Consider the following 57,671-nt stretch of genomic DNA (forward strand, 5'->3'; position numbering starts at 1 on the left):
TTTACTAATTAAAATTAACTTATATAACACGCCATAAATACTTGGTTGCGGGAACAGGATTTGAACCTGTGACCTTCGGGTTATGAGCCCGACGAGCTGCCAGACTGCTCCATCCCGCGTCCGGCTCGACATCACTTAATACATGTTGCGTCGAGAGGTGAGACTATAGCAAAGGCTGATATGTTCTGCAAGAACTATTGTGAGAATTTATGATAAAAACGATCGGCTTATTTAGCCGACTTCGGCAAATTCCATATAGATTAATGACTTAGTCATTTTAATCCATTAATGCACGAACGCGCGCCAAATCACTTTCAGTATCCACACCTGCCGCAGGCGCATTATCTGAAACGCTTACTGCAATTTTATAGCCTTGATATAAGACACGTAATTGCTCTAAACATTCAAATTGCTCTATCGCCGCTGGCGCAAGATTAGCGTACTGCTTTAAAAAACCAGCACGATAAGCATAGATACCTATATGTCTATAAGCAGGAATCCCTGATACCAACTCTTGCGCACTACTATATGTATCTCTAGGGAACGGAATAGATGCACGGCTGAAATACATAGCGTAGCCATTCACATCCATCACCACTTTAACTACATTAGGATTAGTAAAGTCTGATTTTTCTGTAATGGGATGACAGGCTGTTGCCATCACAGCGTGATTACTAGCCGACAAGGTTGTAGCAACTTCAATAATAAGCTTGGCATCGATTAGCGGCTCATCACCCTGCACATTAACCACAATCGCATCATCAGACCAACCTTCGATAGCTGCAACCTCAGCAATGCGATCTGTGCCACTGACATGATTAGCATTTGTCATCACTGCGGCATAACCATGTTGACGAACTGCAGATGCAACCCGCTCATCATCTGTCGCCACGACCACTTGTTTAGCACCACTACTTTTTGCTCGTTCAGCCACCCACACAACCATTGGCTTTCCTGCAATATCCAACAAAGGCTTACCCGGCAATCGCGTGCTTGAATAACGCGCAGGAATGACGACATAAAACTCTGGCACCGCTTCTGAGCAATTATGCAATTTCTTCATCATCCGATAGTTTACGGGCTTCATCTTCCAGCATCACAGGAATACCGTCACGTACGGGGTACGCTAAACGCGCCGACTTAGAAATCAGTTCATTAGTTGCTTTGTTATAAACCAAAGGCCCTTTAGTGACAGGGCAGACTAAAATCTGTAAAAGCTTTGCATCCATTTAACTTCTCAATTTATCTAGTTTATTTAATATGACAGCCATTAACTGAACATCAATCTCAGCACTCACAGGCAGCACCCAGAAATTAGGCTGGGCAAATGATGTACATTTAACCGCATCCTTTTCGGTCATGATGACAATATCCGTTTCAAGATTCTCAAAATCTTGTGCGCAGTATTGATAATGATCATTATATGCTTTGCGTTTAAAATTCAAACCCATCGCACTTAATTGGTTAAAAAATCTATCTGGATTACCTATCCCGGCAATTGCCGTGATGGTTTTTCCTGCGAAATCGACTGGTGCGGATAGTGATTGACGATGGACAAGATTATAAAAAACGGTCGCATTTAATTGCATTTCAATGAGCGGTCGCGTGGCAAGTGCATTTAAATTAGATGCCACCCCATTACTCACAACCGCATCTACTGTTGCTAACCTACTCTTAGGCTCACGCAATGGCCCAGCCGGCAGAAGTGCACCATTACCAAACCCTTTTACGCCATCAACCACCACCAACTCTACATCTCTTTGCAGCGCGTAATGCTGCAGACCATCATCACTGATCACAACATTGCACTCGGGATGCGCTTTCAATAACGCCAAACCAGCCGCCACGCGCTCTGCACCAACAAAAACTGGACATGCTGTGCGCATTGCAATCAAAACTGGCTCATCACCTACGGCAGAAGGGCTGCTTTCGGGCGACACGGATGCAATACCAACTAAATTACCACCATAGCCACGGCTAATAACACCGGGTTTATATCCGGATTGCTTTAATTGCTCTGCCAGCCAGATCACTACTGGGGTTTTACCAGCGCCGCCTACATTAATATTACCGACAACAATAACTGGGACAGGAAGGTTGTGACTTTTTAAGACACCGCATTTGTAGAGGAAGCGCCTGAAAGCGGTAATGATTAAGAACAGCCAAGAAATGGGCAATAGCAGCAAATGCCACGGCGTGAAAGTAAGCCACTGCTTTTGCAACCAATTAGCCATCACGCTCACACTTATGCGCTAAATTGCTTTTGATATAACTTGGCATAGTAACCATCTAGCGCCATCAGCTCTTGATGGGAACCAGACTCAACAATACGGCCGTGCTCCATCACCATGATGCGATCTGCGTTTTCGATTGTGCTCAAGCGATGCGCAATCACAATACTGGTACGATTACGCATCAATGCATCCATCGCTTGCTGTACGTGCTGCTCAGACTCAGTATCTAGCGCGGATGTTGCTTCATCCAGTAATAAAATTGGGGCGTTTTTAAGAATAGCGCGCGCAATCGCTAGGCGCTGACGCTGACCACCCGACAGTTTCACGCCTCTATCGCCAATTTCATTTTGCAAACCATTCGGCAATTGTTGGATAAACTCCCAGATATGTGCCGCTTTTGCTGCAGCAACAACCTCTTCTTCCGTGGCACCACGTAGCACACCATAAGCAATATTATTGAAGATAGTATCATTGAATAAAATGATATCTTGACTCACCAATGCAAATTGTTGGCGCAGATTTTTTAGCTGTATAGTGCTGCAATCGACACCATCTAACAACACTGCACCCTGCTCTAACGCATAAAACCTAGGGAGCAAATTGACCAGCGAGGTTTTACCACCACCAGAGCGCCCAACCAATGCAACCTTTTCACCCGCTTTGATGCTAAAGCTTAAATTATCCAATGCAGGCTTTGGGGTGTCTGCATAATGCAAGGTAACATTTTTAAATTCGATATCGCCTTTTGCTCGCTCTATCGTCACACTCCCCTGATCCACTTCAGGCTGACTATCTACAACCTCAAAAATACTTTGTGCTGCGGTTAAGCCGACTTGCAGGTCTTCGTTGGCAGCTGCAATATGTTTAATAGGTGAAATTAGCATTAGCAAGGCACCAACAAAAGCGGCAAACTCACCAACACTAAAATTACCAATGGCATAGTAAATCACCAAACCCAATGCCAAGGCTGCAAACAACTCAACCACAAAACTACTAAGGCCCGCGATACGTGCCACGCGCAACTCTACTTTTCGGTTATTGGCAATAATTTGAGCAAAACGATTAAATTCAAAGTCTTGTGCGCCAAAGATTTTAACGATTCGCTGCCCAGCAATGGCCTCTTCTGCAGTTTTAGTCATTTCGCCTACACTGTGTTGCACCTGCTTGGCGTTTGACTTTAACTTAGGCGTCATCTTTTTTAGGTACATTGCAATGAATGGCAGCACTACCGCAAAAATCAACGTCAAACGCCAATCCAGATAGAGCATATAGCCAATCAAGCCCACTACGGTTAACGCATCGCGCAACACGTTCATCCAAGAACGAGTAGTTGCAGTTGAAAGGCGCTCTACATCATAGGTGAACTTAGAAACCACAGAACCAGCTGACCTTGCATCAAAATACTGCACCGGTAGCAACATCAGCTTGGCAAACATTTCTCTACGGAAGTCTTCAACCACCCGCCTTGCAACCACGCGCATACAGTAATCCGAAATAAAACCAGCAATACCTCTTGCCACCATTAAAGCAACGACCATCAATGGTAATAATATAGTCTGGCCTTCTGCCTTTTTAGCGAAGCCTTCGTCAGTAACTTGCTTGATTAACGCTAGAAATGCGGTATTACTGCCAGCTAGCAACGCTAGCGCAACAATACTCACTATAAAAATGTATTTGTATTGCCACGCATAATGAAACAAACGCAAATATAAAACTTTTGCGTTTGGTATATGCACTGCTGTGTTGATTTTAGATTTGGTTTTTTTTAGATTTGAGTTAGACATGGGCTAACGTCTATGTAGAATTGGAAGAAAATGCAAAAGGGTTGAGTGTTAAAACTCAAGACCCTGATTGCACTTGTGTGGCAAATGTAATTTTTGAGTAGCCAGCCACTCGTGATGCTTCCATCACATTCACAACAGACTGATGCGTAGTGTTCGCATCTGCATTAATTACAATGGTTGGCTCCTGAGTGCCCGCCTTTGCTGCTGCTTGCAATGCTGCGCTGATTGCAGCCACTGAACCATCAGCCAAAGGCTTACCGTCAATCAAATATTTACCTGTAGCATCTACAGCCACTTCAATCGTCAACGGTTTATCCTGAGGCGCATTTGCCTCGGCAGTTGGCAGATTAATCTGCAACTCGTTCGTACGTGAAAATGTAGCGCTGACAATCAGAAAAATAATGATCACCAACAATACATCAATCAACGGAATAAAGTTGATTTCAAGCTCTTCGTGTTTCTTCCCACGCTGAAAATCCATTTGGTGCTTCCTTAAATTATCGCGCTAATTACTGACGTTCGCCATGAATAATTTCAACCAACTTAATGGCCTGCTGCTCCATCTCAATCAGTAACGCATCAACTTTTGTACGGAAATAGCGATAGGCAATCATCGCCGGCACGGCGACCACAATACCAGCTGCGGTATTGTACAAGGCAACTGAAATACCACGAGCGAATTGAGCAACATCATGCCCTTGCGTAGTAAACGCACCGAACAACTCAACCATACCAATCACTGTCCCTAACAAACCTAGTAGTGGTGATACGGTTGCAATCGTGCCCAAAGTAGAAAGATACCTCTCCATTTGATGCGCAACCGCACGCGCTGTTTCTTCAATAGACTCTTTAGTCACTTCACGTGAGTTTTTAGCATTGGCCAGAGCCGTTGCAAACACGCGACCCAATAGAGAATGTTGCTCCAGACGATTAATAGTATCTTTAGTGATACCGCCCTTAGCTAGCCAAGCCTGCAATTCTGGCAATAGATTTTTAGGAGACACTACGTTCTCGCGCAACGCAAAACTACGCTCACCTATAATTGCTACAGCAATAACTGATGCAATAACAAGTGGCCAGATAGGCCAGCCGGCAGCTAGAATGATTTCCCACACAGTGAAATTCCCCTTAAATCAAATACTCAATAAAAATCTGTGACAAATGCCTTAATATCAGGCCCAGCGATACTTTAGCTTGTCATGTGCTTTTGGGCAAGCGCTAGCATCATTCAATAAATTATAGATACACAATTTATTCACTTATCTGTATTGTAGAGCTTAGAACATCAAACAAGCTTGCAGGCTGTAAAAAAGATTAAAAGTCATACATTCCGAATAATATTTAGATGAACCAAGTACACCTGCATTAATTTAGAGCTAGCACCGAATGGTAGAATTATTTAAATCTTACATCGTCCGCGACGACAGCCTTGCAACACTCTTAATCAGCACCTACGAACCATGGCTAATCGTTTTGTCTTATGTAATTGCCGTATGCTCTTCAATATTGGCTTTTCAATTACTCAGGTTGGCGAAGGATCAGTCATTCGCCATCAGCAAGCCTATTTCTATTTTATCTAGCTCGGTTTCATTAGGTGCGGGGATATGGGCAATGCATTTCATTGGCATGCTTGCACTCAACATCTGCACTGAAGTCAAATACAACCCATTCATCACAATTTTCTCGATGCTTCCTGGCACCCTCGCCTGCTATTACGCACTACATTTATTGTCTGAGGACAACTTGAGTCATCAGCGCATTATTGCAGGGGGCGTAATCGTAGGCGCAGGCATAGGCCTGATGCACTATACAGGCATGCTCGCTATGCAGATGAGTGCTCTATTGCGCTTTAATCTCAACTGGGTGCTTTTATCCATTATTGTTGCTATTTCTTTAGCGACCTTATCCCTTTGGTTAGGTGCAGCCCTCAGCAATCAAAAAGGTAAACTGCCTAAGTCTACTGGTGTGATTATCAGCGGACTGGTCATGGGTAGTGCTATTACTGCCATGCACTATACCGGCATGGCTTCTGCTCGATTTATTGGCGAAAGCAACACCAGCCTCCCTGATACATTTGATGGACATGCCGCCTCTATGTCATTAGGCATCACTTTAGTGACTCTGTTGATTGGTATATTAGCTGCCTCAGTGAACGCACTAGCGAGGTACAAGCAAACCTTAGCGACTTTGCAAGCAAGTGAAACCAGGCTTTCTACGATTTTAAATACCGCCATTGACGGCATTATTACCATTAACACCAAGGGCAATATATTGTCTTTCAATACCGTTGCCGAGCAACTATTTGGCTGGAAAGCAGATGAAGTTATCGGAAAAAACATCAACATACTGATGCCTAACCCACACCACTCCAACCATGATGACTATCTAAAAGACTACCTGAAAAGTGGCCAGGCTAAGATTATAGGTGTAGGCAGAGAGGTAGAAGGTTTACGTAAGGATGGTTCACTGTTCCCTATCCGACTTGCGATTGGCAAGGTGGTATTAAGTGACGAAACCTTGTTTGTAGGCTTTATCACCGACTTAACCCCACGCAGGGAAATGGAAATCGCCGTCAGGGAAAAAGACGAGCAACTGCAATCAATGATAGCAAACATTCCCGGTATCGCGTTCCGTTGCAATTACAACAGCAACTGGAGCATGCAATTTATTAGCAACCGCGTATTGCAACTGACTGGCTGGGAGGCACAAGACTTTCTGGATGGAACGATACATTTTCCTAAAATCACTAACCCTGAAGACTCAGCTAGAATTCTTCCCACGGTAGAGGCTGCCGTCAAAAATCACCAACATTACAATGTTGAATACCGGATTACCGACCGTAATGGCGAAGAAAAATGGGTGAGTGAGTTTGGCTCAGGTATCTATGATGAGAATAACAATATTACGATGTTAGATGGTGTGATTATTGACATCACAGAATCTAAGCGCAGAAACGCAGCATATCAGGGCATTGTGCGGGCGATTAACTACTCTACAAGCATTGCGGAGTTCTCAGTTGACGGCTTGATTTTGACAGCGAACCAAAACTTCCTTTCTCTGCTAGGTTATACCTTAGAGGAGGTGATAGGACTGCATCACTCCATTCTCTGCTCTGAAGAAGACGCAAGGTCTGTCCGATACAAAAACAAATGGAAATCGCTGCGCAACGGTGAGTTTGTGCATGGCGAGTTTTTACGTCTGGGCAAAGATAAACGCGAGGTATGGATTAATGCGTTTTACAGCCCAGTAAAAGATTTTGATAACAAAATAAGCAAAGTCATTATGTTTATGATTGATATCACCGAGCGCAAAAAAATGGAGAACGACCTGCGTGAGGCAAAAAACATCGCAGAGCAAGCCGCTAGCGTTAAATCTACCTTCTTGGCAAATATGAGCCATGAGATCAGAACCCCAATGAACGCAATTATTGGGTTTACCGAACTGATGCTGGACACAGAAATGAAGCCGGATCAGCAAAGCTATGTCTCGACCATCAACAACTCTGCCAAGTCGCTACTACATTTACTCAATGATATTTTAGATAGTGCAAAGCTGGAAAAAGGCATGCTGGAATTAGAGTCTTTTGACTTTTCCATGAATGAGCTTGTTGATAGCGTCATATCAACACTTTGGTTGCAAGCTCGCAAAAAAGAGCTGGATTTACAACTTGAAATCAGCGATGACGTCACTGGTTATTACTACGGCTCAGCTCACCGCATTCGTCAGGTATTAATGAACCTATTGGGCAATGCCATTAAGTTTACCGATACAGGGGCAGTCAAACTGAAAGTGTATACCCAAGATCAGGGCACTGTTCGTTTTGACGTCATTGACACGGGGATTGGTATTGCAGCAGACAGGCTTGATGCCATATTTGAGCCTTTTACCCAGGCAGATGCGTCTATGAGCCGCCGCTTTGGTGGGACGGGGCTAGGGACGACCATTAGTAAACAACTGGTCGAAGCAATGGGAGGCACAATCAACGCTACTAGCCAGCTAGGCACAGGCAGCTGCTTCAGCATTAGCCTGCCACTGAAAAAGGGCGAAGAAAAAGAGCAATTAACGCTAGATTTAGTGACTAAACTTCCACCTTTGCGCATTCTTGTGGCGGATGATATTGCACAAAACCGTGAGTTGTTAAACATCATCTTAATCCGAGATGGTCACGAAGTGACACTGGTTAGCAATGGGGAAGAAGCGCTTGAGCAGTTTGCCAACCATCCATTTGATATCATTTTAATGGATGTGCAAATGCCTAAAGTAGACGGTCTCACGGCTACCCGTAGGATTAGAATGTTAGAACTAGAAAACAATACACCTAGAACACCGATTATTGCATTAACTGCGAGCGTGCTTGAAGAGGATAGATTAGCCGCAAAAGAAGCTGGCATGGACGGCTTTGCCACTAAACCGATTGAGCTTGCAAACCTCACTCGAGAAATGGCGCGTGTTCTTAATGTTAACGACATCCAGGCACCCAATGCAGCTATTGAGAAAGAGTCATTAGAGGCGGACTTTCGCACTGATCGTGGTATTGCACTATGGGGCAGTGAGCAAATTTATTATACTCAGTTAAAACAATTTATTCATCAGCACGCACAGGCGCTAGATGCAGTAAGACAAGCTGCCACAACCAATGACTTTGCTTTATTAAATGGGCTGGCCCACGCACACAAAGGCGTCACGGCTAATTTATCCATCAGCAAACTGCAACGTATTTATGGCGAAATAGAATCTGCCACTCACCATCAAAATAAGCAACTATTACCCTCGTTGATTAGTCAGTTAGAAAGTGCATGGCAATCATTAATTACGGCAATACAGAATGTAGCGACTCAAGAAACTAATGACGCGACGCCCCATGATGACCAATCCGCTAGCCAAATAATGGCTTTAATACACCAACTAAGGGAGCTGACAGTGAAAGCCAGGCTTGATGACACATTGATGCAGGACATCAGCACTGCCATGCCAGCTCATTTGCAATTAGAACTGAGCATAGTTAGCAACGCCTTGAACGAGTTTGAGTTTGAACAGGCACTAATGGCAATTGATAAGCTGATTGAGAAGTTTAATTAAAGAGTTGACTATGAAAACACACCCATCTCAATTGAATCCGAAAATTCTCATCGTAGATGATGAGCCGTTTAATCTGAAAGTGTTGAAACAAATACTACAAGACAATTACAGATTGAGCTTTGCAAAAAATGGGTTAGACGCATTGGAGCTGGCAAAAACGGAACAGCCGCAGCTTATTTTATTAGACGTGATGATGCCTGACATGACCGGTTTTGAGGTCTGTGCACAACTTAAAGCTGACCAAACGACGCACAACATCCCCGTCATTTTTGTAACCGCGCTCAGTGATGAAAATGACGAAGCAACTGGGCTAACGCACGGTGCTGTTGATTACATCACCAAACCGGTTTACCCAGCTGTGGTTAAAGCACGCGTAAAAACACACTTATCGCTAGTAAGAGCAGAGAGTCTGCAAAGAACACACCTAGAACTGATTCAGCGACTAGGCAGAGCTGCTGAGTTCAAAGACAATGAAACAGGGCTTCATGTACTACGCATGAGCCATATCTCACGTATTCTTGCAATAAAACTGGGCTTTAATGAGGCATTTTCCGATGACTTGCTCAATGCGGCACCGATGCACGATATCGGAAAAATAGGCATCCCAGACAACATCTTACTGAAACCCGGCAGGCTAGATGATGATGAAATGACAGTGATGAAACAGCACCCTAAGATTGGTGCGGATATTTTAGATAATTCATCCTCCTCTTTAATACAACTTGCGCACTCTGTTGCGCTGTACCATCATGAAAAATGGGATGGTTCAGGCTACCCTCATGGGCTGACAGGTGAAAATATTCCGATTGAAGCTAGAATTGTGGCGGTTGCTGACGTATTTGATGCGCTCACCAATAAAAGGCCATACAAAGAGGCTTGGCCTGTTGAAGACGCTTTAGAGGAAATACAAAAACAAAGCGGACGACATTTTGACCCTGAAGTAGTCAATGCATTGACAGATTGCCTGGATGAGATTGTGACAACTATTGCAAAATGGAAAGAATTATAAGTTAGCAACCCAAAATCAAACGAATGCCACTAATGTCGCACTCACCTGCTACTAAAAAACGGCATGCCAATACCGCTTTTGCTGACTTCTCCATGATTGAACCTCAATCTGCGGTGAAGACTCTCTTTTATAGAAGTTCAAGGTAACAGCACCTTGATAATCTGAACGCATGACTTTTGTATCGATCGCCTGATACCTTGAGACTACTTCCGATCTTGGATGCCTAAATCGATTTAAATATCCAACAGTGAAAATGGCGACACTAGGAGCTACCGCCTCAACAAAATCGGGGGTAGAGGACGTTTTACTGCCATGGTGCGGCACCACCAAAACATCGCTTTTTAACGTAACACCTGCTGAGTCTTGATATGCAGCAAGTAAGGCAGATTCTGCCCTGCGCTCAATGTCACCCGTAAGCAACAGACTACCTGATGCACTGGTCACTTTTAGTACACAACTGCGGTCATTATCTTTGATTTCGCTGTATTCATAATCCTGCAAGCTGGGGTGTAGCACTTCAAAATCCACGCCATCCCAATGCCAACTCTGCCCTGCGTAGCACTTCATCTGCTCGGTATTAGTTGGAATCAATGTGGTGTCCGGCATAGAACTGGCAAACCATCCAACTGGCATTAACGCCAACACCGAGGCCATGCCGCCGCTATGGTCGTTGTCGTCATGAGTCACAATAAAACCATCTAGTTTTTGCACACCTTCACCCTGCAGAAATGGGACGACAATTCGGCTGCCAGCGTCACTTTGCTGATTAAATTTAGCACCCGCATCATAAAGCAAAGTATGTTGCGCGGTTTGCACCACTACGCTGAGGCCTTGCCCTACATCTAACACGGTGACTTTCATGTCACCAGACATAGGTCTATCTGGCTGTATTAGTAGCATAGGTAATAAACCAAACACACCTAACCATCGCATAGGCCAACCACTAGGCAGCAATATCCACACCACACCGAGCAAGGCTGGCACTAATGTCCACAATGCGGGCGCATGTTGCTGCCAAACCGCAACCGGCAATTGATTTAGCCAACGTAAAAAGACCACACAGCCATCCAGTAGGTAATAAGCCAGATGCAATGGCCCGTCAATTGGCAAAAAACTGCCTAACAACGCAAGCGGCGTGACAAAAAAGCTAACTAGCGGGATTGCAACGGCATTTGCCAACGGCGAGATAATCGATGCCTGATGAAACATGATTAACAGCAATGGCAGCATACCAATCGTGACTGCCCATTGTGTTCGCAAGGCAATTTTCAACCAGTGCGGCTGTGCCAGCCTAGCACCCATAGCAAAACTTAACAGGGCAACTGCGCCAAAAGATAGCCAGAAACCGGCAGAAATTACGGCCCACGGGTCAATTAATACGACAATCAATAAAGCCAACGCCAAAACTTGTGCCATCGCAAAGCGCCGACCGCTCCACAATGCGACGCCAAACACCATCAACATATACAAAGTACGCTGCGTTGGCACCGAAAAACCAGCGACCAACCCATAGGCAAGCGCAGTGACAACAGCAGCAAAAGTTGCAGCTTTGCGCGTCGGAATTTGATTGGCAAGATGCGGAACGCGCCGCCAAATAAAGCTCACCAACACAAACATTAACCCTGAAAGCATAGTGATATGCAGGCCGGAGATACTCATCAAATGGGTAATGCCTGTACGTAAAAACAACTGCCAGTCTTGCACTGTAATCTGGCTATCATCTCCCATCACCAGGGCTTGTATCACCCCGTTATATGGTTTATCAGCCAGCACTTTTGCAATACGCAGCTTAACCAGTTGTCGAATGCGTTCGACCACATATTGTGGCTGCCAAACAAACGCATCAAGCATGGCAGGTTTACCTTTCACACTGCCGGTGGCACGAATATTTTCAGCTAATGACCATGATTCAAAATCAAAACCATGTGGATTTTGCGTACTGTGCGGGCGCTTAAGCTTAGCCGTCAGTTGCCAACGCTGACCAGGCTGATAATCCAAAAATTGGCCGTCATCTTGTACTTGGGTTAGGTAATCACGTTTGCGGTAAACGCTAAGCGAGATATGCTTGGGAACGACTACATTTTTAGTGACGACACGTTCCACTATGAAATTAAAGCGCGTACCCTGTTCCGTCAGTGTGGGCACGCTTGCCACCACACCAACTAACTCGATAGGCTTATTTTGCCAATTGGCAGGCAGCGCATCGGCAAGCCGGAGGCTAGCAAAAGCTGCTGCCCATAAGAAACCCAGCATCACTGCAGTGAACAAGCATAACGGCAGCCGCGTCAGGGCAATGTATTTAAACTGCGCGTTGCGAAGATAGATGTTGATGCAGGCAAAAGGTAAGATTAACAGCGACCAGATGAGGTCTGGCAGCACTGGCATTTGCTGCAAACAGAATGCACCTAAGACAAACCCCAGTGCAAAAACAATCATGTGCTACAAAGTCACCAACTGACCGTCAATCAACTTATAACGCCGCTGCATTTTTGCCGCCAGCTCCAAGTCGTGCGTCACCACCACTAAACTCACATGCTGTGTCTGGTTCATTTCCAGCAGCAAATCAAATACAGCATGTGCTGTGTGTCGGTCCAGATTACCGGTAGGCTCATCGGCAAGAATGCATTGCGGTGCAGTGACCATCGCACGTGCTAAAGCTGCACGCTGGCGCTCTCCGCCAGAAAGCTCACCCGGCATATGCTCTAGGCGATGCTTCAGCCCAACTTTCTCCAGCATTTCACTCGCGGTTGTAAGCGCTTGCTCGCGCGCAACACGGCGAATCAAAAGCGGCATGGCTACATTTTCCAGCGCGGTAAACTCTGGTAACAGATGGTGAAATTGATACACAAAGCCCAGTGACTGATTACGTAAATGACCCTTTTGCGCTTCAGACAGCTTTGCAAGATTCTGATCAAGGATATGTACATCGCCACTGCTGGGAATATCTAGCCCGCCGAGCAAATGCAATAAAGTACTTTTGCCAGAGCCTGAAGCACCGACGATGGCAACCTGCTCACCAGTGTTGACACTTAAATCGATGCCATTCAGCACTGCAACATCCAGCCCCTGATAAGTTTTATACAAATCCTGACATGCAATCACTGGCTGTGAAATATGGCTACTCATAACGCAACGCCTCTGCTGGGTTGATTCTACTGGCTTTAAAACTCGGGTAGAGCGTTGCTAGTAAACTTAAGAAGAATGAAACTGTGACGATGGTAACCACATCAGACCAGATTAAATCGGAAGGCAGATCACTGATGTAATAAACATCTTTTGCCAAAAACTGCACATTAAACAGATTTTCTATAAACGGGATAATGGTATCGATATTGAGTGCAATCAAAATACCAAACAACGCACCTAATGCGGTACCAATCACGCCAATCAATGCGCCTTGCACGATGAATATTTTCATAATGCTGGCTGGGCTCGCGCCAAAGGTACGCATAATAGCGATATCGGCACGCTTGTCAGTCACAGCCATCACTAAAGTAGAAACGATATTAAAAGCAGCGACCGCCACAATTAGCGTAAGAATAATAAACATAACGCGCTTTTCCATTTGTACTGCGCGGAAAAAGTTAGCATGCTGCCTGGTCCAGTCAGAAACGTAATAGTCGCCATTTCTATTGGCTTGGGCATTGAGTTGCTCGGAAATATGCGCGGCCACAGCAGGCGCATCAAACAAATCGGCAAGCTTTAAACGTACGCCAGAAACCTTGTCGCCCATGCGGTATAACTTTGCGGCATCATCCAGATGAATCAGCGCTAAGCCGGCATCGTACTCATACATCCCAATTTGAAACAGGCCAACCAATGTAAACTGCTTTAAACGAGGCACAACGCCAGTAGGGGTGAACTGACCTTGCGGTGCCATTAAAACCACTTTGTCGCCAATTTGCGCACCTAGCGCCTGCGCCAAATCTACACCTAAAATAATGCCAAACTCTCCTGCGCGCAAATCTTCTAACCGCCCCACTTTCATGTGTTTGCCAAGGTCGGCCACTTTATCTTCCGCGCTAGGAATCACGCCGCGTACGATTGCACCTTGCACACCTTGATCATAACTCAACATGGCTTGTGCACTGATGTAAGGGGCACTCGCCTGCACATTAGGCTGCCTAGCAGAAAAAGCCGCCACTGACTGCCAATCTGTAAGCTGATTACCGCCACCTGTCACCTCTAAATGTGAGGCCACACCTAAGATACGTGTACGCAGCTCTTTTTGAAAACCATTCATCACCGAAAGCACAACGATTAGCGCCGCTACCCCAAGCGCAATGCCTATCATACTGGTCAAAGAAATAAATGAAATAAAGTGATTTTTGCGCTTGGCGCGTGTGTAGCGCCAGCCGACAAATAATTCGTATGGTAAAGATTTCATAGGGCAGATTTTAGCAGGCTTCTAATCGTTATCTAGTGTTATCTGTTAAAATTCCAATTATGTTTACAGGAATCATTCAATCAGTCGGCGCAATCACGCAAGCCAATCCAGTTGGCGCAGATATGCATCTTTTTATAGCAAGTGCAGCGCTCGATATGAGCGATGTAAATCTAGGCGACAGTATCGCAGTCAATGGTACGTGTTTGACCGTGGTTAACATGAGCGAATCACACTTTGAGGCGCACGTCTCTCAGGAAACGCTCTCGGTGACTGTCGGGCTAGATAAGACCCATCCCGTCAATTTAGAAAAAGCCCTGCGCCTATCTGACCGACTTGGCGGGCACTTAGTAAGCGGGCACGTAGATGGCGTGGGCAAAGTACTCAAGTTCCAGTCATTAGGCGAATGCTGGCAGCTGGATATTCGCGCACCGCATGCCATCTCAAAATACATTTCGATTAAGGGTTCCATTTGTGTCAATGGCGTGAGTCTCACCGTGAACAAAATCACTGGTGACGATTTCAGCATCAATTTAATACCGCACACACTGGAGCACACCACCTTAAATCTTTTAAGTGAGGGATGCCCCGTCAATCTGGAAGTAGACCAGATTGCACGTTACGTAGAGCGCATGACACAATGGGCGACAGAAGACCAAATGGCAACACAAGCATTACCAGAAACGCAGGGGCACTAGCCATGAATCACACAGAAACACCTATGAACAATATCAGCCCAGCCAAAGAAATTATCGAAGAAATCAGACAGGGACGTATGGTGGTGCTGGTCGATGACGAGCACCGTGAAAATGAAGGCGATTTAGTACTTGCTGCACAATTTGCAACGGCAGAACATGTTAACTTTATGGCGAAGTATGGGCGCGGCCTGATTTGCCTAACGCTCACAGAGTCACGCTGCCATCAGCTTAATTTAAGCAAGATGGTACAAAAAAACGGCGCGCGCATGGGTACCAACTTTACCGTATCCATTGAGGCCGCTGAAGGTGTCACCACCGGCATTTCTGCTGCCGACCGCGCTAGAACAATACAAGCGGCTGTAGCAAAGACGGCCAAACCTCAAGACATTGTCAGCCCTGGCCATATTTTCCCACTTACCGCGATGGATGGTGGTGTATTGGTACGAGCTGGCCATACTGAGGCCGGCTGCGATCTAGCGCACCTAGCGGGCTTGGAGCCGGCAAGTGTCATCTGCGAGATTCTGAAAGATGACGGCAGCATGGCTCGTCTACCTGATTTAATGACATTTGCCGCAGAACACAAGCTTAAAATTGGCACGATTGCTGATTTAATCCACTATCGCGCTGAAACTGAAAGCCTGATTGAACGCTCTGCAGAGCGCATGGTGCAAACCCCTTACGGCGAAATGAAGCTGATTGCTTACCAAGATAAAATCGCTAAAGAAACGCATCTCGTGTTAATTAAAGGCACGCCAAGCCCAGAGCAAGAGGTGCTAGTGCGCGTACATGAGCCTTTATCTATTTTTGATTTATTGGATAGCTCGAGCTGCACCCATAGCTGGAACACACTAGAAGCAATGAAGACGATTGCCAACGCAGAGGCTGGTGTCATGATACTGCTGCACCATCAAGAGTCTAATGAAACTATTGTGGACCGTATCAAAGGTGCGGATGAGCCAATACGTGTCAATCAAGAACTACGCACTTACGGTATCGGCTCACAAATATTACTGGACTGTAATGTACGCAAAATGAAACTAATGGCCAACCCTCGCAAAATGCCTAGCATGGCAGGCTTTGGCTTGGAGGTCACCGGCTATTTAGAAGCAACAAAATCGGCTTAACCATATGTCTCTAGATAATATCAATCTTACTGGTCACTTTCTCATCGCCATGCCCAACTTGGCTGATCCTTACTTTGCTAAGTCTGTTACCTTTATTTGCACCCATAGTGAAGAAGGCGCCATGGGCATCGTGATTAACCGCCCGACCGATATGACCTACGAAACCCTGTTTGATAAAATCAACATTAAACTGGAAGACACGGCCATTTCGAACAACCCAGTCCTGTTCGGCGGCCCAGTGCAGCCTGAGCGCGGGTTTGTATTACACGAACCATGCGGCGACTGGGATAGCTCAATCATCATTAACGATCAAACGTCGCTCACTACCTCTAAAGATATTTTAGAGGCGGTTGCAGTAGGCACCGGACCCAAGAAATTACTCTTTTCTTTAGGCTATGCCGGGTGGACGCCCAACCAGCTAGAGCAGGAAATCGTACAAAATAGCTGGCTATCCGTACAGGCCAAAGATATTAGCACCCTCAATAAAATTTTATTTGATACACCGCATGAAGAGCAATTTAATGCAGCCATGAGCCTATTGGGATTTGACCCGGCCATGCTCTCCGACGTTGCAGGACATGCCTAACAGCGACCACATCAAGCATGCAACTGATCGATAACGAGAAGGTATACAACAAAGCACATGTGCAATCTGGCACTGTACTCGCCTTCGACTTTGGAGAAAGACGCATCGGCATTGCCGTTGGTGAGCATTTGCTCGCCAGCGCCACCCCGCTTATGACTATTGATAATGAAAGTAACGAGATTCGTTTCCAAATCATCACTAAACTTGTCAATGAGTGGCAACCGCGGCTTTTAGTGGTGGGGTTACCCTTAAGTTTAGATGGTACCGAGCATGCAGTAACGCAGTTATGCAAAAAATTTGCTCGACGCCTCAATGGCAGATTCAACCTGCCTGTAGCACTTATTGATGAACGCTATAGCTCTGCAGAAGCAAGTCAGCTCTTGAATGAAGCAGGTATTAGAGGCCGCGCGCAAAAAGAAATGTTAGACCAAGTCGCGGCACAAACCATATTACAAAGCTATTTTGATCAGGCGCCCAAATAAGATTACGTTTGCACCTAAACCCAATTTAACGTGCACTCCATTTAAGAATGACAAGTAACCAGGAATATTCAGTAAAATAACAACATGACTGATGCCAACCACACACTCGACCCTAGCCAACTGCCGGATGCAGAAGCTTTACTTCTCATCCTTGCAGACAAACTCAAACCATTACTTAAAGCCAATACCGCTTTAGTCGGCATTCATAGCGGCGGTGTGTGGCTGATGCAGCGGTTATTAGTACTATTAGCAGACCAAATCAAACTGCATCAAATCGAACATGGCGCGCTCGACGTTTCTTTTTATAGGGACGATTACGCGCAGCGCGGCCTAAAAGCGGAAAACCGCCCCAGCCAAATCACATTTGACGTAGAAAACAAACATATCATTTTAATTGATGATGTGTTCTATACCGGCCGCACCACACGGGCCGCCATGAATGAACTATTTGATTACGGCAGGCCTGCTAGCATTAGCCTGATTGCACTGATTAACCGTGGTGGCCGCGAGTTGCCAATCGCTCCGCAAATTGTTGCGGCAGCGCTATCATTGGCTGCATCACAACATCTACAGTTAACCCAGTTAGCTGACGGCAGTTTGGCCCTAGAACTTACTCCTCAACACAATAGTGCGAGACCATAACAGCATGAATAACCCTCAACTTGATACTGACGGTCAACTGCGACACCTGCTTTCTATTGAAGGCTTACCCAAAAAGATACTTAATCAAATTTTAGATACTGCTGAATCGTTTGTCGGCGTCGCCGAACGTGAAGTTAAAAAAGTACCATTACTACGCGGCAAAACCGTATGTAACCTATTTTTTGAAAACAGCACCCGCACCCGCACCACTTTTGAAATTGCGGCAAAACGCCTTTCTGCCGACGTCATCAGCTTAAATGTAAGCACATCGTCGCAATCAAAAGGTGAAACCATTCTAGACACCGTAGATAACCTCATTGCCATGCATGCGGACATGTTCGTGGTACGCCATGCCCAATCAGGTGCTGCACATCTCATTGCCAAACACGTGCCGCCACATATCCATGTGATCAATGCAGGCGATGGGCGCCACTCTCATCCGACACAAGGCTTGTTAGACGTATTTACCATACGTAAATACAAGCCTGAGCTACACAACTTAAGAGTGGCCATCGTTGGCGATGTTTTACACTCACGTGTCGCCCGCTCAGAGATTCATGCACTGACTACACTAGGCGTACCTGAGGTTCGTGTGATTGCACCAAAAACACTACTGCCAGCCCAAGTAGAGAAACTGGGCGTGCACGTCTATCACGACATGGATGAAGGCCTGAAAGACGTTGATGTCATCATGATGCTACGCTTACAAAATGAACGCATGAACGGCGCAATGTTACCTAGCTCAGAAGAATATTTTAAAACCTACGGACTGACCCCTGAACGTTTGGCACTTGCCAAACCCGATGCCATTGTGATGCATCCCGGTCCAATGAACCGCGGTGTAGAGATTGACTCTACCGTTGCCGATGGCAAACAATCCGTCATATTGCCGCAAGTCACTTACGGCATTGCCATCCGTATGGCAGTCATGGCAATTCTTGGTGGCGGTACAGGAGCAGCACTATGAAAATTCATATTAAAAATGGTCAGTTGATTGACCCAAAAAACAACATTAACGACAAACTAGATGTGTTTATCGCTGCGGGTAAAGTTGTCGGCATCGGTGCCATGCCAGAAGGATTTGTTGCCACCAAAACCATTGACGCAACCAACCTGACCGTGTGCCCCGGACTAGTAGACCTATCCGCCAGACTGCGCGAGCCTGGAGACGAATACAAAGCCAGATTAGCCAGCGAATTACAAGCCGCAGTAGCCGGCGGTGTGACTAGCTTGGCGTGCCCGCCTGACACCGACCCAGTACTGGACGAACCTGGTTTGGTAGAAATGCTGAAACACCGTGCCAAGCAGCAAGGCCTTGCGCATGTCTATCCACTTGGCGCGATGACTAGACAGTTAAAAGGTGCGGCACTCTCAGAAATGAATGAGTTGCACACCGCTGGTTGCGTCGGCTTCTCTCAAGCTAATATTGCGGTCACTGACACACAAGTGCTATGGCGTGCGATGGAATATGCCGCGACTTTTGGTTTCACGCTATTTTTACATGCTGAAGAGCCGTTTTTAGCGGCAAAAGGTGTAGCACATGATGGCGAAGTTGCCACTAGGATGGGGCTAAAGGGCATTCCTAGTGCGGCAGAAGCGCTGGCGCTAGCGAGCATATTACGCATTGCGCAAGAAACCGGCGCAAGCGTACATATTAGCCGCCTATCCACCGCAGAAGGTGTTGCCATGATACGCACAGCTAAAGCACAAGGTTTGAAAGTAAGCTGTGACGTAAGTGCGAACCACTTACTATTGACCGAACACGACATTGCCTACTTTGATGCTAACTGCCACTTAAAACCGCCACTACGTACGCAGCGAGACAAAGCTGAACTAAGTGCCGGCTTAAAAGATGGTACTATCGATGCCATCTGCTCAGACCACACACCCGTGGATGACGATGCCAAATTGGCGCCGTTTGCTGAAGCTGAGATTGGGGCAACTGGCTTAGAGCTTTTGCTGCCATTAACACTCAAATGGGCCGCGCAAGAGAAGGTAAGCTTGTCGCACGCCATTGAACGCATTACCAAGGCCTCTGCCAACATTCTAGGCGTTGCTGCTGGGAATTTAAGCCCAAACAGTAATGCAGACCTGTGTATCTTTGACGCTAACGAGTACTGGAAAGTCAGCCCAAAAACACTGAAAAGCCAAGGAAAAAATACGCCGTTTACCGGACTGGAGCTTGCAGGCAAGGTGAAGTTCACATTGGTTAACGGGCAAGTGGTATATCACGATTAAATCAACACCCAGACTGTATAGCACTTAATTTACAATAAAAAAGGCGCTGATGATCAGCGCCTTTTTTTATTGTTGAGATGACCTTACACTATGCCTAATGCATCCAGCCCAGCGGACAAGTCTTTACTGTGCGCACCTTTACCTTCCAGTTTAATTTTTAGGCGCAGGTCGTTGACTGAGTCAGCATTACGCAAAGCATCTTCGTAAGTAATCGCATCAGCCTCGTACAAATCAAATAATGATTGGTCAAAGGTTTGCATTCCTAACTCGCGCGATTTAGCAATAATCTCTTTAATCTCGTGCACTTCACCCTTAAAGATTAAATCTGAAATTAATGGTGAGTTCAGCATGACCTCCATTGCTGCTGTCCTACCCTTGCCTTCCTTTTTAGGAATTAAGCGTTGCGACACAAAAGCACGCACATTCAACGATAAGTCCATCAACAATTGATGGCGGCGCTCTTCGGGGAAGAAGTTAATAATACGGTCTAACGCCTGATTAGTGCTATTGGCATGCAATGTGGCCATACAGAGGTGGCCGGTTTCTGCAAAGGCAATCGCATAGTCCATGGTTTCACGGTCGCGAATTTCACCAATCAAAATCACATCCGGTGCCTGACGTAAGGTGTTTTTCAAGGCAATGTGCCAATTATCTGTATCCACCCCCACTTCACGTTGGGTCACAATACAGTTCTTGTGCTCATGCACGAACTCAACCGGATCTTCAATGGTAATAATATGCCCATAGCTGTTTTGGTTACGATAGCCCACCATTGCCGCAAGTGAAGTCGACTTACCGGAGCCGGTGCCACCCACAAAAATAACCAAACCACGCTTGGTCATTGCCACGTCTTTTAGTACTGGCGGCAAGCCTAAATCATCAATTTCAGGAATTTTGGTCGTAATCGTTCTAAATACCAAGCCCACAGAGCCTCGTTGCACAAATGCATTTACACGGAAACGCGCCACACTAGGAATACCAATGGCAAAGTTACACTCATTGGTGGCATCAAACTCCGCGGTTTGCTTATCGTTCATAATCGCACGTGAAATTTCACGCGCCTGTAACGCTGATAACACCTGACTGCTCAACGGCGTTACTTTACCATCCACCTTGATTGCCGGCGGGAACCCAACGGTAATGAACAAATCAGAAGCGTTTTTAGCCAACATCAACCGTAATAAGTCGAACACAAACTTCTCAGCTTGCCCTTTTTCCATTTGCCCTTGCACGATGACTCCCTTTACTAAACCTAATATGAATGCGTTATCCTAAATACTAACGTGCTATCTAGCCTAAGATGGCATCTTTGTTTGCTGCTTTTGCGCGAGCTTCATTCGCTGAAACCACGCCACGTTTGACTAGATCCTGTAAGTTTTGATCCAGCGTTTGCATGCCAACATTCTGCCCAGTTTGAATCGCTGAATACATTTGTGGAATTTTATTCTCACGAATCAGGTTACGAATCGCTGGCGTCCCAATCATAATCTCGTGCGCGGCAACTCGCCCCTGCTCATCTTTAGTTTTTAACAAGGTTTGGGAAATCACCGCACGTAAAGACTCAGACAACATTGAGCGCACCATTTCTTTTTCAGCCGCCGGGAATACGTCGATAATACGGTCTACCGTTTTAGCCGCAGAGCTTGTATGCAAGGTACCAAACACCATATGCCCGGTTTCTGCGGCAGTCAACGCTAAACGGATAGTCTCTAGATCGCGTAGCTCACCCACCAAAATCACATCAGGGTCTTCACGCAAAGCTGAACGCAGGGCATTGTTAAATGACAATGTATGTGGACCAACCTCACGCTGGTTAATTAAACACTTTTTAGATTGATGCACAAACTCAATCGGATCTTCAACCGTAAGAATATGCCCGAACTCTTTGTCGTTAATATAATCAATCATTGCGGCGAGGGTAGTAGACTTACCAGAACCGGTAGGCCCAGTAACCAAACAGATACCACGAGGGGTATCCGCAATATCTTTAAAAATGGCAGGGCAATTTAACTGTTCCAGCGTTAGTATTTTTGAAGGAATCGTACGGAATACCGCGCCAGAGCCGCGATTATGATTAAAAGCGTTAACGCGGAAACGCGCTAAGTTCGGAATCTCGAATGAAAAGTCACATTCCAATGTTTCTTCATACACCTTGCGTTGACCATCATTCATGATGTCGTACACCATGTCATGCACTTCACTGTGGTCCATCGCTGGTACATTGATTTTTCTAATATCTCCGTGTACACGGATCATTGGAGGCAGGCCTGCAGATAAGTGTAAATCTGAGGCTTTATTTTTAACTGAAAATGCGAGTAAATCCGAAATATCCACAACCTGCTCCTGATATAATTCTGATGGTTAATTTTTAGTTATTACATGCTCGAACTTCTAGGCTTAGTGAATTATGACCACAATTAGCAATCGCTTGCAAGATATTCTAGCAACTATCCAATCTGCAGCTGCCTCCAGCCCCAGCCACCAACAGGTGCAATTGCTCGCAGTAAGTAAAGCACAGTCGGCAGCCGCGATACGCGATGCTTACGCAGCTGGACAGATCGCTTTTGGTGAGAACTACAGCCAAGAAGCACTGGAAAAACAAAAGCAGCTCACAGACCTCGCCATAGAATGGCACTTTATTGGCCCGATACAAAGCAACAAGACCCAATTGATTGCACAAAACTTTAGCTGGGTGCACAGTGTAGACCGCCTGAAAATTGCCCAGCGTCTGAACGAGGCCAGATCATCTATATTGCGACCACTGCAGGTATGCATACAAGTCAATGTAAGCAATGAAGAGTCCAAAAGCGGTGTATTACCAGACCAGCTGGAAGCCTTAGCGGTAGCGATTAACGTGCTACCTAATTTAAAACTGCGCGGTCTGATGGCAATTCCAGCCCCGACTACAGACCAAGCACAGCAGATTGCACAATTTAAACAAGTAAGAGAATGCTATGATGCGCTTATCCGCAAGGGATTTGCACTAGATACGCTGTCTATCGGTATGTCTAATGACTATCAAACAGCCATTACCCAAGGGGCAACCATTGTGCGTATCGGCTCGGCGCTGTTTGGTGCAAGAGCACCTCTAAAGGCAGCCTAGTAAAAATTGTAGCCAGATTTAATTAGCACGGACATACTTGAATACAAAAAAACTAAATACGTAATACAAATAAACACTTAAGATAATTAAATACTGAAATTTAAGGGCATAAATGAAGATTAACTTTATTGGCGGCGGCAATATGGCGCGCGCAATTATTGGCGGCTTGAAACAAAATGGTTTTGATATGTCAGACATTACCGTGCTGGAGCCGGATGCACAAAAAAGAGCAGAGTTAGCGCAAGACCTTAATGTCCAAGTTACCGACACTTATGCTGAGTTTCGCAACACTGATGTGATTGTGCTCGCAGTTAAACCGCAGCAACTTAAGGAAGTTTGCCAGCAACTCAACCCTGTACTGACATCGCAACTGGTCGTTTCGATTGCCGCCGGCGTCAGAAGCAAAGATATGTCCACTTGGCTTAATCACTACCAAGGGATTGTGCGCGTCATGCCAAACACTCCGGCGCAAATTCAGGCAGGCGTCTCCGCACTTTATGCGATGCCGCAAGTTACGCAAACACAGCGTGAGCAAGCCACGACCATTCTTGCAGCGGTGGGTAAAACCTTATGGCTGGATGATGAGGCAAAAATGGACGCGGTCACTGCGATATCAGGTAGCGGCCCGGCTTATGTGTTCTACTTTATAGAAGCATTGCAAGCTGCAGGCGTGGCATTAGGCTTGAAAGATGAAGAAGCCAACATGCTAGCGCTGCAAACATTTGCCGGCGCCAGTTTACTAGCAACGCAAAGCAACACTGACGTTAAAACTCTGCGCGCGCAGGTTACCTCTAAGGGTGGTACAACGGAACAGGGTATCCTGAGTTTGGAATCTGCAGATATCAAACAAATCATTGCTCAAGCGGCCAAGGCGGCGGCTGATAAGTCAGTGACATTAGGAGACCTGCTAGGTCAATAATTACCTAGGAAACACTATGCTCAATAACGCCATTTTATTTTTGCTGCAAGCAGTGCTCAGCATACTGAGCTTTGCCTTTTTACTACGTTTTTATTTTCAACTGACCAAGGCGCCATTTCAAAATCAACTCGCGCAGTTAATCGTCACCGTGACTAATTTTGCAGTCAAGCCTATGCGCCGCATTTTGCCTAGCATTGGCAAAATAGATCTATCTACGCTGGCACTAGCTTACCTCACACAACTTATTCTCAGTGTATGTACTTTATGGCTCAAAGGCTTTCCTATTCTCATTGCAGGAAGTACGGTTTGGATCGTTATCTTTGGCATAGCACTCATTGGTATCGTCAGCATTAGCCTATCTATTTTCCTGTACGCGGTGTTAATTCAAGCCATCTTAAGCTGGGTTAACCCGCACACCCCTATTGCACCAGTTTTAAATAGTCTGACTTATCCGGTGTTGCGTATCTTCAGAAAATACATCCCGCCTGCGGGAAATTTTGACCTGAGTCCATTGGCGTTTATCATTACGGCACAGTTATTGCTAACTACTATACTAATTCCATTAGAAAACAACTTACTATCTACGTTGTAAGTTAAGATAACACCATGAGTATATCGATATCTAATTCTGTACCACTTCAGGCAACGGCTGATATTTCGACGTTAACTTCGAAAATTACAGAGTACAGTCAATGGCGAGCAAACCTTATTGCTACGATTGACGAATATATCGATTGGACGGGCCATGCTGAGGCGCTCAATGCCATACAAGAATTAAGACTGTATGATATTAAAGAAATCTTAAAAAAGGATCAGTTAGTATTAGCACTCTTGGCCGAGTTCTCACGCGGCAAAACCGAGACCATTAACGCCCTCTTCTTTTCCGACTTTAACCAAAGACTGCTACCGAGTGAGCCAGGGCGCACAACCATGTGCCCTACCGAGATTTTCTGGAGTGATAAAGAGGAGCCTTGTATCAAACTCCTACCTATTGAAACCAGACAATCTGACGACACGCTCAGTTACCTGAAAACTACGCCAGATGTCTGGCACAAAATTAGGCTAGATATTGATTCTGCCGACGCAATGAAGCAAACCTTGCGCGCACTGGTACAAAAACGAGACGTCAGCATTGATACCGCAAAAAGGCTAGGTTTCTGGAATGAAGATGACACCAGTATGCAACGTCAGTTTGCCGAAAGCGGAAAAGTTGAGATACCCGTTTGGCGTCACGCGCTAATCAACTACCCTCACCCGCTTCTAAAAAATGGCTTGGTAGTATTAGATACACCAGGCCTTAATACCATGGGCGCAGAGCCTGAGCTTACGCTTAGCATTCTGCCCAATGCTCAAGCGATTTTATTTCTAACCGCAACAGATACTGGCATTACTAAATCTGACATGCAGATTTGGAACAGCTACGTACAAAAGCGTGCAGCTCATAAACTGGTTGTATTAAACAAAATTGATATTCTTTGGGACGGGCTGGAGTCCGATACCGAAGTTGAGCAACTGATTCAAAAACAGATTAAAAATACAGCGCATGAACTAGGTTTAGATGCACATAATATTTTTGCTATCTCAGCCCAGAAAGCACTTGTTGCCAAAATTAGAAAAGATGAAACGCTACTTAAACGTAGCGGCATCAATAAACTGGAAAACTCGCTTGCCGAACAAATGGTGCAGTCCAAGCACGAGATTCTAGGCAGAGCAGTTGTCACAGAGTGCTCCAATATGATTAGGGCATCTCGGAAAATTGCCCAAATCCGCGTTGACAGTATAAAAAATCAACTCGCAGAACTGAGAGAACTACAGCATAAAAGCCATGATGCTTCCAAAGAGATTCTAGCCAAAGTCGTTGCTGAGCGAAAACGCTATGAAGCATCGATTCTTACCTTTAACCAAGGTAGTGAAAAAATCAAACGATTAAGCAGTAAATTACTACGCCACTTAAGCCTTGGCTATTTAGACACAACGCTCGCACAAACCAAACAAGACATGGGCGACAGCTGGACAACCGTTGGACTTAACCGCAACATTCGTGAAATCACTAGGTTAGCGATTAACCTTGCAGAGGAAATCAGCATCGAGGGACAAATTATTAAAAAACATGCGGATGATCTATACCAACTATTTTGGAGTAAGCATGGCTTTGAGAAAACAGAAGCGGTTAAACTCGATATGCGCAATTTTATTGAGAACATTCAAGCGCTAGAAAAAGTGACAGAAGAGTTCTGCACCAGCCCAGTCAACCTCCTGACAGAGAAAAACTTCTTAATTCGCAAGTTCTTCTTGGGCTTGGGCGTACAAATTCAGGCTATATTTGAACAAGCGCATCTTGATTGCACCCACTGGCTCAATCAAGTGATTGGTGAGTTAAAGAATCAAATTAATGTACACAAAACTGCGCTGGATCAACGTGCAGAGACACTGATGGAGTCACACAACAACGCAGACAAAGTGATTAAAAATATAGCGAATGCTGAAAAGAACCTGACCAAATATCAAGATCAATCTAATCAACTGGATGCTATCTTACTCAAGCTCATGCGCAGTGCCAAGTTTAGTACCGAGGATAACAAAGCGCACGCAATAGAAAGCAACATGGTGCATTTAAATGTAACGGCTAAAACTAACACGAGTGAGCGTGAAATGGGTAAATCAAACGTTAAGTTTGATGCCCCTTTTATTTAGCGTTGTTGAGCACCTATCTAATAACGTCTTGGTAATTACTTGAAAAGACTACTGTATCTATCAATGACAGTATTCAGGCGATTACATCAAAATAATATCAAACGACTCTTGCGCATAGCTAGGCTCAACCTGCAGAGAAATAGGCTTAGCAATAAAATCCGACAGATTGGCTAAACTCTGCGATTCTTCATCCAGCAACATTTCGATTACTTTCGGTGCAGCAAGCACTCTCAACTCTCGTGCGCTAAACTGGCGCGCCTCACGTAACAGTTCACGTAAAATTTCATAACAGACAGTTTGTGCGGTTTTTAACTCACCCCGCCCCTTACATGTTGAGCATGGTTCACAAAGAATATGCGCTAAACTTTCTCGCGTTCTTTTACGCGTCATTTCCACTAAACCTAGTGGTGTAAAGCCATTAATGCCAGTACGCGCCCGGTCACGCGCCACAGCTTTTTGCAGTTCATCTAACACGGCGGCACGCTGCACGTCTTCATCCATATCAATAAAATCAATAATGATGATGCCGCCCAGATTACGTAACCGTAATTGGCGCGCGATGGATTGCGCTGCTTCCAGATTGGTTTTAAAGATGGTATCGGACAGGTTTTTTCCACTCACAAAACTACCAGTATTGACATCAACCGTGGTCAAAGCTTCAGTTTGGTCAAAAATCAAATAGCCGCCAGACTTTAACTCCACTTTGCGTGACATAGCTTTTTCGATTTCCTGCTCGATACTATATAAGTCGAACAGCGGCCGCTCACCTTGGTAATGCACGAGTTTATCTAAGGCGGAAATTGCATATAAATTAGAAAAATCCACCAAGCGCTGGTAAGTTTCACTGGAGTCCACACGCACCATTTCCGTATCCGCACATAATACGTCACGCAACACACGCATAGGCAAGTTCAAGTCTTGAAAAATCAATGTGCGCTCAGGTACTGTAATGCTCTGCTGCTTAATGTGCTTCCAGGTTTTATTTAAGTAATCAATATCTGCCAATAACTCTTCGTCAGTAGCGGCTTCTGACATGGTGCGAATGATATAGCCGCCAACCCTGTCTTCAGGCAGCAAGCCTAGCAAGCGGGCTTTTAAAGACTCACGCTCAGCCTCTATTTCAATACGCTGCGACACCCCAATATGCTCTTGCTGAGGCAAATACACCAGAAAGCGCCCGGCAATACTGATGTGGGTCGTCAATCGTGCGCCTTTAGTGCCAATTGGCTCTTTAATCACCTGCACCATGACAGACTGGCCTTCGTGCAACACTTCTTGAATTGGCCGCTTTAACTCAGCATCACCGCACGCTAAAACATCGCCTGCATGCAAGAAAGCAGCACGCTGCAAGCCAATCTCGACAAAGGCCGACTGCATGCCTGGCAGCACCCTGCACACAACGCCTCTATAGATATTACCGACTAATCCTAGTGATGAGCTACGTTCAATCTGCAACTCTTGCACCACGCCGTTTTCCATCATGGCAATGCGTGTTTCTTGCGGTGTTACGTTAATTAGTACTTCTTCGCTCAATTTTTACCCACTTCATTCATTAATCGTTTAAATCGTAATAATGCAATGTTTTCTTAACAAAGCGGCAGTCTCAAATATCGGCAGCCCCATCACGCCGGTATAGCTGCCTTCAATTCTTTTGATCCAAGCGCCTGCCAAGCCTTGTATTCCATAGCTGCCAGCCTTGTCCCGATGATCTCCTGTGGCAATATATTTTTCAATTTGTTCCGCTGACAATGGCATCATTTCCACATTGGTCGAGCTCAGTAACACCTCGATTGCACCATTGAAACTCAAGGCAACTGCGGTATGAACTTGATGCATGCCCGCTGCTAACTTGTTGAGCATATCACGTGCATCGTCATCATCGATTGGCTTACCTAATACCATACCCGACAGCGCCACCGTAGTGTCTGCTGCTAAAATTGGATAATCCAGATATTCTTCGGCTAGCAAAGCAGTACAAGCAGCGGCTTTTTCTCGCGCCAGTCTAGTGACATACTGCACCGGCGACTCATCTAGCAATTGCGACTCATCAATATCCGCAGGAAAAATTTTGCAATCCAGTCCGATCTGCTTTAACAGCTCTACACGGCGAGGGCTACGCGATGCCAGAATAATGGTTGAGTTTTTATGATTATTTTTCCACATACAGGCACTTTAATTTACTATCTAAGAATTAACAACGCGTTAATCACGTTAGATTTAAGGAAACGGAAATAAATATGATGGACTGGCCAAGTTTATTTAAAATCAGTCTAGGTTTGTTTGCCATTGTAAACCCGATTGGTAGCGTACCTATTTTTATTAGTGCCACCAGCGGCTGGAGCACTGCCGAGCGAGCGCACACCGCACGAACTGTCGCCTTTTCTGTATTTATCATACTAACGATCTCGTCATTGATGGGCGATAAAATTTTAGACTTCTTCGGCGTTTCTATCCCATCGTTTCAGGTAGGTGGCGGCATTTTACTGATGCTGATTGCTATATCCATGATGCACGGCAAGCAAAGCGGTGCTCGCCAAACACCGGAAGAGGCTCAAACGTTAGCTGAGCGGGAGGTGATTGCCATCGTGCCACTGAGCATTCCTCTGCTCGCAGGCCCTGGTGCCATCAGTAACATGATTATTGCCGCTCAAAAGAGCCCTACTCCGCTAGGCCATCTTTCCCTTATCATCCCAATATCTTTAGTCTGTATTACGATCTGGCTCGCATTAAAACTGTCAGTACGCATTTCAAACCAGCTAGGGTTCATCGGCATTAATGTGGTTACTCGCCTAATGGGCTTAATTCTGGCGGCCATGGCCGTAGAATTTATTGCACATGGCCTCACAGGGCTATTCCCTACCTTGGGTTAATACCCCTGCGCTCTCAAATAATAGTGCTAACGTAAAGAGATATTTCGGCAAATGGCATGCTTCAGAGTAAAATAACGTTAAATTAATTTAAGACCACATTATGCAATGGAAGCCACACGCCACAGTCGCGGCGATTATTGAAGAAAACGGTAAATTCCTGCTGGTAGAAGAAACCACCGACCGCGGCAATCGCTTTAACCAACCCGCAGGTCATCTGGAAGATGGCGAAACGCTGCTGGAAGCGGTGATTCGTGAAACGCTGGAAGAAACCACTTATACATTCCAGCCAACCAGCTTACTTGGCGTTTACCATTGGAAACATGAGCACAATGACACCACCTATTTAAGGTTTGCCTATATTGGCCATGTGAGTCAGCACAGGCCAGAACTTGGTCTGGATGATGGCATTATTCGCACCGTGTGGATGACTGCAGATGAAATACGCAATAACGCGATGCTCATGCGCAGCCCGCAAGTCATTACTTGTATTGAAGACTACCTGAGTGGACAACACTTTCCATTATCAGTGATTACGCACCTATAACTTAAACACCTATGAATTTAAATAAAGCTCAAAAAAAGAAAATCGTGGTCGGCCTTTCTGGCGGCGTGGACTCATCAGTCACCGCATTGTTACTCAAACAGCAAGGGTATGAGGTCACCGGTCTTTTCATGAAAAACTGGGAAGATGACGACACCGACGAATACTGCTCAAGTAAGCAAGACTTAATCGATGCGGTATCAGTCGCAGACAAAATCGGCATTGAAATCGAAGCAGTGAACTTTAGTAAAGAATATAAAGACCGCGTTTTTGCCAACTTCCTGAGCGAATATCAAGCTGGACGTACACCTAACCCAGATATTCTGTGTAATGCTGAAATTAAATTCAAAGCTTTTCTTGACCACGCCATGGGCATGGGCGCAGATTTAATCGCCACCGGTCACTATGCGCAGGTACGGGAAAATCCACTAAAACCTGGCTTATTCCAGCTCATGAAGGCAGATGATGGCAGTAAAGACCAAAGCTATTTCTTATACAGACTCAATCAGGCACAGCTATCTAAAACCTTGTTTCCACTAGGCCAGCACTTAAAGCGTGAAGTGCGTGAAATAGCACGCAGTGCAGGGCTAATCAATGCAGAGAAAAAAGACTCCACCGGCATTTGCTTTATTGGCGAGCGCCCTTTCCAAGAGTTCTTAAGTAAATACTTACCTCGCGAGCCGGGCGATATGAAAACCCCTGAAGGCAAACTGATCGGCCGTCACGAAGGCTTAATGTATTACACGCTAGGCCAACGCCAGGGTCTAAAAATTGGCGGTAGCCGAGAAAGCAATGGCGAGCCGTGGTTTGTGGCCGCAAAAGATATGGAAAAAAACGAACTGATTGTGGTGCAGGGACACGAACACCCGTTACTGCTTAATGACGGCCTTAAAGCAGGACAATTACATTGGATTAGTGATGAAAACCCAATCACGAACTGGGTTTATGCGGCAAAAACTCGTTATCGCCAGCCTGATGCGCCATGCGAAATCGACAGCATCAATGCCGATGAAGTGGAAATTAAATTTGGGCAAAAACAATGGGCAATCACGCCAGGCCAATCTGCTGTGGTTTACGAAAGTAACGTATGCTTAGGCGGTGGTATTATTACTGGCGCAATTTAAATAAAGGGATATCAACATGGCGTACGCACTGAAAAACTCCCAAGGCCACATCATTGCAACCAGCGCTTTAGAAAAGCCAGGGGATGATTGGATACAAGTCGACGCCACTGATAAGGCCTACATCAACTTTTTGGAGCACTCTCTGGCAGAGGCTGACGCTTTCCGCGAAAGTGATATTCATTTAGCGCGTGTATTGGAAGACGTGATCACATTACTGGTAGAGCGGAACATCATTCGCTTTACCGACTTGCCCGAGCAAGCTCAAAAACGCCTGAATCAAAGGCAGTCTATGCGCCATAAATCACAACTATCAGGAATTTTGGACGAGAACAGCGAGCTTTTTTAGCAGCATCAGCAGCTGTTACACAAATCGCCTGCTGATACCACTTAACCGTTACTTATCAATATTAATTGGCTACAGGCAAGGTGTCCTTAAATGACTGGCGTTGTAGCAAGGCAGCTTGCAATCTATCCAGATTTGCATAATCTTCTGCCAGATTAATCACTTGGCTAAAGCGTAGACCCAAGTAACCCAACACGCAACCTACTGCAATATCTGCCAAACTAAAGGTGTCATCTACACACCATTTATTTTGCCCCAAATCATTATTAAGCACAGTTAAACCGCGTGTCACTTTATCCATCTGTTTATCAATAAATGCAGCATCTTGCATTGGCTGTGGTTTTCTTTGCTCTAACATTACCGCCACAGCAGCATCGCATACACCGTCAGCCAAGGCTTCCCATCTACGCACTGCAGATTTGGCTCCGTTATCTTTAGGAATCAAATGCGCTAATGGTGTGCGATTATCAAAATACTCAGCTATGACGCGAGAGTCATACAGACTATCTCCATCAGCTAAAATCAACACTGGCACTTTACCTAAAGGGTTATAGTCTTTAACAGGACAGTCCGGCGCTGACAACACCACTTCTTGCAGTTGAACATCAATATGTTTTTCAGCGGCAACAATACGCACTTTACGTGCATAGGGACTATTTACGGTATATAAAAGCTTCATAATATTTTAGTAATCTATAGTGTTGATGTTGGTAAATTCTTGGTTAACATTATAATTCAATCACAGCACACTCTTACGATAACTTATGACACAAATTAACCAACAGCACCCGAATGAGTCAACCGATTTCAAGCGCATGGTGCAAACCCAAGTAAAAAATGCGCTAGACGAAGACATTGGTAGCGGCGATTTGACTGCAAACTTGATACCGTCTGCACAAACGGCTAATGCAAAAGTGATTGTACGTGAACATGCCGTGATCTGTGGTATTGCTTGGTTTAATGAATGCTTTAAGCAGGTTGATGCTAACGTAACAATCAATTGGCTAGTCACAGAGGGTGAACAGGCTCAGCCTAACCAGACACTATGTACGATACAAGGTCTGGCGCGTTCATTATTAACCGCTGAGCGCTGTGCACTCAACTTTCTACAAACACTTTCTTCCACAGCAACCGCATCTCGCAAATATGTCGATGCGATTGCAGGTACAACCGCGCAGATTTTAGACACACGCAAGACAATACCTAACCTGCGCCTAGCACAAAAGTATGCGGTCACTATCGGCGGAGGCCACAACCAGCGGCTTGCTTTATACGACGGTATCCTGATTAAAGAAAACCACATTGCAGCAGCCGGCAGCATTAGTAATGTGATGCAACAGGCCTTTGCACTGAATAGCGGCAAAAGCATACAAATTGAAGTAGAAAACCTAGACCAATTACAAGAGGCATTGGACGCAGGTGCCACTAGCATTCTGCTCGATAATTTTGATACCGAGCTACTGCTAAAGGCCGTAGCAATCAACAGCACGGCTAAACCTAAAGCTGTGCTGGAAGCATCAGGTGGCATTACCTTGGACAATGTTCGTGAGATTGCACAAACTGGTGTTGACCGCATCTCAATTGGCGCAATCACTAAAGACATTCGTGCAATTGATCTTTCTATGCAATTCACAACTAATGCCTAACCATTAAGGCTAGTGATTACTCACCATATTCGATGCTATAGATGTTAAATTAAGCACCATCAGCAGAAAAATAAGTCCATACTTTAGATATAAAACGGTAATACAAAGCGGTGATACAAATAGTTTATCCAGTGTATTTAATTTACATAGATAACATCTAGTTTAAAAGGCAAAAAATGAGCAAAGCTGCAATATCAATTAAGCCCACAGGCCGCCTCACGCTTGGAGATACGCTCCGCATACTGGTCAATGACGGTACCCTAGATAAAGCGCAGGCAGAGAAACTATATAAAGACCGCAAACTGGATAGCTCTAACCTGCATCCACTAGTGGTCATCGGCGAGCAGAAATGGAAAAACCTGAAGACGCCTTACAACGCCATCACCGTAGAGTGGCTATCTTCATGGCTTGCGGGGCATGCCGGGCTGGAGTATTACCACATAGATCCACTCAAGATGGATTTTGGCTCAGCCGCACAGATTGTTTCCAAAGGCTATGCAGAACGTTTAAAAATAATGCCGATTGCCGTCAAAGATGGCTTGGCCATTATCGCTACCACTGAACCGTTCAGCACAGAGTGGATTGAGGACTTAGAACGCGTCCTCAAAATGAAGGTAAAGCTGGTGTTTGCCAATCCGCTAGAGGTTAGCCGTTACCTGCCAGAAATGTACAAGCTTGCAAACTCCATGCAAGCAGCTAATCAGGCAAAAGCAGGCCAGATTGTTGGAGTACAGAATTTTGAACAGTTAGTCGAACTTGGCAAAGATAAAAATCTGGACGCCAACGAACAACACGTAGTGAACATCGTAGACTGGCTGTTCAAATATGCATTTGAGCAACGTGCCAGTGACATTCACTTAGAACCAAGACGCAACATGGGTATGATGCGCTTTAGAATCGATGGGGTGCTACATCAGGTTTACCAGCTACCGCCCAATATCATGAATGCCATCACCAGCAGGATTAAACTACTGGGGCGCATGGACATGGTAGAAAAACGCCGCCCACAGGATGGCCGTATTAAAACCTTATCGGCTGAAGGGCAAGAAATTGAACTACGCCTCTCTACCATGCCCACTGCATTTGGCGAAAAATTGGTAATGCGTATTTTTTCACCGGACATCTCAGGTAAAGACTTTCTATCACTCGGCTTTTCTCAAGCACAGTCTGACAAATGGAACGCTTGGACCAAAGCGCCAAACGGCATTATTTTGGTAACAGGCCCGACCGGCTCAGGTAAAACAACAACCCTATACTCAACCTTAAAACTGCTTGCCACATCAGAGGTCAACGTATGTACGGTTGAAGAACCAATCGAGATGGTAGAGCCAGCGTTCAATCAAATGCAGGTTCAAACTAATATTGGTTTAGGTTTTGCTGACGGCATACGCACACTGATGCGCCAAGATCCTGACATTATCATGGTGGGCGAGATCCGCGACCTTGAAACCGCAGACATGGCGATTCAAGCCGCCTTAACTGGCCACTTAGTACTCTCAACCTTGCACACCAATGACTCACCCTCTGCCGTCACTCGCTTGCTAGATTTAGGCGTACCTTCCTACCTCATCCACTCCACCGTGCTCGGCATTATGGCCCAACGATTGGTCAGAACGCTCTGCCCTAGCTGCAAAACACCTGAGCCGATTGATCAAAGTAAATGGGATGCGCTGGTCGGTCCATTCAAGCTAGCTAAACCAGCACATATTTATAAGCCCGTTGGCTGTTTGGAGTGCCGCAATACTGGCTTTAGAGGACGTAGTGGCATTTATGAAATGCTCACGATTACACCATCCTTAAGAAAACTAATCACACCAGAAACAAACTTAGCAAAACTCACAAAAATGGCACAGCAAGAAGGCATGCAACCACTGGTGATTAACGGTGCCGAGAAAGTCGCTGCTGGACTCACCACCATAGAAGAATTGTTAAAGGTCGCCCCACCACTCGACCTTGAGTAAAAGCCTTGTTTTTATTATGGTTTTTGTATGCACTGCTCACCAACTGAAACTGAACGCGTTTAGTCAATTTGGTCAACTAAATATGCAGGCTTTAACATATTCGTCCTTGACCAAATACGCTCAAACCGTTATCGTGTAGGGTTACAAATAAATTATTCAAATCAAAAAGATTTATGGCAGAGACTACTCATCCGCAACAAATCACAGGCGCAGAAATTGTTATCCGTTGCCTAGAGCAAGAAAATGTAAAGTTTTTGTTCGGCTACCCGGGCGGCGCTGTTTTGCATATTTACGATGCAATCTATAAACAAGGCCACTTTAAGCACATTCTTGTGCGCCACGAACAAGCTGCTGTTCACGCGGCAGACGCATTCTCACGTGCAACCGGCGAAGTCGGTGTTGCACTCGTTACCTCTGGTCCAGGTGCAACCAATGCCATTACCGGCATTGCAACCGCTTACATGGACTCAATTCCGCTAGTGGTCATTAGCGGTCAAGTACCGGTACCAGCCATTGGCCTAGACGCGTTCCAAGAAGTCGACATGGTGGGCGTGACTCGCCCATGCGTTAAACATAACTTCCTGGTTAAAGATGTAAAAGACATCGCGACAACCTTGAAGAAAGCATTCCATATCGCCAGAACTGGACGACCAGGTCCTGTTGTTGTGGATATCCCAAAAGACATTACCGCACACTTCGCTGATTTCGTATATCCAGAATCAGTAGAAATGCGCTCATACAACCCAGTAACGAAGGGCCATAGCGGCCAAATCAAAAAAGCCGTTAAGTTACTGCTCGAAGCTGAACGCCCAATGGTTTACACCGGTGGCGGCTTAGTATTGGGTGATGCTTCAGAGTCACTTGTGAAACTGGTTAGAGCGCTGGGCGTTCCAGTCACTAACACCCTGATGGGTTTAGGCGGCTACCCTAGCACTGACGAACAGTTCCTAGGCATGCTGGGCATGCACGGCACTTACGAAGCAAATATGGCAATGCAGAACTGTGACGTGCTATTAGCCGTAGGCGCGCGTTTTGATGACCGTGTCATTGGCAACACAGACCACTTCTACAGCAAAGACCGCACTATTATTCATGTAGATATCGACCCTTCGTCTATTTCCAAGCGCGTAAAAGTACATGTACCTATCGTGGGTGACGTGAAATCAGTGCTCGCTGAAATGAATGAGTTGGTTGCGCTTGAGAAGCCAAAACCATCACCCGCACTTAAAGCATGGTGGGAGCAGATTGAAAGCTGGCGTAGCAAGCTATGCCTGGACTACAGCAACAACAACGGTCTAATTAAGCCACAATACGTTATCGAAAAACTTTGGGAAGTCACTAAAGGTGACGCCTATGTCACATCTGACGTTGGCCAACACCAAATGTGGGCTGCACAGTACTATAAATTTGACAAACCACGTCGCTGGATCAACTCAGGCGGCTTGGGCACCATGGGCGTTGGCTTACCTTACGCCATGGGCTGCCAATTTGCAGACCCAACCGCGCAGGTAGCCTGTGTAACAGGTGAAGGTAGTATTCAAATGAATATTCAAGAGCTCTCCACCTGCAAGCAATACAGCCTGCCAATTAAAGTGATTCTTCTCAACAACCGCTACTTGGGTATGGTGCGTCAATGGCAAGAGTTCTTTTATGAGAACCGCTACTCAGAATCTTACATGGACAGCTTGCCTGACTTTGTAAAACTTGCTGAGTCTTACGGCCATGTGGGCATGCAAATCACCAAACCAGAAGACGTGGAAGGTGCATTAAAAGAAGCGTTTGACATGAAGTCACGCTTTGTATTTATGGACTTCATTACTGACCAGAAAGAAAATGTATTCCCTATGATTCCTAACGGTAAAGGGTTGTCTGAAATGATCTTGGCGGAGGATTTATAATGCGTCATATTGTTTCACTATTAATGGAAAATGAGGCTGGTGCATTATCACGTGTCGCTGGCTTATTCTCAGCACGTGGCTACAACATCGAGTCTTTAACTGTAGCTCCGACTGAAGACCCAACATTATCACGCATGACAATTGTCACCTCTGGTTCCGACGATGTGATTGAACAAATCATCAAACAGCTTAACAAGCTAGTGGATGTAGTTAAAGTCCTAGATTTGAACGATGGTAAATTTATTGAACGTGAGCTGATGCTGGTTAAAGTAAAAGCAACCGGCACGTTCCGTGAGGAAATGAAGCGCATGTGCGACATTTTCCGTGGTCGCATTATTGACGTAGCAGATGGCACATTTACGATTGAGCTAACTGGTTCTGGCCATAAGCTAGATGCGTTTATTGAAGGTTTGGACGGCGCTGCAATCCTAGAAACAGTGCGCACAGGCGCATCTGGTATTGGGCGCGGCGATAGAATCTTAAAGGTTTAAATTAGCATTACTTATAAACATACCCAGCGCGGTTAGCACTGGGGAGCAATTGATTTTTAAATTGTATGTTTTTGATAATTGGATTGTAGTTTTCTTAACAATGTAGTTTGTAGTTTCAAAGCAGCAGTGGTGACGAAAGTATCCCAGATGAAGTTTCTCTGTGAACATAGCGTTCTCTGTAGCCAATATTTTTAGAGGAAAAGAAATGAAAGTTTATTACGACAAAGACGCTGACCTTGGCCTGATCAAAGGTAAAAAAGTAACTATCGTAGGTTACGGTTCACAAGGCCACGCACACGCAGCTAACCTTAAAGACAGCGGTGCTGATGTGACTATCGGTTTACGTAAAGGCGGTAGCTCATGGGCTAAAGCTGTGGCAGCTGGTCACAACGTATTAGAAATCGCAGAAGCAACTAAACAAGCTGACGTTGTAATGCTTTTGTTGCCTGACGAAACTATGCCAGAAATTTTCCATGCTGAAGTTGCTGCCAACCTGAAACAAGGTGCTGCCTTGGCTTTCGCACACGGCTTCAACATTCACTACAACCAAATCACACCACGTGCTGACTTGGACGTGATCATGATCGCTCCAAAAGGCCCAGGCCACACAGTGCGTTCAGAGTACCTAAAGGGCGGCGGCGTACCTTCATTGATCGCTGTTTACCAAGACAAATCAGGTAAAGCAAAAGACATCGCACTTTCATACGCAGCTGCAAACGGCGGCACTAAAGGCGGCGTGATTGAGACTGACTTCCGTGAAGAAACAGAAACTGACTTGTTCGGCGAACAAGCTGTATTATGTGGCGGCGCGGTTGAATTAGTTAAAGCTGGCTTCGAAACATTGGTAGAAGCTGGTTACGCACCTGAAATGGCTTACTTTGAGTGCTTGCACGAGTTGAAGTTGATTGTAGACTTGATGTACGAAGGCGGTATCGCGAACATGAACTACTCAATCTCAAACAATGCTGAGTACGGCGAATACGTAACTGGTCCTAAAGTGATTAACGATGAGTCACGTTACGCGATGCAAGAATGTTTAGCTAACATCCAAAACGGTGAATACGCAAAACGCTTCATCTTGGAAGGTCGCACTAACTACCCAGAAATGACTGCACGTCGTCGCCTAAACGCAGCTCACCCAATCGAGCAAGTTGGCGGTCAATTGCGCGCAATGATGCCTTGGATTGCTAAAAACAAATTGGTTGACCAATCTAAAAACTAAGTCTAATTTAAATTCACTTAAATTAGATTAAGTCAAAAGGGCAAAACGTTTAACGATTTGCCCTTTTTTATTAGAGACGCACAGGCCTTATATCACTGTCTTACGCACACCTCAAAATTGTGCATAATATTATTGAGTTCAAAATAGAAATAACGACCATTGGAATTATCGTGCAAACCAACATGACAGTACTCAGACAATATTTATTACCCAAGCAAGCGATTACTGCGATTGCCGGAAAACTAGCCCACTTAAAGGGCGGCAAGACCACGACTGCCGTGATTCGCTGGTTTATCAAGCGCTACAACGTCAACATGAGTGAGGCAGCTAACCCAGACATCACGTCATACCAAAGTTTTAATGCGTTCTTCACGCGCCCGTTAGCGCCAAATGCCAGACCACTTGCTGACGCAAAGTTCATATGCCCTGTGGATGGCGCAATTAGTCAATTTGGTCACATTGAACAGGACCAGATTTTTCAAGCCAAAGGCCATCACTACACTACCACCGCGTTAGTAGGTGGCGATGCTGGCACGGCAAAACAATACGAAAACGGCTTATTTGCGTGCCTTTATCTCAGCCCTAAGGACTATCACCGCATCCATATGCCATGTGATGGCCGCCTGCTAAAAATGACTTATGTACCTGGTGACTTATTCTCGGTTAACCCGATAACTGCACAAGGCGTGCCCGGCTTATTTGCAAGAAATGAACGCGTGGTCTGTGAGTTCACATCGGAACAACATGGGAATTTTGTCATGGTATTAGTGGGCGCAACCATTGTTGGCAGCATGGCAACGGTCTGGCACGATGCAACTGACAGCATCATCAACCCACCACGTTTGGCCGCAGTTAAAACCTGGTCTTACGCCGACAAAAACATCCGCCTCAAACAAGGTGAAGAAATGGGGCGATTCTTATTAGGCTCCACTGTCGTGATGCTATTTCAAAAAGACAGCTTTACATTCAACTCGGCATGGAAGCCAGCGCGAGCAATCAAGCTTGGCGAACACATGGGAAATTAAAGCATAGGCCGGACTCTACAAGCCCAATAAAAAGAAAGCCTCTAACGAGGCTTTCTTTTTATTGCAGGAAGTATAAGCAGCGAAATAATGCATCTTATCGTACCCATAAATTACTAAAGAATCTTCACACAGAGGTTAGTTGCGAGATACATCCTACGCGCAACATCTGTTACTTATTATGTGTACCCTTGTGATACAAATTTGGGGCGAGCTCGTTCAGCGCTGCCTCATATACCGCACGCTTGAACTCAATCACGTCTTCAAGGGGTACCCAATAGTCATTCCAGCGCCAAGCGTCAAACTCTGGATGGCTGGTCGCTCTCAGCGAAACATCACTGTCACGCCCCATTAATCGCAGCAAATACCAAATTTGCTTTTGTCCACGATAGCTACCACGCCACTCACGTTTAACCCAACTGGTTGGGACTTCATAACGCAGCCAATCTTTGGTCCGGCCTAAAATCTTAACATGCTCAGGTTTTAAGCCCACCTCTTCCATCAGCTCGCGATACATCGCCTGCTCAGGACTCTCGCCAAAGTTGATACCCCCTTGCGGAAACTGCCAAGCATGCTCACGGATACGCTTACCCCAAAATACCTGATTGTTGGCATTGCATAAAATAATGCCGACATTCGGGCGAAACCCGTCACGATCTAACATAGCATAAACTGCCTAAATAATACTGTTATAAAATATGATGCAATTTTTTCATATTTCCAGCATTATTGAAAGCAACCATTTGCCTGATAGCCAATTAATATTAAAAGCAATGAAAACAAAAAAACGCAATTTCACCAGAATCAGCTCATTAATCACACTTAGCAGCTTAATACTCAGCACACTATCTTGCTCAACGGATGTGAACTCCAATGTAAGCGCTAGCCAACATTACGCCTACATTACCAATCAGGGTGCTAACACTGTGTCCGTCATTAACACGCGAAGCAATCAAGTCACTGACACAATTCATGTTGGCAAAGCACCGGTAGGTGTTGCGGTAGCGTCGCAATTAAAGCGCGCTTACATTTCCAATGTTGAGAGCCAAGACATTTCAGTCATTAACACCAGAAACAACAGTGTAATTGATACCATTAAAGTCAACGGGGCACCAGTTGGCTTAGCAATATCACCTAATGAGAAAACACTCTATGCCGCAGACTGGTTCAACAATCGTGTATTAGCGATTAGTACAGATGCTACCAAAACAGTGCGAGAGTTAAGCATAGGTGAAGCACCCGCCGGCTTGGCAATCAGTCCAGACAATCAAACCCTCTACATCACCAATAGAGACAGTAATGACGTTGCGGTGATTGATACCGAGACTCTCAGGGTAAAACATCGAATTCAAGTGGGAAAACACCCGTTCGGCATTACGCTAAGCACCTCGGGCAAGCTACTCGCTAGCGTCAACGTGCAAGATGATACCGTCAGTATAATTAATACAGAGACCAACAACATAGAAAGCATGAAAGTAGGCTATCACCCCTACTGCGCAGCATTTAGTGCAGATGAAAAAACGCTCTACGTCACCAACACGCAAGACGATAGCGTCACAGTATTGGATATTGCCAGCAAAAAAACAATCACCACCATCAATGTAGGTAGCACACCAGAAGGCATCAGCATAGACCATACCAACCATCGCACCTATGTTGCCAACTGGGGGAGCAACAACGTCAGTGTGATTGACACCAACACCAACCAACTGTTGACAACCATCAACACCGGTGAAAAAAGTCGCGCATTCGGTCAATTTATTTTAAAGCAATAAATGCAATCAGCACTATTTTAGGCATTCATCAACCAAGATAATCGCAACAACCTGTCAACCAAGCAGGGTCCACAGCGTTGAATACAGCACAAACCACTTTACAATTACAGATTCGGGTTCTCATAAATTCAGATTCTAATTTATAATGTATTGTTGTTTTGAACAGACCCTCTCATTAGTGAGATCTTTGGAGAAAAGTGAATGAAAAAAATCCTAGCGTTAATCGCACTTGGCTTAACTACAAGCTTAGTTTCTATGTCAGCATCTGCACACGGCCCATCACCACTTAAGGTTGATAAGTCTGTGACTATTAAAGCCGAGCCAGCTAAAGTTTGGGCATTAGTAAAAGACTTTGGCAATATGCAAAAGTGGCACCCAGCAGTGACTAATACTAAATTAGAGAAAAAAGGCGAAGATACTTTTAGAACGCTAACCCTGAAAGACGGCGGTACTATTCTTGAAAAACTACGTAGCGCGGATGAAGCGGACATGAAAATCCGCTATGAAATCGTATCCAGCGTCTTACCTTTAACTGACTACAATGCATACATCGTAGTTAAAAAAGGCGCAAACCCAGGCGAATCTACAGTGCAATGGGTTGGCCGTTTCTACCGCTTGTACAAACTAAACCCACCTATCCCAGCTGGTCAAGATGATGAAACTGCATTAAATGCAATTAACGGTATTTATGATGCCGGCTTAGCTAACCTAAAAAAGGTTGCTGAATCGTCAAAGTAACTGACCGCGAAGGCTCTCAAAACGGAGCATCGACAAAATGGTCACTAATGCAATGGTTACGTGACCTTTTTTGACAGTTTGAGCGGTATGAAATACAAAAAATTGTCAGTTTAATAAAAAAGCGGAATTTATATTCCGCTTTTTTACTGCATGACATACTCTACAATTCAACGCCAAAAGCTCATCAACTACTTAATATATATAATTAATTACATTATTGACATGCAAAACATAATGCATCTAATTTAAATACATCACTCCAACCGACGCACTGGCACATCTATTGCTTAAATAATTTCAAGCACTAAATATAACCTTGGTGTGAAAACACTACAAATTTATAAGCAAAGGATAACTAAAATGAAACAAGTACAAAAGGGTTTTACATTAATTGAGTTGATGATTGTTGTTGCGATTATCGGTATTTTGGCTGCAGTTGCTCTGCCACAATATAAGGCCTATACAAAAAAATCTGCCGAAGCTGCCTGTCTTGCTGAAGCTACAGGTTTCGCACGTGGCATCGTTGCTGCTATCGCAAACAATGATGCAAACTTATTACCTACAGGCACTCCAACAGCTTGTACATCTATGACGCTTCCAACAGGAACTGTTCCTGCAGACACTGGTTCACTTACAGGGACATCTAATACACCTGGCACTAAAGGTGTTAGCTGCCCTTACACAACAGGCGCATGCGTGTACACTGGCAGTTAATATTCATAGGTCAGCGAGTCTCAAACCCTATAAATTGATTATCAAAGGAAACGAAAATGAAAAAAATACAAAAAGGCTTTACCTTAATTGAGCTGATGATTGTTGTTGCGATTATCGGTATTTTGGCTGCAGTTGCTCTGCCGCAATATAAGGCCTATACAAAGAAGTCCGCCGAAGCAGCCTGTCTTGCTGAAGCAACAGGTTTCGCACGTGGCATCGTTGCAGCAATCGCAAATAATGATGCAAACCTACTGCCAACTGGCACTCCAACAGCTTGCACTATGACGCTTCCAACTGGAACTGTTCCTGCAGATACTGGCTCACTTACAGGCACAGCAAAAACTCCGGGGACTAAAGGCGTTAGCTGCCCTTACACAACAGGCGCATGCGTATACACTGGTACTTAATTTGATTAGCCACGTTTAATGTAAATGCGTAATTAGATTAAAAAGCCCTTCAATTGAAGGGCTTTTTAATTTTAATAAAATCTCAAATAGTTAACTCGCTTGTTGCCTTGTACCACCCGCCAGCACCAATACATTTAAGCCATATTGCGCCAGAACAAATGCCGCAGCAGAACTACGACGCCCAGTTTGACAATACACGATATAAGTCGAATTCATATCTAGTCCAGACACCCGCTGCCTAACCTCATTTAAAGGCAAATTAATGGCTCCTTTAATATGCTCATATTGATACTCTGAAGACAAACGCACATCGATCCATATTGCACCATCAGCAACCATAGCTTCAGCAACCTCTCTACTTACATTTACAAGCATAGGCTCTTTCAGCAGCTCAATAAAATCGCGTTTATTCAAACGTAATAACTGCCCATCCGTTTTCATTGTTACTGTAGCATTGCGCTTGTTGTCTGAAACTAGCGCCTCTTCTCCAAACGCGTCCCCTTCATTCAACTCAGCAACCACCATAGGCGCTGCATTAACGCCGTCAGCCCGGCTAACCAGTAAAGAGCCTCTCTCCACTAGATAATAGTAATCTCCCACTGCGCCTTGCTGAATAATGACTTGCCCAGCAACCGTACTAATACGCTCCATACGCTCAAACATTGCCTCAATATTAGCCACAGGCACTTTACTAAAAACACCAGACTGTAATTTGGCCACGCTAAACACACTTGTGTCACGCATCCATTCAACAGGGGTTCTGTTAGATTTTCCACCATCGGTGTTGTGCACACTTTTAAGCACATCATCTCCGGTAGATAGTTGGTCCCATGTCATCATGATATCTAACAGGTCATTATCTATACGCAAAATCTCTATATCAGTACGCGCAATGCTATCAACCAAGTTCTGATCGCAAGGAATGGGATGCCTTGCTGCAGTATCATCGCCTCGCAATATCACCTTCTCATCATTGAGAAACCTTAGCTCTAGCTCACCTTTAATGAGATAAACTGCCTGTTTTGCATTAGAAATATTCATGCGCAATGGATTAATTCCCTGACTTACCTTCTCGACAAAGCATAAACCTGCAAGCTCGCGCTTACGGCCAGCGGATAACTTAGCAAGGGGTTCAAAAGTGTTTAATAACGCAAGTACAGCAGTAGTCATGTGAGCGTAAGTATCTAAAATAATTAGGGTTGTGTAACATAATATTGCCCCACTGATGGGTATCTTTAATGCTTAATCTTATAGCGATGTGAGTGCTATTTAAGCAAATTACAGCTCAAAAACCTGATGTCGGTTTAGTGCCGCAATGGGTAATCTAGGATTACCTTCTGTAATTTCACGCATAATATGTGCATCCTCGCCTGGTTTCAAATGCGTAATATACACTTCAAGCACGCCTGCAAGGTGCGTTGCACTCAATTTTCCCAGCTCTTGCAAAAGCATTGATGGGCACAGGTGCTTGGACAAGATTGCCAATTCAAGCTCGCTATTGCTAAAAGCCGTTTCAACAATCAAGTATTTAAGGTGATTGATCTTATTCACCTCATGCCATAGTGCATCACAGATGGTTGTATCGCCAGTATAAACCAAACTGTGCTTTGCACCTTTAATGTGATAACCGACAGCGGGCACTACATGATGCACAGGTAGCGCAGTGATAGTACGCTCCCCTAATGCCACCGGTTGTCCAAGCTTGATTTCCTGATATCGCAAAAAAGGCGTGTCGTTATTTGGAATCTGATTAAAGTCTGGCCATATTTCCCAATTAAAAATATGTGCCTTTAAAATTGCCAGCGTTTCTTGTGTCGCATATAACGTAACGGGTTCGCTGCGAATCCCCATCACGGTGTCCAATAAGAGCGGTATAAAGGCAATGTGATCTAAATGTGAATGGGTCACAAATATGTGACTAATGTTGAGCAATTCATCCATCGACAAATCACCAACACCAGAGCCAGCATCAATCAAGATGTCCTGATCTAACAATAGCGATGTCGTGCGGTAAGCTCCACCGATACCACCACTACAACCAAGTACTTTAAGTTGCGTCATTTTGGACATTACCTTAATTAATATTATCTGCTCAATTTATATACGGTCATGTGCAGGCAGTTTTGAGTACAATGTTACGATTATCAGAACACTGCTATAACGATTATGACTTATCAACTACCGCTAGACCTAAGCCTACACACATCAAATCCCAGCAAAATCAGTGCCAGCGTCATCTGGTTGCATGGCCTTGGTGCTGACGGATATGATTTCGAGCCGATTGTGCAGCGTCTTTTAGAGAACCCTGCATTCAACCATGTGCGATTTATACTACCACATGCACCAGATATGGCTGTCACCAGAAATAACGGTTACATCATGCCCGCTTGGTATGACATATATGGCAACATTCCAATTGTGCAAGAAGATGAAACAGGCATCAAGGTCAGCGAACGCTACATCAACTCATTGATTAACAATGAAATTTCAAGAGGAATCAACGCTGAAAGAATTCTGCTCGCAGGTTTCTCACAAGGTGGAGCAATCGCCTTACATACTGCATTACGTTACCCGCAGAGGCTAGCCGGAGTACTGGCGCTATCTACCTATGTACCACTCCATTCGTCACTAAGCAAAGAAGCGCATGCAGCCAATATGAATACGCCAATTTTCATGGCACACGGTACGTTTGATGACATTATCCCATTGAGCATGGCTGAAAAATCTCGCAATTTACTACAAAGCTGTCAATATTCCGTCAGTTGGCACCAATACAACATGGCACACTCGCTATGTGAACAAGAAATTATCGATATTGAAAGCTTCCTAACACAAGTTTTGTCCTGAGATTTGCCTTAAGATTTGATAGAATAGCGTATTGATTAAACTTAGCCCTTGGGACACGATGCCTGCATCTAAAGCAAAAACCAGCACGAAAACTGGTGACAAAGACACACTGGAGCCAACACTCAGCTTCGAACAAGCGTTCGCCGAGCTAGAAGGCATCGTTGCACAAATGGAATCTGGGCAAATGCCACTAGAGGCCTCACTAGAAGCATATAAACGTGGCAACTTATTACTCGGGTTCTGCCAACAATCACTGGCTGATGTTGAACAGCAAGTCAAAGTACTCAATGAGCGCCAACAGCTAGCCCCTTTCAACACCAATGACTAACACCAAAATGACAGACAGCGTTGCGACTGATTTTTCAATATGGGCAAAAGAAAAGCAAGACCATATTGAAATAGTGCTAGACGAAGCACTGCCTTCCCAAACAACTGCGCCAGCAATACTGCATGAAGCTATGCGCTATAGCTTGCTAGGTGGCGGTAAGCGTGTGAGAGCCTTGCTTTGCTACGCAGCAGCAGAGCTGTGCGCGACAAACACCACGATAACCGATGCCGCAGCGTGTGCCGTAGAAATGATTCATGCATACTCTTTAGTACATGACGATATGCCCTGCATGGATAATGATGACTTACGCCGCGGGAAACCGAGCTGTCATAAACAGTACGACGATGCTACGGCATTACTGGTAGGCGACGCCCTGCAAAGCTTAGCGTTTGACCTACTTTCCACCCCAACGCTTTGCGAAAATGCTAATCAACAAATATCCATGCTTAACATTTTGGCAAAAGCATCCGGCTCTTTAGGCATGGCGGGCGGGCAGGCAATTGATCTCGCCTCCATTGGCAAGGCACTCACCCAAAGTGAGCTAGAAACGATGCACAAGCTAAAAACTGGTGCGTTGATTCAGGCTGCAGCACTATTGGGCGCATCAAGCGGCACTGCTGAAAAAATGTCTGCCGTCATCGTATATGCTGAGCATATTGGCCTCGCATTTCAAGTTGTTGATGACATCCTCGATGTTGAAGCAGACACTAGCACATTAGGGAAAACTGCTGGTAAAGATGCAGACAGCAGCAAACCTACGTATGTGACTATCTTGGGCTTAGATCACGCCAAGCAGTTAGCGGATCAACTATACGAAACCGCCATCAGCGCCTTAATACCCTTTGGCGAAGATGCAAAACGCCTGCGCGAGTTGGCTGGCTTTATTTTACAGCGCAGCTTTTAACCTCAACCGCCACTTAAAGTAATAACACACCACTCGTGACTCCATTATTAAATACCATTAACGACCCAGAACAACTACGACTACTTGAGCGTAGGGAATTAGCGCAGCTTGCACAAGAACTGCGCTTATTTTTGGTAGATAGTATAGCCAAAACCGGCGGACATTTGGCCTCCAACCTGGGTGTAGTTGAGTTAACTATCGCATTGCACTACGTATTTAACACCCCAGACGACAAATTAGTATGGGATGTTGGACACCAAACCTACCCACATAAAATTCTCACCGGTCGCCGTGAGGCCATGCAGAATTTACGTAAGCCACAAGGCATCGCGGGCTTTCCCAGACGCAATGAAAGTATGTATGACACCTTCGGCACAGGGCACTCCAGCACCTCAATTTCTGCAGCATTAGGCATGGCAGTAGCTGCTCAGCTGGCAGGTAGCGAGCGACGCTCAGTCGCGATTATCGGTGACGGTGCTATGACCGCTGGCATGGCATTTGAAGCGCTTAATAATGCAGGCAATATGGATGCAAACTTACTGGTTGTGCTTAACGACAACGACATGAGCATTTCTAACAATGTAGGTGCACTGAACAATTATTTAGCTAAACTACTCTCCAGCCGCTTTTATGGCACCGTTAGAAAGTCTGGCAAAAAAGTATTATCCGCATTACCGCCGATGATGGAATTTGCAAAACGTGCTGAAGAGCATGTCAAAGGCATGGTGACCCCTGGTACTTTGTTTGAAGAGTTTGGTTTCAACTATATCGGGCCGATTGATGGCCATGATTTAGATGCATTGATTGATACGCTGCATAATATTAAACAGTTAAATGGGCCACAGTTTTTACATATCGTGACACAAAAGGGCAAAGGCTTTGAACCTGCGGAAGCAAACCCGAATAAGTTTCATGGCGTTGGGAAGTTTGACCCGTTTAACGGCAATGCCATCAGCGCCAAAGCAGCTAAGTCATATACTGAGGTTTTTAGTGACTGGCTTGTTGATATGGCCGCATCTGACCACAGACTGATTGGCATCACCCCTGCCATGTGCGACGGCTCAGGCTTGAACGCGTTTGCCAGCAAATATCCGGAGCGCTATTACGATGTAGGCATTGCAGAGCAACACGCGCTGACATTTGCAGCCGGGATGGCCTGTGATGGATTAAAACCGGTAGTTGCCATTTACAGCACATTTTTACAGCGTGCTTACGACCAACTGATTCACGATATTGCATTGCAAAACCTGCCAGTGCTATTGGCAATAGACCGCGCAGGACTGGTGGGAGCAGATGGCCCGACACACGCCGGTAGCTTTGACTTAACCTTTATGCGCTGCATTCCAAATATCGTCATCATGGCACCTAGCGATGAAAATGAGTGTCGCCAAATGCTAACCACTGGCTTCCTCTACAATGGTGTAGCCGCTGTACGTTACCCTAGAGGTAGTGGCACAGGGGCATTAGTCAGCACAGCACTTGAGCCGATTGAAATTGGCAAAGGCAGCATTGAACGCCAAGGGGAAAAGGTCGCCATTTTAGCGTTTGGCTCTATGCTAGCGCCTGCACTGGAGGCCGCTGAAGCGCTTAATGCCACAGTAGCGAATATGCGTTTTGTTAAGCCTATAGACCATGCGCTTATTGCAGAGATTGCAAAGACACACACGACAATTATCACAGTAGAAGAAAACTGCGTGATGGGTGGCGCAGGCTCTGCCGTGATGGAGTCATTACAACCCATACAGTTAAACTTACCACACCCAATTAAAACACTAAGCTTAGGCTTGCCAGACCAATTTATTGAGCATGGCGTGCATGAAACTATGCTGGCAGACTGCGGTCTAGATGCTAAGGGAATCACTTCTGCAATTGCGAAGCTAATAACCTAGTGTTATACTCAACTAATATTTGTAAAATTTAAGAAAATATACATGGATCAGACTACGCATAAAAACCCGATTGAAGATGTACAAAATACTGTTGATACACGCCACCTAGCTATTGATAAGGTTGGCATCAAGGCCATCCGCCACCCAGTTGTTGTAAAAGACAAAACTGGCGGGGAGCAACATACCGTTGCCATGTTTAACATGTACGTGCATCTACCTCAGCAATTCAAGGGTACTCACATGTCTCGTTTTGTTGAAATCCTCAACATGAATGAGCACGCCATTTCAGTAGAGTCTTTTGAAACCATTTTACGTGAAATGGTAAAACGTCTTGAAGCGGAGTCAGGTCACATTGAGATGACGTTCCCATACTTCGTGAACAAAGCAGCGCCTATTTCTGGCGTTAAAAGCCTATTAGACTATGAAGTCACTTTTATTGGTGAAATCCATCAAGATAACTTTGAGATCACAGTCAAAGTGCTGGTACCTGTAACCAGTCTATGCCCATGCAGTAAAAAAATCTCTAATTACGGCGCGCACAACCAGCGTTCACATGTAACGGTTACCGCCTTGATCAACGACTTCATCTGGATAGAAGACATTATCAACTTGGTAGAAAAACAAGCTTCATGCGAGCTTTACGGCCTACTCAAACGCCCAGATGAAAAGTTTGTCACTGAGCGTGCTTACGACAATCCGAAATTTGTTGAAGACATGGTGCGTGATGTTGCTGCACAGCTCAACGCAGAAAAACGCATTGTAGCGTACACGGTAGAATCAGAGAATTTCGAATCTATCCACAACCATTCAGCGTACGCCTTAATCGAAAAAGACAAACGCGTTTAGCTCACAATAAAAAAGCCACTTAATCAAGTGGCTTTTTTTATATCCCAGCACTCAATAAGTAATGCAGACTGGCAGCAACCTAGTACATTAAAATATATCGCATTGTGCGTTTAATATTTTTTAGTCAGCGTCATGGTGCTACCCTGATGCTTCACTTCCATACGGTTCAGAGCACTCATCCCCATGAGCACAACCGAAGGAAAGCCACCCTCCAGGACGCTACCCTCAACCTGACTTAGCGTAATACCACCAATTTTCAAGTTTGCAATAGTGACGCGATACGCAGTAACCACCCCATTTGCCGTCGACACTAATACCGGCTCACCTTTCTTATAATCAATCTTAGCAAACTTAGCATCGCCGCTATTAAGTGCAACAGTAGTCGCTCCTGTATCAATTAAAAATTTCAAGGCTGCACCATTAATCTTGCACTCAGAAACAAAATGTCCACCCGCACTTGCATACAATGTAACACTGGGATTATTGTTTGCTGACGCCTCACCAACAGAGGCCGCCTGCCCCATACCCAACAGTGTTGTTTTCCCTTCAATCAATAGCGTAGCCGAACTGCTATCTGCAGCAATTAGTTTGACGCCATCCACCGACTGGCCAACGCTCAATGTTTTTGGTTTACCATCATTAATGATCATCACCGCTTTGTTACTAAACAGTCCTACAATATTCACGCGTGTATTTGCACTCGCAGTATGTGATAGCAGTGATGCTGATACTGACAGAAAAATCAGCAAACTAAGACGTAACTTTACCAGCACCATTATTTAAACATCCCATGTTGAGTGATAGATTGCTGGCTCAGGTGTAGTCCGAGTGCCACCACAACCAAGCCCAATAGCGGAAAAATAGCCGCCAGCATAAATGTGTGCTGACCACCTAGATACTGTAGCGCATAGCCACCAGCAACTCCGCCCACAGTACCGCCTACACCATACGCCACGCTGTTATATATTGCCTGACCCTTTGCTTGGTGCCTGCCATTAAAAAACTGTGTAATAACCTCAACAGAGGCCGCATGAAAGCTGCCGAACGTGGCTGCGTGCAAAGTTTGGGCAAAAATTAACATCCATACATGATCAACAGCCACACCAATCAAGCTAAAACGTATGACCGCCAACACCAAACTCACAAGTAAAATGGTTTTTAGCGTAAATCTAGCCAAAATTTTAGGCATCAGCATGAAGATAACAATCTCACAGATCACACCTACCGCCCATAACAAGCCTATCATGCCTTTACTATAACCATGCTCACTCAAATAAATTGAGTAAAAATTATAAAGTACACCATGTGCAGTTACCATTAACGAGCATCCCACCAACAAAGCAATAACATTAGGTTGACGCACTACCTGCCAAATAGAAAAGTGGTCATGTGGATGTGCGGCGAGCTTAGGCTCTGGCAACGAGAAAGTAAGTACGAACAATGTAATTTGTACCGCAAGTAAAAACCACAGCAAACTTGCAATGCCTGACCAATCGATCAAAAAACCCAGCACGACCGCAGCCACAATGAATCCAGATGAACCCCACATCCGGATACGGCTGTAATGCCCATTAGTTGTGGCAAGATGCGCCAATGTGAGCGACTCTGCCAAAGGCAAGGTTGAACTAGTGAACAAACTCAGCGCCGCCATCACAAAAAACATCCAGAAAAAACCATGTGCCCAAAATACCGCAACAAACCCACACAAACCTAAAAAAGCGGTGAGTCTGATCCAGGGCGCTCGCTTTCCAGTATGGTCAGCTAACCAACCCCAAAAGTTGGGTGCAAAGATACGGCTAATCTGAAACAGCGACATCAGCACCCCGATATCTGCCGCAGAAAATTGCTCAGACTTTAAATACAACCCCCAATAAGGCACAAACGCACCCACGAAGAAGTAATAGATAAAATAAAACCGAGAGAGTCGATAATGTAAGTCTGTATGCATATCGATATCATACCGATAAAAAAGTCGGCACATGCCGACTTATTATTTAATGTTGAATTGTGAGTAGTTTTAATCTAATTTATATAATTTTAGGTGTTGCACACTGCACATCAGCATTTTGAGCGCGATGCCGTAAAGCGTGATCCATCAACACCATCGCCAGCATCGCTTCAACAATCGGTGTCGCACGCACACCAACACAGGGGTCATGGCGCCCAGTGGTCTGCATTGTCACTGCGTTGCCGTTCTTATCGATAGAGCGTCGCTCTTGTGGAATACTAGAGGTAGGTTTTAATGCCACATTCACTCTTATTTCCTGCCCAGTAGAAATACCGCCCAAAATACCACCCGCATGGTTAGTGACAAACCCCTGCGGTGTCATTTCGTCAGAATGCACGCTGCCACGCTGTGCGACGCTAGAGAAACCCGCACCAATTTCCACTCCTTTTACCGCATTGATACTCATCATGGCATAAGCAATTTCAGCATCCAAACGATCAAAAATGGGCTCACCCAGACCGACTGGTACATGTTCTGCCACTACGGTAATACGCGCACCCACAGAATCGCGTTCTGCACGAATTTTGTCTAAGTAATCCTCAAGTGTTGGCAAGATGCTGACATTTGGTGAGAAAAATGGATTGCCATTCACAACATCCCAGCTTTCAAACGGGATATCAACTTCACCTAATTGGCTCATATAGCCACGCACAGAAACACCGTAACGCTCTTTGAGCCATTTTTTTGCAATTGCCCCAGCAGCCACACGTGCAGCTGTTTCACGCGCACTGGAGCGGCCACCTCCACGATAATCGCGTACCCCGTACTTTTGCGTATAGGTATAGTCCGCATGTCCAGGGCGGAATGTATCCATAATCTTACTGTAATCCTGGCTACGCTGATCGGTATTGCGAATCAGCAAGCCAATCGGAGCACCTGTCGTTTTACCTTCAAATACGCCTGACAGTATTTCTACCATATCCGCCTCTTGGCGCTGTGTCACATGGCGTGAGGTACCAGGTTTACGGCGGTCTAAATCAATTTGCAAGTCTTCAGCACTGAGTGCCAAGCCCGGTGGGCAACCATCGACGATGCCGCCGATCGCAGCGCCGTGCGACTCACCAAATGATGTAAAGGTAAAAAGCTTGCCAAGTGTATTGCCAGACATGATACGACCTCAATTAAAGTTAAGTGATTTTAACATACCCAAGCAACATGTTAATTAAGCAAGCCTTTAATCCACTGTGTATACACTTGATTTGCCACTTTGTTTAAGAAAAAACAATGCAACGGCAATGTTTGCTGCATGGTTTCTACATCCTGCACTGCTGGGCTGTGCCGTGCAGACGCGACTTCTTCCGCACCAACCACACACCACTCACGCACCATAGCCTCAGTCATCTCTATGTGGCACTGTAAAGCCAAATGTTTTTGACCAATTGCATATGCCTGATTTTCGCAATATTTGCTTGCCAAGAGATGCACCGCTCCCTCGGGCAAACTAAAGGTTTCACCATGCCAATGAAAAGCATTAAAACTCTCCAACTCACCAAACCAATGTTGGGCAGCGCCATTTACACTGATATTGACCTCTCCCCAACCAATCTCCTTAATTACGTTTTGTGTCACCACTGCGCCCAAAGCCTTGCTCATTAACTGCGCGCCCAAACAGTGCCCTAACACGGGGACATCTGCATCCACAGCCTGCCGAATTAAATCAAGCACAGGCGGAATCCAAGGCAAGTCGTCATTCACACTCATCGGGCCACCCATCAGCACCATACCGCTATAGGAGGCTATTGAGCTGGGAACGACGTCACCCTCGTCAATTTTTACTAAAACCCAAGGGATACCTTGTGCGTCTAAAAAATCAGAAAAATATCCCGGACCTTCACTGTTAAAGTGGCGAAAAATAATTACGGGCTTCATGCTGTCAACACCTTGTACTCTCCATTTGCTATACCATCTATTGTGTAACGCCCAATCGCATAGCGGATTAAACGCAACGTCGGGAAACCCACTTTGGCAGTCATGCGTCGCACTTGGCGATTTTTTCCTTCAGAGATTTTGATTTGTAGCCAAGTAGTGGGAATGGCCTTGCGCTCACGGATCGGCGGGTTCCTTAGCCACAAACCGGCAGGCTCATTGATGACACTCACCTCCGCTGATTGCGTTACAAAATCACCCAAATCTACGCCTACTTTTAATGGCTGCAAATCCTCATCAGATGGCGCCCCTTCAACCTGCACCCAGTAAGTTTTAATTTCTTTATGTTTTGGGTGACTTAAACGATGTTGCAATGCCCCATCATCGGTTAAAATAAGCAAACCTTCACTATCAGTATCTAAACGTCCGGCTGCATATACATCAGGGATAGGAATAAAGTCTTTTAACGTGGCGTGCCTGTTATCAGGGTTCGGTGAATCATGTGGGCTAAATTGGCACACGACGTTAAACGGTTTATTAAATAAAATTATCATCTTAGGAAATTGTGAATGACTTCGAAAATTATCAAACCTAGCACAGGCGAAAAAATTTCTGTTAATGCAGACAATACGCTAAACGTACCCAACAACCCCATTATCCCATTTATTGAAGGTGATGGTATAGGCATTGATATTACCCCACCTATGATTAAAGTTGTAGATACCGCAGTCAACAAGGCATACGGCGGTGCTAGAAAAATCTCATGGATGGAAGTATTTGCCGGCGAAAAAGCAGTAAAGGTTTACGGTAAAGACAAAGAAGGCAAAGACACTTGGCTGCCAAGTGAAACCATGCAAGCGGTACGCGATTACGTGATCTCAATCAAAGGCCCTTTAACCACACCAGTGGGTGGTGGCATTCGCTCATTGAACGTATCACTACGTCAAGAACTAGACCTTTATGTATGTTTACGTCCGGTGCAATACTTCACGGGGGTCCCTAGCCCAGTGAAGTACCCTGAAAAAACAGACATGGTGATTTTCCGTGAAAACACAGAAGACATCTATGCTGGTATTGAGTGGGCAGCAGGCACAGATGAAGTAGAAAAAGTGATCAACTTCTTAAGCGACATGGGTATGCGTAAGAAAATTCGCTTCCCAGAATCTTCAGCAATTGGCATCAAACCCGTTTCAATTGACGGCAGCCAACGCCTAGTTCGTAAGGCAATTCAATACGCAATTGATAACAACCGTAAATCAGTGACGATTGCCCACAAAGGCAACATTATGAAGTTTACAGAGGGTGGCTTCAGGGACTGGGGCTATGAAGTGGCGAAACAAGAGTTTGGCGCGGTTGAGATTGACGGTGGACCATGGTGCAAATTGCCGAATGGCATCATCATCAAAGACTGTATTGCTGATGCATTCTTACAAGAAATTCTGCTACACCCCCAAGATTATGATGTGGTCGCTACCCTCAACTTAAATGGCGACTACGTCAGTGACGCACTAGCAGCACAGGTCGGTGGTATCGGCATTGCTCCAGGGGCAAACTTAAGTGACACGGTTGCTATGTTTGAAGCCACACACGGCACAGCACCTAAAATTGCTGGCAAGAACATCGCGAACCCAAGCTCATTAATTCTTTCTGCTGAAATGATGCTTCGTCACTTAGGATGGACAGAAGCTGCGGATCTGGTACTCAAAGGCGTAGCTAATGCAATTATTAGCAAACGTGTGACCAGCGACTTCTCCTCACAAATGGAAGGCGCAACACAAGTAGGCACAGCAGAGTTTGGTGACGAAATTATTGCCAACATGTAGTAATTAACACAGGCAATAAGTAGAAAAAGGCTCTATATGCAGCAATGCATATAGAGCCTTTTGAGTATTGGGGACCAGATGTAGGCTAACCCAAATGTAGTTTTAGATAAAACTTAAGCTTTCTGAATATTCGAAGCTTGTTTACCTTTTGGGCCTTCAGTTAAATCAAAACTTACACGTTGACCTTCTTTTAGGCTTTTATAACCAGATTCTACAATCGCTGAGAAGTGTGCGAATAAATCATCACCACCATCATCAGGTGTAATAAAACCAAAACCTTTAGAATCATTAAACCATTTTACGGTACCTGTTGCCATTTCATACATCCTTACATAATACAAAGGGGGGCGCCCCAAAAAGTTTGCCTCAAGAACATTAAAGTCGCAGTAACTAAAAACTAAAGCTGGCTGCAAAAAACTCGAATTCAAACACCTAAGCATATTTATAAGTTGCTTTTTCTGAGATGTCAAGTGGTTTTTTGACCAAAAACACCTCTAATATTGACCAACCTGACTAGATTGCAAGATTTTGGCGTATCTCGATTAGAAAAGTGCTGATTTTTTATCATAAAATACGTAAAGCCTTTACAAAAAAAAACGTAAAGTGCATTATTGGTCTGGATTAATTAACTGTAATTGCTTGTAAGCTCATTCAACCACGACAATCAATATGGCAACTGCAACTTCACAAACAAAACTAAGTGGTCTAGCTAGAACATTAATTCAAGAAAAGCTGCTTTCTGAAGACGAAGCAAGAGCGGTTGAAGCTCAAGCCTCATCTGCAAACGCCTCATTTATTTCACAGCTAATTCAAAGCAAAAAACTCAGTGCGTTAAGTATTGCAGAAGCATCAGCAAAAGCGTTTGGTTTTCCTTACTTCAACCTAGATGCTTTCAACCCGGATTATTTACCTGCCAAGCAAATTGACAGCAAACTTGCAATTAGCAACCGTGTGATAGGTTTGCAAGCACGCAACAACGTACTTTATGTTGCGATTTCCGACCCCACCAATATCCTTGCATTAGATAGCGTGCAATTTCAGATGGGCATGAACATTTCGCCTATTGTGGTGGAGGACGATAAACTTGGACGCTGGATAGAAAAAGTTATTCAAGCTAGAGATACTAGCCTTAAATCACTGGATGTTGGAAATGATGATGATTTTGGCTTTAGTGATGAAAACCCAAATAGCATAGAGGAAGAACAAGTTGAAACAGAGGTTGATGATGCCCCTGTCGTACGCTTTCTCAATAAAATGCTGCTGGATGCCATTAATATGGGTGCATCTGACTTGCATTTCGAACCATATGAGAAATTTTATCGTGTACGTTACCGTATAGATGGTGCGTTACGAGAGATTAATCAGCCTCCTTTAGCGATTAAAGAAAAACTAGCTTCTCGTATTAAGGTGATTTCGAGCATGGACATTTCGG

The 57,671-nt window shown here is 45.1% G+C and carries 57 protein-coding genes and 1 tRNA gene (1 of these 58 running past the window's edge); 34 read left to right on the top strand and 24 right to left on the bottom strand.

Annotation, left to right across the window (positions count from 1 at the left end; genetic code table 11):
• Window positions 1-42 precede the first annotated feature (42 nt).
• The 7 genes from C3Y98_RS00005 to C3Y98_RS00035 all read right to left on the bottom strand — a co-directional run bounded on the left by C3Y98_RS00005 (window position 43) and on the right by C3Y98_RS00035 (window position 5,133).
• Window positions 43-119: transfer RNA gene (locus C3Y98_RS00005), tRNA-Met, on the bottom strand.
• 158 nt (window positions 120-277) lie between these two features.
• A complete protein-coding gene (gene kdsB / locus C3Y98_RS00010; protein WP_135276238.1) occupies window positions 278-1,063 on the bottom strand; it encodes a 3-deoxy-manno-octulosonate cytidylyltransferase in 786 nt (261 codons plus the stop codon).
• Window positions 1,047-1,229 (bottom strand): Trm112 family protein, encoded by a 183-nt coding sequence (locus C3Y98_RS00015; RefSeq protein ID WP_135276090.1) that lies wholly within the window; start codon window positions 1,227-1,229, stop codon window positions 1,047-1,049. Before C3Y98_RS00015 ends, kdsB begins: the two co-directional genes overlap by 17 nt.
• Entirely contained in the window at window positions 1,230-2,234 is a 1,005-nt protein-coding gene (gene lpxK, locus C3Y98_RS00020; protein WP_135276091.1) for a tetraacyldisaccharide 4'-kinase, read from the bottom strand.
• An 11-nt stretch (window positions 2,235-2,245) separates the two neighbouring features.
• The gene (gene msbA, locus C3Y98_RS00025) at window positions 2,246-4,018 is read right to left on the bottom strand and encodes a lipid A export permease/ATP-binding protein MsbA (RefSeq protein WP_135276092.1); all 1,773 of its coding nucleotides are present in this window, start codon (window positions 4,016-4,018) and stop codon (window positions 2,246-2,248) included.
• A 55-nt stretch (window positions 4,019-4,073) separates the two neighbouring features.
• Complete coding sequence (locus C3Y98_RS00030) at window positions 4,074-4,499, bottom strand: ExbD/TolR family protein (RefSeq protein ID WP_135276093.1); 426 nt, start codon at window positions 4,497-4,499, stop codon at window positions 4,074-4,076.
• 28 nt (window positions 4,500-4,527) lie between these two features.
• Window positions 4,528-5,133 (bottom strand): MotA/TolQ/ExbB proton channel family protein, encoded by a 606-nt coding sequence (locus C3Y98_RS00035; protein ID WP_135276094.1) that lies wholly within the window; start codon window positions 5,131-5,133, stop codon window positions 4,528-4,530.
• A 271-nt stretch (window positions 5,134-5,404) separates the two neighbouring features.
• Here C3Y98_RS00035 and C3Y98_RS00040 point away from each other — a divergent pair, with 271 nt between their 5' ends.
• Window positions 5,405-9,097: a PAS domain S-box protein gene (locus C3Y98_RS00040; RefSeq protein WP_135276095.1), complete on the top strand. Its 3,693-nt coding sequence runs from the start codon at window positions 5,405-5,407 to the stop codon at window positions 9,095-9,097.
• 10 nt (window positions 9,098-9,107) lie between these two features.
• Window positions 9,108-10,106 carry a response regulator gene (locus tag C3Y98_RS00045; RefSeq protein ID WP_135276096.1) on the top strand — a complete coding sequence of 333 codons (999 nt, stop codon included), beginning with the start codon at window positions 9,108-9,110 and terminating at the stop codon, window positions 10,104-10,106.
• 51 nt (window positions 10,107-10,157) lie between these two features.
• Here the strand turns inward: C3Y98_RS00045 and C3Y98_RS00050 are convergent, their stop codons facing one another.
• From C3Y98_RS00050 to C3Y98_RS00060, 3 genes are read right to left on the bottom strand one after another with little or no spacing between them, the layout of a single operon-like run.
• Window positions 10,158-12,542 (bottom strand): DNA internalization-related competence protein ComEC/Rec2, encoded by a 2,385-nt coding sequence (locus C3Y98_RS00050; protein ID WP_135276097.1) that lies wholly within the window; start codon window positions 12,540-12,542, stop codon window positions 10,158-10,160.
• 3 nt (window positions 12,543-12,545) lie between these two features.
• Complete coding sequence (lolD, locus tag C3Y98_RS00055) at window positions 12,546-13,232, bottom strand: lipoprotein-releasing ABC transporter ATP-binding protein LolD (protein WP_135276098.1); 687 nt, start codon at window positions 13,230-13,232, stop codon at window positions 12,546-12,548.
• The gene (locus C3Y98_RS00060) at window positions 13,225-14,493 is read right to left on the bottom strand and encodes a lipoprotein-releasing ABC transporter permease subunit (RefSeq protein ID WP_135276099.1); all 1,269 of its coding nucleotides are present in this window, start codon (window positions 14,491-14,493) and stop codon (window positions 13,225-13,227) included. The genes lolD and C3Y98_RS00060 overlap by 8 nt, the downstream gene beginning before the upstream one ends.
• A 59-nt stretch (window positions 14,494-14,552) precedes the next feature.
• Between C3Y98_RS00060 and C3Y98_RS00065 the strand changes: the two genes are divergently transcribed.
• The 7 genes from C3Y98_RS00065 (at window position 14,553) to C3Y98_RS00095 (ending at window position 20,260) form a co-directional block, all read left to right on the top strand.
• Window positions 14,553-15,188, top strand: a complete 636-nt coding sequence (locus C3Y98_RS00065; protein ID WP_135276100.1) for a riboflavin synthase — start codon at window positions 14,553-14,555, stop codon at window positions 15,186-15,188.
• Window positions 15,189-15,190: 2 nt separating this feature from the next.
• A complete protein-coding gene (gene ribBA, locus C3Y98_RS00070) occupies window positions 15,191-16,312 on the top strand; it encodes a bifunctional 3,4-dihydroxy-2-butanone-4-phosphate synthase/GTP cyclohydrolase II (RefSeq protein WP_135276101.1) in 1,122 nt (373 codons plus the stop codon).
• 4 nt (window positions 16,313-16,316) lie between these two features.
• Entirely contained in the window at window positions 16,317-16,898 is a 582-nt protein-coding gene (locus tag C3Y98_RS00075) for a YqgE/AlgH family protein (RefSeq protein ID WP_135276102.1), read from the top strand.
• Between the two features lie 17 nt (window positions 16,899-16,915).
• Window positions 16,916-17,380, top strand: coding sequence for a Holliday junction resolvase RuvX (ruvX, locus tag C3Y98_RS00080; protein WP_135276103.1), 465 nt, complete (start codon window positions 16,916-16,918; stop codon window positions 17,378-17,380).
• A gap of 84 nt (window positions 17,381-17,464) precedes the next feature.
• Window positions 17,465-18,022, top strand: coding sequence for a bifunctional pyr operon transcriptional regulator/uracil phosphoribosyltransferase PyrR (gene pyrR, locus C3Y98_RS00085; protein ID WP_135276104.1), 558 nt, complete (start codon window positions 17,465-17,467; stop codon window positions 18,020-18,022).
• Window positions 18,023-18,026: 4 nt separating this feature from the next.
• On the top strand, window positions 18,027-18,989 hold the full coding sequence (locus tag C3Y98_RS00090) for an aspartate carbamoyltransferase catalytic subunit (RefSeq protein ID WP_135276105.1): 963 nt from the start codon (window positions 18,027-18,029) through the stop codon (window positions 18,987-18,989).
• Window positions 18,986-20,260 carry a dihydroorotase gene (locus C3Y98_RS00095; RefSeq protein ID WP_135276106.1) on the top strand — a complete coding sequence of 425 codons (1,275 nt, stop codon included), beginning with the start codon at window positions 18,986-18,988 and terminating at the stop codon, window positions 20,258-20,260. The genes C3Y98_RS00090 and C3Y98_RS00095 overlap by 4 nt, the downstream gene beginning before the upstream one ends.
• A gap of 83 nt (window positions 20,261-20,343) precedes the next feature.
• On the opposite strand, the gene C3Y98_RS00100 is transcribed toward C3Y98_RS00095, so the two are convergent.
• Both C3Y98_RS00100 and C3Y98_RS00105 read right to left on the bottom strand, forming a co-directional pair.
• Window positions 20,344-21,480, bottom strand: a complete 1,137-nt coding sequence (locus C3Y98_RS00100; RefSeq protein ID WP_135276239.1) for a PilT/PilU family type 4a pilus ATPase — start codon at window positions 21,478-21,480, stop codon at window positions 20,344-20,346.
• Window positions 21,481-21,550: 70 nt separating this feature from the next.
• On the bottom strand, window positions 21,551-22,594 hold the full coding sequence (locus C3Y98_RS00105) for a type IV pilus twitching motility protein PilT (RefSeq protein ID WP_135276107.1): 1,044 nt from the start codon (window positions 22,592-22,594) through the stop codon (window positions 21,551-21,553).
• 73 nt (window positions 22,595-22,667) lie between these two features.
• Between C3Y98_RS00105 and C3Y98_RS00110 the strand changes: the two genes are divergently transcribed.
• The 4 genes from C3Y98_RS00110 (at window position 22,668) to C3Y98_RS00125 (ending at window position 26,976) form a co-directional block, all read left to right on the top strand.
• Window positions 22,668-23,363: a YggS family pyridoxal phosphate-dependent enzyme gene (locus C3Y98_RS00110; protein WP_135276108.1), complete on the top strand. Its 696-nt coding sequence runs from the start codon at window positions 22,668-22,670 to the stop codon at window positions 23,361-23,363.
• Between the two features lie 112 nt (window positions 23,364-23,475).
• A complete protein-coding gene (gene proC, locus C3Y98_RS00115) occupies window positions 23,476-24,282 on the top strand; it encodes a pyrroline-5-carboxylate reductase (RefSeq protein WP_135276109.1) in 807 nt (268 codons plus the stop codon).
• A 16-nt stretch (window positions 24,283-24,298) separates the two neighbouring features.
• Window positions 24,299-24,874, top strand: a complete 576-nt coding sequence (locus C3Y98_RS00120; RefSeq protein ID WP_135276110.1) for a YggT family protein — start codon at window positions 24,299-24,301, stop codon at window positions 24,872-24,874.
• Window positions 24,875-24,888: 14 nt separating this feature from the next.
• Complete coding sequence (locus C3Y98_RS00125; RefSeq protein ID WP_135276111.1) at window positions 24,889-26,976, top strand: dynamin family protein; 2,088 nt, start codon at window positions 24,889-24,891, stop codon at window positions 26,974-26,976.
• Between the two features lie 81 nt (window positions 26,977-27,057).
• Here the strand turns inward: C3Y98_RS00125 and rng are convergent, their stop codons facing one another.
• Window positions 27,058-28,509, bottom strand: a complete 1,452-nt coding sequence (gene rng, locus C3Y98_RS00130) for a ribonuclease G (protein ID WP_135276112.1) — start codon at window positions 28,507-28,509, stop codon at window positions 27,058-27,060.
• Window positions 28,510-28,536: 27 nt separating this feature from the next.
• Window positions 28,537-29,139, bottom strand: a complete 603-nt coding sequence (locus C3Y98_RS00135; protein WP_135276113.1) for a Maf family protein — start codon at window positions 29,137-29,139, stop codon at window positions 28,537-28,539.
• Between the two features lie 74 nt (window positions 29,140-29,213).
• Here C3Y98_RS00135 and C3Y98_RS00140 point away from each other — a divergent pair, with 74 nt between their 5' ends.
• The 4 genes from C3Y98_RS00140 to C3Y98_RS00155 all read left to right on the top strand — a co-directional run bounded on the left by C3Y98_RS00140 (window position 29,214) and on the right by C3Y98_RS00155 (window position 31,857).
• Window positions 29,214-29,846: a MarC family protein gene (locus tag C3Y98_RS00140; RefSeq protein ID WP_135276114.1), complete on the top strand. Its 633-nt coding sequence runs from the start codon at window positions 29,214-29,216 to the stop codon at window positions 29,844-29,846.
• A gap of 100 nt (window positions 29,847-29,946) precedes the next feature.
• A complete protein-coding gene (locus C3Y98_RS00145; RefSeq protein WP_135276115.1) occupies window positions 29,947-30,390 on the top strand; it encodes an NUDIX hydrolase in 444 nt (147 codons plus the stop codon).
• Between the two features lie 11 nt (window positions 30,391-30,401).
• Entirely contained in the window at window positions 30,402-31,511 is a 1,110-nt protein-coding gene (mnmA, locus tag C3Y98_RS00150; RefSeq protein ID WP_135276116.1) for a tRNA 2-thiouridine(34) synthase MnmA, read from the top strand.
• A gap of 16 nt (window positions 31,512-31,527) precedes the next feature.
• Window positions 31,528-31,857 carry a hypothetical protein gene (locus tag C3Y98_RS00155; RefSeq protein ID WP_135276117.1) on the top strand — a complete coding sequence of 110 codons (330 nt, stop codon included), beginning with the start codon at window positions 31,528-31,530 and terminating at the stop codon, window positions 31,855-31,857.
• Window positions 31,858-31,918: 61 nt separating this feature from the next.
• On the opposite strand, the gene C3Y98_RS00160 is transcribed toward C3Y98_RS00155, so the two are convergent.
• The gene (locus C3Y98_RS00160; RefSeq protein ID WP_135276118.1) at window positions 31,919-32,533 is read right to left on the bottom strand and encodes a glutathione S-transferase family protein; all 615 of its coding nucleotides are present in this window, start codon (window positions 32,531-32,533) and stop codon (window positions 31,919-31,921) included.
• Window positions 32,534-32,618: 85 nt separating this feature from the next.
• Between C3Y98_RS00160 and nadC the strand changes: the two genes are divergently transcribed.
• From nadC to asd, 6 genes are all read left to right on the top strand, one after another.
• Window positions 32,619-33,500, top strand: coding sequence for a carboxylating nicotinate-nucleotide diphosphorylase (gene nadC, locus C3Y98_RS00165; RefSeq protein ID WP_135276119.1), 882 nt, complete (start codon window positions 32,619-32,621; stop codon window positions 33,498-33,500).
• A gap of 176 nt (window positions 33,501-33,676) precedes the next feature.
• Window positions 33,677-35,461 carry a type IV pilus assembly ATPase TfpB gene (tfpB, locus tag C3Y98_RS00170; protein ID WP_135276120.1) on the top strand — a complete coding sequence of 595 codons (1,785 nt, stop codon included), beginning with the start codon at window positions 33,677-33,679 and terminating at the stop codon, window positions 35,459-35,461.
• A gap of 173 nt (window positions 35,462-35,634) precedes the next feature.
• Window positions 35,635-37,359 (top strand): acetolactate synthase 3 catalytic subunit, encoded by a 1,725-nt coding sequence (locus tag C3Y98_RS00175; protein WP_135276121.1) that lies wholly within the window; start codon window positions 35,635-35,637, stop codon window positions 37,357-37,359.
• A complete protein-coding gene (gene ilvN, locus C3Y98_RS00180; protein WP_135276122.1) occupies window positions 37,359-37,850 on the top strand; it encodes an acetolactate synthase small subunit in 492 nt (163 codons plus the stop codon). The genes C3Y98_RS00175 and ilvN overlap by 1 nt, the downstream gene beginning before the upstream one ends.
• A 205-nt stretch (window positions 37,851-38,055) precedes the next feature.
• Entirely contained in the window at window positions 38,056-39,072 is a 1,017-nt protein-coding gene (ilvC, locus tag C3Y98_RS00185) for a ketol-acid reductoisomerase (protein ID WP_135276123.1), read from the top strand.
• A 182-nt stretch (window positions 39,073-39,254) separates the two neighbouring features.
• Window positions 39,255-40,097, top strand: coding sequence for an archaetidylserine decarboxylase (gene asd / locus C3Y98_RS00190; RefSeq protein ID WP_135276124.1), 843 nt, complete (start codon window positions 39,255-39,257; stop codon window positions 40,095-40,097).
• A 169-nt stretch (window positions 40,098-40,266) separates the two neighbouring features.
• On the opposite strand, the gene C3Y98_RS00195 is transcribed toward asd, so the two are convergent.
• Entirely contained in the window at window positions 40,267-40,758 is a 492-nt protein-coding gene (locus C3Y98_RS00195) for an RNA pyrophosphohydrolase (protein WP_135276125.1), read from the bottom strand.
• 34 nt (window positions 40,759-40,792) lie between these two features.
• Here C3Y98_RS00195 and C3Y98_RS00200 point away from each other — a divergent pair, with 34 nt between their 5' ends.
• The 4 genes from C3Y98_RS00200 (at window position 40,793) to C3Y98_RS12855 (ending at window position 43,728) form a co-directional block, all read left to right on the top strand.
• A complete protein-coding gene (locus C3Y98_RS00200) occupies window positions 40,793-41,869 on the top strand; it encodes a YncE family protein (RefSeq protein ID WP_135276126.1) in 1,077 nt (358 codons plus the stop codon).
• A gap of 201 nt (window positions 41,870-42,070) precedes the next feature.
• Window positions 42,071-42,607 carry an SRPBCC family protein gene (locus tag C3Y98_RS00205; RefSeq protein ID WP_135276127.1) on the top strand — a complete coding sequence of 179 codons (537 nt, stop codon included), beginning with the start codon at window positions 42,071-42,073 and terminating at the stop codon, window positions 42,605-42,607.
• A gap of 360 nt (window positions 42,608-42,967) precedes the next feature.
• Window positions 42,968-43,321, top strand: coding sequence for a pilin (locus C3Y98_RS12850; RefSeq protein WP_135276128.1), 354 nt, complete (start codon window positions 42,968-42,970; stop codon window positions 43,319-43,321).
• 56 nt (window positions 43,322-43,377) lie between these two features.
• Window positions 43,378-43,728, top strand: coding sequence for a pilin (locus tag C3Y98_RS12855; RefSeq protein ID WP_135276129.1), 351 nt, complete (start codon window positions 43,378-43,380; stop codon window positions 43,726-43,728).
• 90 nt (window positions 43,729-43,818) lie between these two features.
• On the opposite strand, the gene C3Y98_RS00220 is transcribed toward C3Y98_RS12855, so the two are convergent.
• Both C3Y98_RS00220 and C3Y98_RS00225 read right to left on the bottom strand, forming a co-directional pair.
• Window positions 43,819-44,898, bottom strand: coding sequence for a cyclic nucleotide-binding domain-containing protein (locus C3Y98_RS00220; protein WP_135276130.1), 1,080 nt, complete (start codon window positions 44,896-44,898; stop codon window positions 43,819-43,821).
• 108 nt (window positions 44,899-45,006) lie between these two features.
• Window positions 45,007-45,789, bottom strand: a complete 783-nt coding sequence (locus C3Y98_RS00225) for a 3',5'-cyclic-nucleotide phosphodiesterase (protein WP_135276131.1) — start codon at window positions 45,787-45,789, stop codon at window positions 45,007-45,009.
• Window positions 45,790-45,894: 105 nt separating this feature from the next.
• On the opposite strand from C3Y98_RS00225, the gene C3Y98_RS00230 reads away from it, so the two are divergent.
• From C3Y98_RS00230 to folE2, 5 genes are read left to right on the top strand one after another with little or no spacing between them, the layout of a single operon-like run.
• A complete protein-coding gene (locus C3Y98_RS00230; protein WP_135276132.1) occupies window positions 45,895-46,575 on the top strand; it encodes an alpha/beta hydrolase in 681 nt (226 codons plus the stop codon).
• A 58-nt stretch (window positions 46,576-46,633) separates the two neighbouring features.
• Complete coding sequence (locus C3Y98_RS00235) at window positions 46,634-46,903, top strand: exodeoxyribonuclease VII small subunit (RefSeq protein WP_135276240.1); 270 nt, start codon at window positions 46,634-46,636, stop codon at window positions 46,901-46,903.
• Window positions 46,896-47,807, top strand: coding sequence for a polyprenyl synthetase family protein (locus C3Y98_RS00240; protein WP_135276133.1), 912 nt, complete (start codon window positions 46,896-46,898; stop codon window positions 47,805-47,807). The genes C3Y98_RS00235 and C3Y98_RS00240 overlap by 8 nt, the downstream gene beginning before the upstream one ends.
• 35 nt (window positions 47,808-47,842) lie before the next feature.
• Entirely contained in the window at window positions 47,843-49,696 is a 1,854-nt protein-coding gene (gene dxs, locus C3Y98_RS00245; RefSeq protein ID WP_135276134.1) for a 1-deoxy-D-xylulose-5-phosphate synthase, read from the top strand.
• Window positions 49,697-49,738: 42 nt separating this feature from the next.
• On the top strand, window positions 49,739-50,542 hold the full coding sequence (folE2, locus tag C3Y98_RS00250; protein ID WP_135276135.1) for a GTP cyclohydrolase FolE2: 804 nt from the start codon (window positions 49,739-49,741) through the stop codon (window positions 50,540-50,542).
• Window positions 50,543-50,652: 110 nt separating this feature from the next.
• On the opposite strand, the gene C3Y98_RS00255 is transcribed toward folE2, so the two are convergent.
• From C3Y98_RS00255 to C3Y98_RS00275, 5 genes are all read right to left on the bottom strand, one after another.
• Window positions 50,653-51,318, bottom strand: a complete 666-nt coding sequence (locus C3Y98_RS00255; protein WP_135276136.1) for a retropepsin-like aspartic protease family protein — start codon at window positions 51,316-51,318, stop codon at window positions 50,653-50,655.
• Window positions 51,318-52,490, bottom strand: coding sequence for an MFS transporter (locus C3Y98_RS00260; protein WP_135276137.1), 1,173 nt, complete (start codon window positions 52,488-52,490; stop codon window positions 51,318-51,320). Before C3Y98_RS00260 ends, C3Y98_RS00255 begins: the two co-directional genes overlap by 1 nt.
• Before the next feature lie 79 nt (window positions 52,491-52,569).
• A complete protein-coding gene (aroC, locus tag C3Y98_RS00265) occupies window positions 52,570-53,658 on the bottom strand; it encodes a chorismate synthase (protein WP_135276138.1) in 1,089 nt (362 codons plus the stop codon).
• 50 nt (window positions 53,659-53,708) lie between these two features.
• Window positions 53,709-54,419 carry a type 1 glutamine amidotransferase gene (locus C3Y98_RS00270; RefSeq protein WP_135276139.1) on the bottom strand — a complete coding sequence of 237 codons (711 nt, stop codon included), beginning with the start codon at window positions 54,417-54,419 and terminating at the stop codon, window positions 53,709-53,711.
• A complete protein-coding gene (locus C3Y98_RS00275; protein ID WP_135276140.1) occupies window positions 54,416-54,970 on the bottom strand; it encodes a pseudouridine synthase in 555 nt (184 codons plus the stop codon). The genes C3Y98_RS00270 and C3Y98_RS00275 overlap by 4 nt, the downstream gene beginning before the upstream one ends.
• Window positions 54,971-54,985: 15 nt before the next feature.
• Between C3Y98_RS00275 and icd the strand changes: the two genes are divergently transcribed.
• A complete protein-coding gene (gene icd, locus C3Y98_RS00280) occupies window positions 54,986-56,239 on the top strand; it encodes an NADP-dependent isocitrate dehydrogenase (protein WP_135276141.1) in 1,254 nt (417 codons plus the stop codon).
• A gap of 113 nt (window positions 56,240-56,352) precedes the next feature.
• Here the strand turns inward: icd and C3Y98_RS00285 are convergent, their stop codons facing one another.
• Window positions 56,353-56,556: a cold-shock protein gene (locus C3Y98_RS00285; protein WP_015831543.1), complete on the bottom strand. Its 204-nt coding sequence runs from the start codon at window positions 56,554-56,556 to the stop codon at window positions 56,353-56,355.
• Window positions 56,557-56,908: 352 nt separating this feature from the next.
• Between C3Y98_RS00285 and pilB the strand changes: the two genes are divergently transcribed.
• Window positions 56,909-57,671, top strand: the 5' portion of a protein-coding gene (gene pilB / locus C3Y98_RS00290; RefSeq protein ID WP_135276142.1) for a type IV-A pilus assembly ATPase PilB. The gene runs 962 nt beyond the window's last position; 763 of the gene's 1,725 nt are visible here — the first part of the coding sequence; it begins with the start codon at window positions 56,909-56,911; its stop codon lies beyond the right edge, outside the window.

It is taken from the genome of Methylotenera oryzisoli (assembly GCF_004661485.1).
Taxonomy (GTDB): domain Bacteria; phylum Pseudomonadota; class Gammaproteobacteria; order Burkholderiales; family Methylophilaceae; genus Methylotenera; species Methylotenera oryzisoli.

Excerpts from the sequence above, each read along its gene's own strand:
- kdsB (WP_135276238.1), bottom strand. The coding sequence starts at position 1,063 with ATGAAGAAATTGCATAATTGCTCAGAAGCGGTGCCAGAGTTTTATGTC.
- C3Y98_RS00015 (WP_135276090.1), bottom strand. The coding sequence starts at position 1,229 with ATGGATGCAAAGCTTTTACAGATTTTAGTCTGCCCTGTCACTAAAGGG.
- lpxK (WP_135276091.1), bottom strand. The coding sequence starts at position 2,234 with ATGGCTAATTGGTTGCAAAAGCAGTGGCTTACTTTCACGCCGTGGCAT.
- msbA (WP_135276092.1), bottom strand. The coding sequence starts at position 4,018 with ATGTCTAACTCAAATCTAAAAAAAACCAAATCTAAAATCAACACAGCA.
- C3Y98_RS00030 (WP_135276093.1), bottom strand. The coding sequence starts at position 4,499 with ATGGATTTTCAGCGTGGGAAGAAACACGAAGAGCTTGAAATCAACTTT.
- C3Y98_RS00040 (WP_135276095.1), top strand. The coding sequence starts at position 5,405 with ATGGTAGAATTATTTAAATCTTACATCGTCCGCGACGACAGCCTTGCA.
- C3Y98_RS00045 (WP_135276096.1), top strand. The coding sequence starts at position 9,108 with ATGAAAACACACCCATCTCAATTGAATCCGAAAATTCTCATCGTAGAT.
- C3Y98_RS00050 (WP_135276097.1), bottom strand. The coding sequence starts at position 12,542 with ATGATTGTTTTTGCACTGGGGTTTGTCTTAGGTGCATTCTGTTTGCAG.
- lolD (WP_135276098.1), bottom strand. The coding sequence starts at position 13,232 with ATGAGTAGCCATATTTCACAGCCAGTGATTGCATGTCAGGATTTGTAT.
- C3Y98_RS00060 (WP_135276099.1), bottom strand. The coding sequence starts at position 14,493 with ATGAAATCTTTACCATACGAATTATTTGTCGGCTGGCGCTACACACGC.
- C3Y98_RS00065 (WP_135276100.1), top strand. The coding sequence starts at position 14,553 with ATGTTTACAGGAATCATTCAATCAGTCGGCGCAATCACGCAAGCCAAT.
- ribBA (WP_135276101.1), top strand. The coding sequence starts at position 15,191 with ATGAATCACACAGAAACACCTATGAACAATATCAGCCCAGCCAAAGAA.
- C3Y98_RS00075 (WP_135276102.1), top strand. The coding sequence starts at position 16,317 with ATGTCTCTAGATAATATCAATCTTACTGGTCACTTTCTCATCGCCATG.
- ruvX (WP_135276103.1), top strand. The coding sequence starts at position 16,916 with ATGCAACTGATCGATAACGAGAAGGTATACAACAAAGCACATGTGCAA.
- pyrR (WP_135276104.1), top strand. The coding sequence starts at position 17,465 with ATGACTGATGCCAACCACACACTCGACCCTAGCCAACTGCCGGATGCA.
- C3Y98_RS00090 (WP_135276105.1), top strand. The coding sequence starts at position 18,027 with ATGAATAACCCTCAACTTGATACTGACGGTCAACTGCGACACCTGCTT.
- C3Y98_RS00095 (WP_135276106.1), top strand. The coding sequence starts at position 18,986 with ATGAAAATTCATATTAAAAATGGTCAGTTGATTGACCCAAAAAACAAC.
- C3Y98_RS00100 (WP_135276239.1), bottom strand. The coding sequence starts at position 21,480 with ATGGAAAAAGGGCAAGCTGAGAAGTTTGTGTTCGACTTATTACGGTTG.
- C3Y98_RS00110 (WP_135276108.1), top strand. The coding sequence starts at position 22,668 with ATGACCACAATTAGCAATCGCTTGCAAGATATTCTAGCAACTATCCAA.
- proC (WP_135276109.1), top strand. The coding sequence starts at position 23,476 with ATGAAGATTAACTTTATTGGCGGCGGCAATATGGCGCGCGCAATTATT.
- C3Y98_RS00120 (WP_135276110.1), top strand. The coding sequence starts at position 24,299 with ATGCTCAATAACGCCATTTTATTTTTGCTGCAAGCAGTGCTCAGCATA.
- C3Y98_RS00125 (WP_135276111.1), top strand. The coding sequence starts at position 24,889 with ATGAGTATATCGATATCTAATTCTGTACCACTTCAGGCAACGGCTGAT.
- C3Y98_RS00135 (WP_135276113.1), bottom strand. The coding sequence starts at position 29,139 with ATGTGGAAAAATAATCATAAAAACTCAACCATTATTCTGGCATCGCGT.
- C3Y98_RS00140 (WP_135276114.1), top strand. The coding sequence starts at position 29,214 with ATGATGGACTGGCCAAGTTTATTTAAAATCAGTCTAGGTTTGTTTGCC.
- C3Y98_RS00145 (WP_135276115.1), top strand. The coding sequence starts at position 29,947 with ATGCAATGGAAGCCACACGCCACAGTCGCGGCGATTATTGAAGAAAAC.
- mnmA (WP_135276116.1), top strand. The coding sequence starts at position 30,402 with ATGAATTTAAATAAAGCTCAAAAAAAGAAAATCGTGGTCGGCCTTTCT.
- C3Y98_RS00155 (WP_135276117.1), top strand. The coding sequence starts at position 31,528 with ATGGCGTACGCACTGAAAAACTCCCAAGGCCACATCATTGCAACCAGC.
- C3Y98_RS00160 (WP_135276118.1), bottom strand. The coding sequence starts at position 32,533 with ATGAAGCTTTTATATACCGTAAATAGTCCCTATGCACGTAAAGTGCGT.
- nadC (WP_135276119.1), top strand. The coding sequence starts at position 32,619 with ATGACACAAATTAACCAACAGCACCCGAATGAGTCAACCGATTTCAAG.
- tfpB (WP_135276120.1), top strand. The coding sequence starts at position 33,677 with ATGAGCAAAGCTGCAATATCAATTAAGCCCACAGGCCGCCTCACGCTT.
- C3Y98_RS00175 (WP_135276121.1), top strand. The coding sequence starts at position 35,635 with ATGGCAGAGACTACTCATCCGCAACAAATCACAGGCGCAGAAATTGTT.
- ilvN (WP_135276122.1), top strand. The coding sequence starts at position 37,359 with ATGCGTCATATTGTTTCACTATTAATGGAAAATGAGGCTGGTGCATTA.
- ilvC (WP_135276123.1), top strand. The coding sequence starts at position 38,056 with ATGAAAGTTTATTACGACAAAGACGCTGACCTTGGCCTGATCAAAGGT.
- asd (WP_135276124.1), top strand. The coding sequence starts at position 39,255 with ATGACAGTACTCAGACAATATTTATTACCCAAGCAAGCGATTACTGCG.
- C3Y98_RS00195 (WP_135276125.1), bottom strand. The coding sequence starts at position 40,758 with ATGTTAGATCGTGACGGGTTTCGCCCGAATGTCGGCATTATTTTATGC.
- C3Y98_RS00200 (WP_135276126.1), top strand. The coding sequence starts at position 40,793 with ATGATGCAATTTTTTCATATTTCCAGCATTATTGAAAGCAACCATTTG.
- C3Y98_RS00205 (WP_135276127.1), top strand. The coding sequence starts at position 42,071 with ATGAAAAAAATCCTAGCGTTAATCGCACTTGGCTTAACTACAAGCTTA.
- C3Y98_RS12850 (WP_135276128.1), top strand. The coding sequence starts at position 42,968 with ATGAAACAAGTACAAAAGGGTTTTACATTAATTGAGTTGATGATTGTT.
- C3Y98_RS12855 (WP_135276129.1), top strand. The coding sequence starts at position 43,378 with ATGAAAAAAATACAAAAAGGCTTTACCTTAATTGAGCTGATGATTGTT.
- C3Y98_RS00220 (WP_135276130.1), bottom strand. The coding sequence starts at position 44,898 with ATGACTACTGCTGTACTTGCGTTATTAAACACTTTTGAACCCCTTGCT.
- C3Y98_RS00225 (WP_135276131.1), bottom strand. The coding sequence starts at position 45,789 with ATGACGCAACTTAAAGTACTTGGTTGTAGTGGTGGTATCGGTGGAGCT.
- C3Y98_RS00230 (WP_135276132.1), top strand. The coding sequence starts at position 45,895 with ATGACTTATCAACTACCGCTAGACCTAAGCCTACACACATCAAATCCC.
- C3Y98_RS00235 (WP_135276240.1), top strand. The coding sequence starts at position 46,634 with ATGCCTGCATCTAAAGCAAAAACCAGCACGAAAACTGGTGACAAAGAC.
- C3Y98_RS00240 (WP_135276133.1), top strand. The coding sequence starts at position 46,896 with ATGACTAACACCAAAATGACAGACAGCGTTGCGACTGATTTTTCAATA.
- folE2 (WP_135276135.1), top strand. The coding sequence starts at position 49,739 with ATGGATCAGACTACGCATAAAAACCCGATTGAAGATGTACAAAATACT.
- C3Y98_RS00255 (WP_135276136.1), bottom strand. The coding sequence starts at position 51,318 with ATGGTGCTGGTAAAGTTACGTCTTAGTTTGCTGATTTTTCTGTCAGTA.
- C3Y98_RS00260 (WP_135276137.1), bottom strand. The coding sequence starts at position 52,490 with ATGCATACAGACTTACATTATCGACTCTCTCGGTTTTATTTTATCTAT.
- aroC (WP_135276138.1), bottom strand. The coding sequence starts at position 53,658 with ATGTCTGGCAATACACTTGGCAAGCTTTTTACCTTTACATCATTTGGT.
- C3Y98_RS00270 (WP_135276139.1), bottom strand. The coding sequence starts at position 54,419 with ATGAAGCCCGTAATTATTTTTCGCCACTTTAACAGTGAAGGTCCGGGA.
- C3Y98_RS00275 (WP_135276140.1), bottom strand. The coding sequence starts at position 54,970 with ATGATAATTTTATTTAATAAACCGTTTAACGTCGTGTGCCAATTTAGC.
- icd (WP_135276141.1), top strand. The coding sequence starts at position 54,986 with ATGACTTCGAAAATTATCAAACCTAGCACAGGCGAAAAAATTTCTGTT.
- C3Y98_RS00285 (WP_015831543.1), bottom strand. The coding sequence starts at position 56,556 with ATGGCAACAGGTACCGTAAAATGGTTTAATGATTCTAAAGGTTTTGGT.